The sequence below is a fragment of the Paenibacillus sp. YIM B09110 genome (assembly GCF_037167145.1).
In the GTDB taxonomy this organism is placed as follows: Bacteria; Bacillota; Bacilli; order Paenibacillales; family Paenibacillaceae; genus Pristimantibacillus.
The window spans coordinates 173,015-230,685 of sequence record NZ_JBANSP010000005.1 but is presented as its reverse complement, the minus strand read 5'-3'; the positions used below and the strand labels follow the sequence as shown (position 1 = coordinate 230,685).

Genomic DNA, 57,671 nt, shown 5'->3' with positions numbered 1-57,671 from the left:
AGCCCGTCCGGCATCGGGAGAGACGACAACCGGGTTCGTTATTTTTTTGCGTGTTAGATAGTCAATGATTAAATCGAGCGCGGTCAAATGATCGACCGGTATGTCGAAAAAGCCTTGAATCGGATCAGCGTGCAAATCGACGGTTATAATGCGATTCGCGCCGACTGTAGTAAGTACATCTGCAACGAGCTTGGCTGAAATCGGTTCGCGAGGCGCAGACTTACGTTCCTGCCGGGCATAGCCATAGTAGGGCATAACGATATTGACCGTTTTGGCGGATGCGCGTTTGGCGGCGTCGACCATAATGAGCATTTCAATTAAATGTTCATTTACGGGATGGGATAGCGATTGGACGATAAACACGTCGCATGACCGAATGGACTCGCCGTAGGAAACATGAATTTCGCCGCTTTGTTGGCGGGATATAGCGACGTCTCCAAGCGGAATGTTCAGCTCTTTGCACAATTGTTCAGCTAACGGTTTGTTAGAGGAACCGGAAAATATTTTGACCTTTTGCACCTGTGATCCTCCTAATGAAAGACAGCATTCTTTTTTTCAATCATAACAAACTAAGGAAGGGAGAACAAATCATTATGATCGAATGCCCTTGGTGTCATAACGAAGTCGAGATCGTGAACAAACGTTGCCCGAAGTGCCGACAACGTTTGTATGAGGATCAGGATGCGGATTTTGACGATATCGTAGACGAAGTAATGGATGGCGGACAACAAGGTTCAGTCGACGAAGAGCTGCAGCTCAGCGTGGAGGATCACATCATAAGCCGCTTTACATGCGTAAAGTGCAAGTTCGAGGAGTGCAGTATCAAGGAGGTTGCGATGACCGGAACGGGGCTCAGCAAGCTGATGGATATCCAGCATAACCATTATTTATTCGTCTCCTGTCTGGATTGCGGATATGTTGAGGTGTACGATCCGGATATTTTGCGCCAGAAGAAGAGCGGCAAGCTCGGGACGGGTTTGGACATTTTATTTTAAGGGTGATTTGGATTGATAGAGGGGCTAAGCATTCGAATTGGTTTAGATGATGATCTGGATTTGCTGGCGGCGTTGAACAAGCAACTCATCGAGGACGAGAAGCATGATAACAAGATGGATCAGAACCAGCTGAAAGATAGAATGGGAGCATGGATTGATGCCTCTTATACCGCTTATCTATTTGAGCAAAATGGCGAAGTCAAAGGTTATGCGTTGGTTGATCATGCGAGAGGGCCTTTGTACTTGCGGCATTTTTTTATCTGTCGGCATTGCAGGAGAGGGGGCTATGGAAAGGCGGCCTTTCGGCAGTTGACGGAGCTGCTTAGTACGAGCATCATAGATATCGAAGTGATGGAGTGGAACGAAACGAGCCGGCGTTTCTGGGCATCGTTAGGATTCAAGGAGCGAAGCGTGTATATGCGCTTGGAGAGCAATCATCATATCAAAGGAGAGGCACAACATGGATCTTAGATACCCGATTGGGAAATTTGAATTTACAGGAGAATGCTCCGCAGCTCAGAGAGAGCAGTGGATCAGCGAAATTGAGGCACTGCCAGTGAGAGTAGCGGCAGCCGTTGCAGGCTTGACCGAAGAGCAATTGAACTTGCCTTATCGCGACGGAGGCTGGACGGTGCGTCAAGTCGTGCATCATCTGGCAGATAGCCATATGAACAGTTTGACGAGATTTAAGCTGGCGCTAACGGAGGACGAGCCGACGATTAAACCTTATTACGAGGATCGGTGGGCCGAGCTTGAGGACTCCCTTAGCTTAGACATTGAGGTTTCCATTACAATGCTAAAGTCGTTGCATAAGCGATGGGTTGTGCTGTTGAAGGCGATGAAAGAAGCGGATTTCGAGCGTTCGTTCATTCATCCGGAATCGAAGAAGACGATCCGTCTTGACTATAATGTTGGATTGTACGCATGGCATGGTAAACATCATGTTGCGCACATCACGTCGCTTCGAGAGCGGCTTAGCCTATAAGAGGTCGCCGGCGGTGGACAGAATAGGAGATGAGAAATCCATCTTAGACGCACAAACATAGGTTACTGTGAGGAGATTAGGATGGGAAGTTCGTCTTATCCTCGGCTGGCGTGCCAAAGTTGAAGGTTATAGCGAGGCTGGTGGACAGAATAGGATGAAAAATCCATCCTAGACGCGCAAACATAGGTTACTGTGAGGAGATAGGATGGGAAATCCGGCTTATCCTCGGCTGGCGTGCCAAAGTTGAAGGTTACAGCGAGCTGGCAGACAGAATAGGATGAGAAATCCATCTTAGACGCGCAAACATAGGTTACTGTGAGGAGATAGGATGGGAAATCCGGCTTATGCTCGGCTGGCGTGCCAAAGTTGAAGGTTATAGCGAGGCTGGCGGACAGACTAGGATGAGAAATCCATCTTAGACGCGTAAACATAGGTTACTGTGAGGAGATAGGATGGGAAGTCCGGCTTATCCTCGGCTGGCGTGCCAAAGTTGAAGGTTACAGCGAGCTTGCGGACAGACTAGGATGAGAAATCCATCCTAGACGCGCAAACATAGGTTACTGTGAGGAGATAGGATGGGAAATCCTGCTTATGCTCGGCTGGCGTGCCAAAGTTGAAGGTTATAGCGAGGCTGGCGGACAGAATAGGATGAGAAATCCATCCTAGTCGTGCAAACATAGGTTACTGTGAGGAGATAGGATGGGAAGTCCGGCTTATGCTCGGCTGGCGAGCCGAAGTTGAAGGTTACAGCGAGCTTGCGGACAGAATAGGATGAGAAATCCATCCTAGACGCGCAAACATAGGTTACTGTGAGGAGATAGGATGGGAAGTCCGTCTTATGCTCGGGAGTGCCACTGAATGCCAAAAATATGCGAAGATGCGAAGAAGCCTCCGGCAGCTGCTAGTTAAGCAGCACTGGAGGCTTCTTGTTTACTTATTGCTCGAGTTAGCTCAATACGACGACGCCGTAACCTTCGAGCGTTACTTCGCCGCTAAGCTGCCGTCCTGTAAGCAGGTCGGTCTTCGGCTGGCCGATCGTGACAACAGCCGGCTGCTCGCTATAGTTGAGCAGGAAGTGGAGCGGACCGCTTTCGTCCTCGCGCACCGCAAGCTCGACTTGCATAGGCAGCTGCAGCCAATCCTGCGTCGGCGCTGCAAGTCCTAGCAGATCGATGATTTGATCTGCGGAAGCATCGTTGAACACCGCGCCATAGTACCATGCCTCGCCTGAACCAAGGCGATTACGTGTGACGGCAGGTTTGCCCGCATAATGATCGCTCGCATACCTTGCAAGCACCTCCACCGTATCAGCCTCAGGCAGAAGCACATCGTTGAACGAGTCTGCGCCAGTCACAACCGACTCCCCGTTCGCAGACTTCTGCTCCCAGGTCATCGACATAGGTGCGCGAGTTCCCTTAACCATCGTGAACTCCTCTACGGAAATACCGCATAACCCGGCTGCGGCGCCAGGGAATGGCCGCATGTAGCAATGACCGCGCTCGTCCTTGTAGCCGGTACGGCAGCCGAAGATGACGATGCCGCCTTCTCGCACGTATTGCTCCAGCAACGCAGCCGTTTCGTCGCGCATAATGGTCGGATGCGGGTAGACGAGCACCTTATAGCGCTGCAAATCGGCAAGCGTTGTCCCTGCGCGGATGAATAACGTATCGCTAGGAATATGGCGATACTGCAGCGCTTTGAACCAAGCTTTGCCGCTTGCCCAAGCGAACGGCCCATGCCAAATATCGTATTCGCCATCCCACTCGTTGTCGTAGTCGCGAACCAAAGCGATGTTCGCCGTGTAGCGGGTGCTGGCTATACGGTTGCCGGCAGCAGCGAGCTCTGCGCCGATCTGACCGGCCTCGCGCACGCGGCGATTCGGCTGGTTGTGGTAATCGTTAAGGCCATGCCAATAGATTTCAGTGCCGAACGTCGCTGTCCGCCAGCGGAAGTAAAGCACCATATTCGCGCCATGCGCGATCGATTGATATGTCCATAGACGCATTTGTCCCGGCTTAGGGGACGGCATATCCATCTTGTTCACCCAGCCGCCCGGACCGGCCTGCTGCTCCATGATGCAGAAGTTTGGTGAGATCGAGCGAACAGCGCCGAGCGACTGACTCCAGCCTCTGTCGGCGAGCGGGTTGACCTCGTTCGGATCAAAATAAATAGTCGAGAATTGCGGATAAGAATCGTAGCTGAAGAAATCGAGCAGCTCATCAGTCATTTGGTGATTATTAAGATGTCCGAACAAGCCGTTCGTCGTTACCCAATGATTCGGAGCTAGCTCACGCAAAATATCGGCCTGAACCTTCGCGAATGATATCGTATTATCGGAAATAAACCGTTTCTCGTCGAGCGCCAGATGCGGATTCGGCTGCTTGCCTCCCGGACCGATTCGCGGAAGAAATACTTGTTCCCAGTCCGAATATGTCTGGCTCCAGAACACGGTTCCCCATGCCTCATTCAGACGGTCCAGCGTTTCATACTTTGCCTTTACCCATGCGCGGAAGGCAATATGATCCGCTTCCGCATAGAACTCTCCGATCTCGCAGTTGAACTCGTTGTCGATCTGCCAGCCGATGACAGCCGGATGATTCTTGTATTGCTCGGCCATCTTCCGCGTAATAATGGCGGACAGCTCACGGTATTTCGGGCTGCTATAGTTATAGTGGCGGCGAAGGCCATGCTGCATGACGACGCCTTCTACCGTAGCGTTAAGCACCTCAGGGTAACGGTGTGTCAGCCAAGCTGGCGGCGTAGCAGTCGGCGTGCCGAGAATCACTTTCAGTCCATGCTTATGCGCTAGATCAAGCGCGCGATCGAATAGCCCAAATTCAAATACGCCTTCTTGCGGTTCGAATATCGACCAAGCGAATTCGGCAACTCGGATGACCGTGAAACCGAGCTCGCGCATCCGGCGGAAGTCGTCCTCCCATAGCTCTTCTTTCCAATGCTCAGGGTAATAGCAGACGCCAAGCTTGAACTCCTCAAGCGCATCGGCATGCGGGGTAGTATTCGTTATATTCAATGTAAAATTCCTCCTTGGATATCGCTCTAGTGTGACTATATTGCGGTAGTAGTGTATATTAATCATTGTAAAAACGATATGTAAAATCGTAAATAATAATATACTGCTATTGATATTAGAATATTGCGGAGTTGGACAATGGGGGGGCGAATGATGCTGGAGCATTACGTATTACCGAAGCCTGCGTTCTCTGAATATGTGTGCTACCCGGATTCGCTCGGGAGGTACAACGACTATCCACAGCATGCTGAGCGAAGAGAACAAGGACAAATGATGGATTACAATCTGCATTTCATCTTTAGTGGAAGCGGGTACGCAGTGAACAATACGGGTGGCGAGAAGCTGCTGCTGAAGGCGGGAGACGGCTTTCTGTTTCCACGCGGCGCGTACCAGCAATACGGGACGATCCCCGAGGATACTTGGGATGTGCGGTGGATTCATTTTGACACAACGATTCAATTGCCTCATCTGAGGGAAGCAGAGGATTTCGGGAGCTGGTTCTTCACCTTCTCCAACAAGGAGAGGTTCAAGCAGCTGACGGAGGAGATGTACGGGTTATGCCGTCCGTTCGAAACGAGGAATGAGCCGCGTCTATCGGCGCTGCTCTACGAAATACTAGTGGAGCTCGCTCAGCATTCGGTGCGGCTCGAGGGCTCGGCTGGATTGGAGAAACAAAATGTGATCCGCGCCGCGGCCGACCAAATCCGCCATCGCTGCGAAGAAGGCTGGACGCTTGAGCGAATGGCGGCGCTATCGGGTTACAGCGCGTTTCACTTTCTGAGGTTGTTTCAACAGGTAATGGGCAAGACGCCGAATCATTACGTGACGGAATGCCGACTCGTTGCAGCGAAGCTATTGCTTGCCACCACCGTGCTGCCGATAACGGAAATTGCCGCCCGAACGGGCTTTTCGCAGACGAGCTATTTCATCCGTGTATTCCGGGCGGCGGAAGGCGTTTCGCCGAAGCAATACCGTACGATACGCGGACAAAGCGCGGGCAGGACATAGAATACTCCAGCTGGTCTACCTGCGATAACGCAGGCGAATCTCGATGCCAGTCGGATCATAAACGATGGCGATTTCGCCTCTCTCTGTAACTGTAATACCGTTGCTGCGCAGATGCTCAAGCAGCTGCTTGCGTGCTTCCGCATTCGGGAACACAATCGTATAGTAGTCTAATCCGACGGAATCCGCCCCTGGCAAGCTAGCGCCGACGCCAGCCCATACGTTCATCCCGATATGGTGGTGATAGCCGCCGGCGGATATGAACAGTGCCTGCATCGTTTCCTTGTAGTCACCGACGATGTCGAAGCCGAATTTATCGATATAAAACGCACGCGATGATCCGAGGTCGCTGACATGAAGATGGATATGGCCCATGACCGTTCCGAACGGCAGTCCGCTCCAATTTTCCCCTTGGCTAGCTGCTAGCAGGCTATCCCAGTTAATCGGGGCGTTAGCCATAACATAATCGCCTTTGGCGTCACGCTGCCACTCCTCGCGAGGGCGATCGGCGTATATTTCAATGCCGTGATGATCGGGATCGGAGATGTATAGCGCTTCGCTCACAAGATGATCGGCTTGTCCTATGGGAATGCCTGCCGAAGTTAGATGGCGGGCAACGAGCGATAACGACTTGCGATCAGGAAGCAAGAGAGCGAAGTGGTACAGCCCGGCATGCGAACGTCTTCTTGGAATGACGGCGTTCGGGATTTCTTCCAGCACGAGCAATATTTTAGCGGCTTCTTCATTCTCGCTCGCTACGCCAAGCATGGCCGATTGACCATCATCGCTATGCACAAGCAGCTTTAATCCTACAATATCCTCATAGAAACGGATCGAACGCTCCAGATTGCTAACTCGCAGCTTAACCTCGCCGAGTGAAATCGATTGATCCAATGGTATCGTCATTTCGCTGCACCCTCCAAATGAAATTTCATAATCAATTACTTACTAATAATAAGTATATAACTATTAGTTGTTAAAGTGAAGTGTACAATTGAAACTTCCCTGCTTCATCCATACATGAATTGGGAATGCTAGTATAATGTTCTCATTTCATCAAATCGGGAGGTTCTATTGAACAAGTTCAAATTTACTACCGAATGGGCCATCATGTTGGCCGCAATACTTATTCTTGGCGGCATTCTGATGCTGCGCCCGATCGTCGGACTCGCGGATAACGGCGATTTCGCCCGTATAATGTGGGCAGGGGGCATCGGATATGCGGACGACGAATCGTACCAAGAAACCTATTTTGGCTTCGCCCATACGGAATATACATATAAAAAAGCGTTATGGAGCGGCTATGTTTCGACGCAGATAATTATTGTCATGATTGCTGGATATTTAGGTCGAATCATCAATAGCTCCTATTTTGATATCCGCGTTTTATCATCTATGTACAGTCTTCTATATGCCGCGGCGCTGGTTACATGGATGAAATACAACAAAACGCGCTCGCTATTTCTGAATGCGGCTATCGTGGTTATAATGACGATTATTTTCCTCGATATCGGATATATCGCTTATTTCAATTCATTTTTCGGTGAAGCTGTTACGCTGATCTTCATACTGCTGACGTTCGGGCTGGCGCTAGCGGTTGCGACAAGTGATATACCGACGCGAAAGCTGTTGCTGTTGTTCTTCATCGCTTGTTTTTGCCTTATTTGCACGAAGCTGCAAAATGCTCCAATCGGATTGCTGCTCATCCTGTTAGCGGCCAGGTTTTGGTCGCTGCGCCAGGACAAGCCGTGGCGCAAAATGATTATAATCGGCTCATCCGTCCTACTGATCGCAACGGCCGTTATGTATATAGCCGCGCCGCAGCGGTTGAAACATATTAACCTGTATCAGACCGTCTTCTACGGTATATTGAAGGACTCGCCCGACCCGGCGGGTACGCTTAAGGAGCTTGGACTGCCGGAGTCGTTTAAAGTGCTGGCAGGGACGAATTATTTTCAGACGGATACGGCTATTAAGCAAAATGACCCTATTCTGACAGAGTATTTTTACAGCAAGCTGAGTCACAAAGACGTGCTGCTCTACTATATGAAGCACCCGGACCGTTTCCTTCAGAAGCTTGAGCGCGGTGCAGAGAGCGGAATGAGCATCCGGCCCTACTATCTGGGAAGCTATGATAAGGACGAAGGAAAGCCATATGGCACAATTGCGTATACGTTCAGCTTGTGGAGTGAGTTCAAGCATGACTATGTACCGAATAAACTATGGTTTGTTAGCTTGATCTATCTCATTTATTATGCCGGTATCGCCTATGAATATACGCGGCGCCCTACGGCGAGGCAGCGCGCCCGTATCGATATATTCGCATGTCTTGGCCTTATTGGTCTGTTCGGCATGGCCGTGCCGCTGCTGGGGGACGGTGAGGCCGATCTCGGTAAACATCTGTTTCTCTTCAACGTATGCTTTGATATGATGCTGGCTGTTGGTGTTGTTTACTTATTAGCAATACTGAAGAGCCGGGGCTTGCCGCTGCGCACTATCGGCGGCCGCGAGACTCCGTGACGAGTCTGAACGTTTTTTGACCATTCAGCTTAAAGGATCTAGCAATCGTTGGAATACGGCCTACCCTCACGATGTCGGTCGAACCCTTCGCATCCTTCGTAATCGTAAGCTTAAGGATCATCGCTCGAATCGTATCTATCCGGTTATGCAGCTTATGAGAGAGGAAGTTGCCGAGGGAGTAAGCTGCGACTCTCGTCTTGACTACGCCGTATTTGTCTCTCACTTTGCGTGTCACTACGGGTTGAAGCACATGCGGGTGAGCGCCTAATACGGCGTTCGCGCCATGCTTGAAGCATAAGGCGACGAGGCGGCGCTGCTCGGCATTATGCCGGGTGCGGTACTCTGTTCCGACATGAAGGCAGACGATCACAAAGTCGCTCTTCCGCCTGATTCGGTCGATGTCTGCCGAGATTCGCCGCGGCTCGATGAGATTGACTTTATGCGGCTGTGAGACCGGCATACGATTCGTCCCGTACGTATAGGATAGAATGCCGATGTCGATGCCTTTGACGCGCATAATGAGCTGTCTGCGGGATTCTTCTAACGATCTTGCTGTGCCCGTATGTTTAATGCCTAGGCTGTCCAAAATGCCTAAAGTCCGGTTCAGCCCGTACATGCCGCCGTCGGCGCAATGGTTATTGGCCGTCGTCATGACGTGGAAGCCTGTATTTTTCAGTGTGGAAGCAAGCTCATCGGGACAATTGAACAGCGGGTTGCCGGTTCGTTTGTTGCGAAGCTCGTATCGGCCGAGCCGATTCGGATTGCTGCCGAACCATGGCGTGCCCGAGAATGTCGTCTCCAGGTTGCCGATAAGCAAGTCGTTGTTGCGCAGATGAGGAGCGACGCCGGCGAATATAGGGCCGAATGCGTAACGGTTCGTTTGCCCGATCCTAGCAGAATCTATGATCGAGTTCTTCATAAGCAAATCGCCGATCGCTCCGATAGTAATGGTAGTCAATGGTTCACCTCTCCCAAGTCAAAGATGTAATACTTTATTCGAACAGGCGTACCGTGCGCGCGGTATACGACTAGGAGGGTGAAACATATATATGAAGCAATTCGTTAGAGTGTATAGTCGCCATAGTAATCAGCATTTAGCTTGGAAGTAGAAGGGAGTTGGCATATGAACGGATATGGAGGAACGCCCATGGGAGGCGTTGCACCTGCATTCGTGCAGAGAAATCCAGGGACGATCGAGGTAATTGGTGAAGGAACGGCTACGGCGCCCGCCGACCGGGCTATCATTGATCTTGGCGTTGTAACGGAAGGAACGGAGCTTCAGAGCGTTCAAGCGGAAAATGCGAAGATTGCTACTGAGGTTATAGAAGCGCTGCTAGGACTAGGCATCCCTCGCGAGAAACTGCAGACGCAGGATTACCGAATCGATACGATGTATGATTTCGTCGATGGGAAGCAGGTGTTCCGCGGCTATCAGGTGACTAATATGCTGCAAGTAACGGTGGATCAGGTGGCGCAGACTGGAGCTGTCGTAGATACTGCTGTCACAAGCGGAGCTAATTCCGTGACCAGCATTCGGCTGACAACCTCTCAGCCTGCGCTCTACGAACATCAAGCACTATCGAATGCGGTAAGAGATGCCGCCCAGCGAGCGATCACAGTGGCTCAGACGCTCGGCGTCGTCATTTCGAGCGTGCCGCTCGAAGTGCAGCAGTTGCCCCGTGCTAGCGGGCCGATGCCGATGTTCAAGGCGGTATCATTCGCCGCGGACAGCGTTGCGACGCCGATTGAGGCGGGGACTCTGACCGTTAACTCGTCCGTACGCGCGAAGTATGTGATCGTGCAGGCGTAGCGTAAGTGTATCGACCGTTATCGCGAGGTCGTTGGCAAGCAGCAAAGCCTACGCAGCGCACAGTGAAATAACTGGATTTCCTCCCGTTATTTTCAGCAGAAACGAAGCTTTGGATCTAATAACTGGAATTTATCCCCTTATTATTGGCCATTTTGCCGCTCAAGCATGGATATGGGAGAAATAACGGGAGAAAAGGGAGCAAATCGTTCTCAAACAGGTAATAGTTGCTGAATTAGAGGTACAAACTCCTGTTATTTTCAAGGCAAACAATAGAGAAGAGGCCGCTTCTGCGAGCAGCCTCTTCTTTTTTTTAGCCTATGCGGTTGTTGAGGCTGCGGGAGGTGCATGGTTACCAGATGCGGTTTTCATTTTCGTTGGAAGGGGACCGAACAGCAGCCAGTGCCACTTCCATTTCGCGCTAAGCGAAACAATCAGCCAAGGAAGGATGAGGGCAATGAGGAATCCTATGGATGTCCAAAGGTGGTAGTAAAAAGAGCTTCCGCCAGTCGGCACGAGCCTACCTAAGTAAGTAACAATAGGATGGAGCAGGTAGATGCCGAAGGACGTTGCACCGATATGAAGGAGTGCGCGAACGAACACCTTATTCCACCTGTCGTAGATCCAGTGCGAGAGCTGGATGAGCACAAGGCCTGCCGTTACGCATTGCACCTCATTCACGATTTCCAATTGCTTCGACGTAATAAGGAAACGACCATACAGGTTCAAATGATAGCCGTTCATCACCATATAGACGCCGCTGCCTAGAAATAGTGTCCAGAGCGCGATCCAAGCTGTTATTTTGCCCGCCGAGGCGTGCTGCTTCTGAATCTTTATCCAGCTTGCCAGCTTTAAGTAGTGGATGCCGATAAACGCCCCTGCTGCAAAATAAAACATATAGGTTAGCGAATAGCTAGCAGCATATTTCAAATGGTACATAGGTACAATCTTATAAATGAACGCCCACTGAACGAGCAACCCGATCCAGACGATATGATTGCCAAGCCAGGGGAATCGCTTTAGGACGCTTAGCATAAGAGGCGCAAGCAGATAGAACTGAATGATGATGACGATAAAATAAAGATGCGTATACGTTTTGCCGATTAGAAGCTTGTCCCAAAATATAGGATCGGTGAAATAACCGATAAACGTCTTCAGATCGACGAAGCCCGGGCCGACCAGCTTAACGAAAGCCCAATAGATAAAGGAGAAGAGGATGAACGGGATAGCCAGCTTCGTTATGCGTTTTTTGTAAAATTGCCCGGTCGATCTTAACGTCCATGGCTTCCCGTAATAGTTGTAGAACAGTACGAAGCCGCTTAGGAAGATAAAGACGGGTACGGCAAATTTGGAGAACAGGTTGAGAAATACATAGATCGGATAGAAGGAGGAAGAATGGTCGTAGCTGCTCACAGCCGACGAAGTGGAGTGGATCATAACGACCGCCATAATGCCGATTGCTCTGACAATGTCGAGCTCGGGCAGATGCGGTTTTTTTGATGTCTGCGTTACCGGCATAAGAATCCCCTTTAATTAGTGAATGAGTCAAACTCGTAATTCTATCAATGGTAGTATTATACAGTATGAATGTAACGATTCCAATTGAGAGAGCAGACAAATTCGCTAACGCCTGATATGATAGAACACGACAACAGGGGAATTTCGGGAAGGGGTTCAATTCAAGCTCATGTGGCTTACTTATTCGGTGCTTGCGGCATTCAGCTTCGGCTTGCGCGGCATCCTGTATCATTATACAAGTCAAAAACCGCTTAACCGCAACCTGCTGCTATGCGGCACTTTCACGATGGGGGCGGTCATAAGCATCGTATGCGCGCTGCTTTATTCGTCCCATTGGTCGGCGGCGGCGCTTGTCGGCATTCAAATGGGCTTGTTCTCGTTCGGAGCGAATGCGAGCATGTTCAAAGGCTTCGCGGTTGGCAAGGCATCGTTGGTTGCGATATTGACCGCGCTGCCTTCGGTCATCGTCGTTGCCGCCGCCTTCGCGATATGGAATGAACGGCTGCACGCGATGCAACTGATCGCCTTCGCCATTATCGTTGGCGGCATCCTGCTTGTTCGATATTCGAACGATATTTCGCTGCGCAACCTGCAGGGCGCCCAATGGGGCTTGCTTGCGATGCTGCTATTCGCAGGCAATGATCTCTCCGGCAAATGGTCGACTCTACTCGAAGCGGAGCTTTTCCCGACGCTGTTCTATATGTTCGTCACCGGGGCAAGCTGCTTCGGCATCTGGTGGCTGCGCGACCGTCAGCGTGAGCAAGGCAGCGCAGCGCGTGAAGCGGAGGAGGTCGCCATCATAGCCGTAGCTGCGGCTTCCGAGAAGAAGGGCGAGGTCTGGAGCCCGCGGAGGACGTTTCTCGTTGGCATGGCGGTCGGTATCACAAACGTCGTTGGCATGATGTTCATCGTGACCGCCTTCGACTTGGGCAAGGCGGGACTCGTATCCGCAGTGACGGCGCTTAATGTGCTGATCGTGCTGCTTTACACGAGATTGGTCGTGAAGGAAGTTTTCTCTCGAACGGAGCTGATCGGTATCGTGCTGGCGTTTGCCGGCATCGTGCTCATGCGGTTGTTCGGAGCGTGAGGGGATTACAATAGCAACAACAAGAAGGACAGTCCTTGTCAGCCGCCGTTAAGGCGGACTAAGGACTGTCCTTTTTGTATTTATTAGCTGCGAGTCGGCTCGCTTTGTGTTCCAGGACGAATGCGAACGACGCCGATCTCCGAAGCGTTTATGGCGAATGCGTTGCCGCCTTGATTAATCGTAGCGCTTGCGCCTTGCTTCACATGAACGTTCGTCGTGCCGTTCGACCATTTTGTCGTATTCGTTTGACGCGAATTCTTGCGTTTATTCGGTTTCATGCGGTCACCCCCTTTCTTACGGAGCATGCTCTTCATGACTCTACTCTGTCAGGCGGGAGTGACTAGCGGCGCTTTGGCTTTTCCGTCTTGAAGATTTTCACATTAAGCGCGTTGCTCGCAAGGACGTTGCCGTCGAACGCTTTGGCCGATGCCAATTGCTCGATTTTGATGACGAGATATTTATTTTTGCCGACGCGATATTTGTACGTTTTCACATTCGAACGAAGCATGTACAACCTCCTTGCCGTACGGATCGATGTTGAACTACAGCATATGTGGGAAGCGGACGTGCCGTAACGGCAAGTAACCAACACCGTCACTAGAGTCATAATAGCATGGGAGAGCAGCTAGATTTTCTTGTAACGGGCGGGGGTTAAGCCGGTCATTTTCTTGAACATGCGGTGAAAATGGGGCAAGCTCTCGAACCCGCACAGCTGCGAGATCTCGGCGATAGGCGAGTCGGTCTCGGCGAGCAGTTCTTTCGCGCGAATAATGCGCTTCGTCGTTACGTACTCGGTGACGTTAAGGCCGGTCAATTTCTTGAACAGACGCGAGAAGTGTGAAGGAGTAACGGAGGCACGTGCGGCAAGCTGAGCCAGCCCGAGAGGCTCACTCAAGTTCTCGTCGATAAACGCGAGGATACTCGTCATCCAATGCGGCGCGATCGAGGAAGCCGCTTGGAATTGCTCGGTTGCGCTCATCATTCGGTTGACAAGCAGCAGCAGTTGCTGCAGCTGGATGAGCGAGGCGTGCCTGTAGCCGGGGGCCTTATCCTTATGCTCGCTATGAATGCTCTCGATAAAGGATTCGATCTGTTCACGCTCGGCTTCTGTCGTCGGCAGCTTATAGCGCCGCTGCCGCCTCGCAAGCTCGAAGCAGCGCATATAGGAGAACGTATCGCCGAGCGTCGAGCCGTGAACGAGCGTGCCGCTGAAGAAGAGGGCGGTCGACAGCTTCGGATCGGCAGGCTCGGGGAATGAACGGTGGATCGTATTGCCGGGAATGAGCAGCAGATCGCCGGGTTCGGCAGCGACGAACGTCTGATCAATGAAGAAGGTGCCGCTGCCGCTATAGATATAGACGATCTCATGCCAGTCGTGCAGATGGTCGGGCAGCTCGTTCTGCGCGCTCTTGGAGTCGCGGTAGACGTATTCGAACGGAAAGGCGGTGCTGGCGTCGAATTGCTTGCGATAGGGATTCATCGGTTCGGATGGATACCTCCAAGTGGTTGTCGTTAAACAGTCAATGAGATTGTAACAAATATCAAAAAAGAGTACAAATAAGCGCTTTCCGAACATTTCATGCACGGATATTGTTTTTTATAATGGAGGTGAAAGCAGTTACGGTTCCACCATGATTCGTATCCAAATACGAAGGAGTTTGATAGATAATGACAACGATAATGAACCGCAAGGTTTTGCATACAGAGCAGGCGGAGGCAAGCGAGCAGCTTGCGAGCAGCAAGATTAAAGTGCTTCAGATCGGCGAGGGTAACTTCCTTCGCGGATTTGTGGATTGGATGCTGCATGAATGCCGCAGGCAAGGGTTATACGACGGGGCGGTTGCGGTGACACAGCCGCGTCCCGGTGGCAAGCCGAAGATCGACGCGCTGGCAGCGCAGGACGGCTTGTATACGCTGGTCATCCGCGGACTGGAGCGGCGCGAGCGCGTCTCGCGCACCGAAGTGATTCAAGTATTCGGACAGGTGTTCGATCCGTATTCGAATTGGGATGCTTGGCTGGCGCTGGCGGAAAGCGAGGATCTTGAGGTCGTCGTATCGAATACGACGGAGGCAGGACTTGCTTATAGGCCGGAAGCGCTTGTTGACGGGCAACCGATTCAGTCGTATCCCGGCAAGCTGGCCCAGTTTTTGTACCGGCGGTATGTTGCTTTTGAAGGAGAGCCGGCTCGCGGTCTTGTGTGCTTGCCGTGTGAGCTGCTGGAGCGCAACGGCGACGAGCTGCGCGATTGCGTGCTTCGCTACAGCGACGATTGGGGATTTCCAGAGGCGTTCAAGCAATGGGTTCGCGAACATAACCGATTTCTCAACTCGCTTGTAGACCGCATTGTGACGGGTTATCCCGATGCAGAGCAGGCGGAAGCGTGGTTCGACGAATGGGGCTACTCCGATCCGATGCTGACGACGGCTGAGCCGTATCACTTCTGGGCCATCGAAGCCGAGCCGGAGCTTGAACGGTTGCTGCCGCTTCGCGCGGCGGGACTTAACGTCCACTGGGTCGACGATCTGAAGCCGTATCAGCTTCGGAAGGTGCGCATCCTGAACGGAGCACACACGTTGATGACGCCGCTTGGCTTGCTGCATGGCATTCTTCAGGTTAGAGAAGCGATGGAGCATGACGCACTTGGGAAGCTCGTTCGCGCGACCGTAGAGAAAGAGATTATTCCGGCGCTGCCAATAGCCGCGGAAGAGCTTGCAGCATATGCGGATGCGGTATATGAACGGTTTCTGAATCCGTATATTTTCCACCGGCTTGCCGACATCGCCATGAATAGCCTTAGCAAATTCAAAGTTAGGCTTCTGCCTACTCTGCTGTACTATGCGGAGGGCGGGCAGCCTTTGCCGGATGGCCTTATGAAAGGTTTCGCCGGTTTGCTTCGTTATTACAAAGTGGAGCGGGTCAGCGATGGTTTTAGAGGGAATACGTTTGCTGGCGAGCCCTATATGGTTCGTGACGATGCAGGTCAATTGGCTATCATTGCTGCGGTATGGGCGGATGCGCAGTCTGAGGGCTGGCCGCTGGAACAGACGGTAGGAAGCTTGCTTGGACTTCGCGATATATGGGGGCAGGACTTGGCTGCTGCGCATCCTCAGCTCGCCACGGCGCTTGCCGCAATTATTGCAGAAATGGAGGCATGAGCGATGAACAGCTGGATCAGACTGCATGAGGACGATCATGTCGTTATTGCGCTTAAGCCTTTCGCCAAGGGAGAAACGCTGACTCTCGAGGATCGTGAAGGTAAGCCGGTGTTGCTTGAAGTATCGGAAGAAGTGCCGAAGGGTCACAAAATATTGACGAAGCCGGTAAGCGAGGGTGGAGACATCCTGAAGTTCGGCTATTCCATCGGCAAGGCGAAAGCTGATCTTGCTCCGGGCAGTTGGGTGCATACGCACAATATGGGGACGGGACTCAAAGGGGTTCTTGATTACACGTACGAGCCGGCGGCGCGTGAAGCGGCGAAGGTTGAGTCAGCGGCAGCTTCCTATGCCGATCGGACGTTTCAAGGTTATGTGCGAGACAATGGCGAGGTTGGCATCCGCAATGAAATATGGATCATAAATACGGTAGGCTGCATTAATAAGACGTGCGAAATCGTTGCGAGAAGAGCGAACTCGATCTATGACGGAAGCGTTGACGGCGTATTCCACTTCGCGCATCCGTTCGGCTGTTCTCAGCTTGGCGACGATCTCGTTCATACGCAGAAGCTGCTGGCTTCGCTCGTTAATCATCCGAATGCGGCGGGCGTGCTCGTCATCGGACTTGGCTGCGAGAACAATCAGATCGATTCCTTCAAGGCGGCGATCGGCGAGCATAGTCCAGAGCGCATCAAGTTCCTGAAGTCGCAGGAGGCGGAGGACGAGATCGAGGAAGCGCTGGAGCTGATCGATGAATTGGTCGCCTATGCGGAGAAGTTCAAGCGTGAGCCTGTTCCCGTATCGAAGCTGAAGCTGGGCCTGAAGTGCGGCGGCTCGGACGGACTGTCCGGCATTACGGCTAATCCTCTCGTCGGGGCGGTGTCCGATCGGCTTATAGGTGCCGGCGGCACGGCTATTCTCACGGAAGTGCCGGAGATGTTCGGCGCCGAGACGATTCTGATGAACCGCGCGGCGGATGAGCAAGTATTCGGCGATATCGTTCATTTGATTAACGATTTCAAGCATTATTTTATGAAGCATAACCAGGAGATTTATGAGAATCCGTCGCCGGGCAACAAAGCGGGCGGCATCAGTACGCTGGAAGAAAAGTCGCTTGGCTGCACGCAGAAGGGCGGACATGCTACGGTGACGGACGTCGTTGCTTACGGCAAGCGCGTAACGCAGACTGGGCTTAATTTGTTGGAAGCGCCCGGTAACGACTTGGTATCGGTGACGGCATTATCTGCCGGCGGGGCGCACATCGTTCTGTTCACGACGGGCAGAGGCACGCCTTTTGGCGGACCGGTGCCGACGGTGAAGATCGCGACGAACAGCGAGCTTGCGCAGCGGAAGAAGAACTGGATCGACTTCAATGCAGGCAGACTGCTTGAGGATATGAGCATGGAGTCGATGACAGATGAGCTATGGGAGCAGCTAATCCGCTTATCCTCCGGTGAATCGCAGACGCATAATGAGCGCAACGGATTTAAGGAAATCGCGATTTTCAAGGACGGCGTTATTTTGTAGTACGAAGACAGACATTACGTTATAAAGGAGCGGAGTAAGGTGAAAGCGATCATCTGTGAACAAATAGATAAGTTGGAATTAGCGGAGCATAATGAACCCTCTCTTGGACATGGAGAAGCTATCGTTCGAATTCGCCGAATCGGCATTTGCGGTACGGATTTGCATGCTTACAAGGGTAATCAGCCGTTCTTCACGTATCCGCGTGTGCTCGGACATGAGCTGTCCGGCATCGTCGAGCAAGTCGATGATTCGAGCGGCAGTGTGAAGGTCGGCGATCAGGTTAGCATCATTCCATATATGCATTGCGGCCATTGCGTTGCATGCCGGAGAGGGAAAACGAACTGTTGTACCGATATGAAGGTGCTAGGCGTCCATATCGATGGCGGCATGCGCGAGCGTATCGCCGTTCCCGTATCGCATCTGCTCGTCGTGAACGAGCTGTCGCTGGATGAAGCGGCGCTGCTTGAGCCGCTAAGCATCGGCGCGCATGCGGTGCGCCGCTCGGGTCTTGGCGAGGGCGATACGGCGCTTGTCATAGGCTCAGGCCCAATCGGCCTTGGCGTCATGGCATTCGCGAAGCACCAAGGCGCGAAGGTAATCGCGATGGACATTCAGGAGGAGCGTCTCGCCTTCTGCAGACAGTGGGCGAAAGTAGACGAAACGGTTAATGCCCTGGAAAATGCGAAAGCGCGAGTGGCGGAGCTGACGGACGGCGATTATCCGACCGTTGTGTTCGATGCGACCGGCAATGCGCGTTCGATGCAAACCTCGTTCGACTTTGTCTCGCATGGCGGAACGCTAGTGTATGTCGGCCTCGTGAAGGCGGATCTAACGTTCAACGATCCGGACTTCCACAAGCGCGAGATTACGCTCATGGGCAGCCGCAACGCGACGCCGGAAGACTTCGCGGCCGTTAAGGCCGCCGTCCAGAGCGGCAGCATCGATGCGGACAGCTACATTACGCACCGCATCCCGTTCGCTGAACTGCCAGCTCGCTTCGACGACTTGCTGAAGCCGGAGTCGAAGGTCATTAAGGCGATGACCGAGCTGTAATTGCAAGAGTGTCTCCGCCGCGCAGTGCGGACCCTAGTGACCCTAATTGAGGCTTTCTCCTCCGGTTTCCGTCATTACGGACTCAGCGGACTCCATCAGAGACAATTAGCTTGAGATTGATTAGAAATGGAGCTCATAAGGTCTCCTCGGTCCGCAACCACTCAATAAGAGCGCAATGTGGCCTAATAGTGTCGCTAGGGTCCCTAACGGATGAGGATATTGGAGCAGCCCTCCATCCCCACGACTAAATCGAAGCAGCAGCCAGCTTCTCCCCGCTTTGCTTGTCCCAGTAGCTGCGGAAGCGGCCGTTCTGGCTTAGCAGCTGCTCTGCCGTGCCGCTCTCCACGACTTCGCCTTGCTCGATGAAGACGATATAATCAGCGTCGCGAATCGTGGACAATCGGTGCGCGATGATGATCTTCGTGCAGTGGGATGCCCACTCGCCGAGATCGCGCTGGAACGACGCCTCTGTCTCAACGTCTAGCGCCGAGGTAGGCTCGTCCAAGATGAGCAGCGATGCGTCGCGAAGAATCGCACGCGCAATCGACAAGCGCTGCTTCTGGCCGTGCGACAGCTTAATGCCGCGTTCGCCGATCTCTGAATCGAAGCCGCTTGGCAGCGTCTCGATGAACTCGTAGGCTTGCGCCAGCTTGGCGGCTCTAATAATCTCCTCGCGTGAAGCGCCCGGCTTGCCGATCTCGATATTCTCGATAACCGTGCCGTCGAACAAAAAGATATCTTGCGACACTAGCGCCATACGCGAGCGGATAGAAGCGATGGAGTATTCCCCGATCGGCTCGCCGTTCAACGAAATCGTTCCTTCATTCGGCTCATAGAATCGATATAACAGCTTGACGATTGTACTCTTGCCGGCGCCGCTTGGCCCGACCAGTGCAAGAGAGCCGCCGGCAGGAATCGAGAACGATAGATTATGGAGCGTATCTCTCCCGTCAACATACTGAAAGGCGACCTGTTGATACGATACAGTTGGCGCGCCGGCCGCAAGCGTTATACCCGAAGTCGTGTCCTCTTCCGGCATTTCCATCACCTCGAACAGCCGTTTTGCTCCGGCCAATGACTGCTGCAGATTGTTGATCGTATCCACCATAACGGTGAACGGCTCGGCAACCTTCCCAAGCAGCGTGATGAAGGCGACGAGTCCGCCGACGCCGATCTCTCCCGAGGCCATAAGCGCAGCTCCAACCCCGATGCCGGCCAAATAACCGACCTGACTTGGCAAGTCCTTGACGATGGAACGAATCGTGCTAATATTGGTCAACAGAACGTTGTAGGCGACGCCTCTGCGCTGAATGTCGGCCATTCGGCCGTCTACATGTTCCTCCATTTGATTGGACTTCACTTCGCGAATGCCATGCAGCGTTTCGCCAATGGTGAAGAAGACGTCGCGCGTTACGCGGTTTTGCAGTTGCGCAGCCTCTTTGAACTTAGATTTAAGCACAAGGCTGCTCAGCAATTGCAGCGGGCCGATGGCTATTGCAATTATGCCGAGAATGGGATGGACGGTTAACAAATAAATGCCTACGAATAAGAAGGATATCGGCAAAGCAATCAGCTTTTGCACATCGTATACAATGAAGTTTTTGGCTATTTCGAGCTCGTGATGCATAACATTTACGGAGTTTGAGCTATGGTTGTTCTCATGGAAAGCTAGTGGCAGACGCTGCAGATGGTTCAGGATGTTGCGCCGCATTTCGTAGACAACCGATTCATTCAGTGCCGAGCGAAGCCAGTTGTTGATGAAGGTCAGCAATAATTGCAGCAGAGCGATGATGGAGAAGGTGGCGAGCAAGCCGATAAGCGAGTCACGAGCGATGTCCGGAGCCTGGTCGAACAGCTTCCTGCTCGTATCCGCGAACAGCAGAGCCGCAGCCGTCAATAGGAGTTGAGAGCTCACCGCGAACACATAATACCATTTGTACGTCTTAACGATGGAGAGCAAACTGCGGAACGTGCGATCCTTCAGCAGCGACCATACCGATTCTCTCTTCGAGCGATTGTTCCGATTGTTCTCTTCCGACATAGTAACCTCCGATTATTGGACAGCATGCACCTCTAAATCATTCACTTCAAAAGACGAAGCGACTTCCAGCCGACCGCAAGCTCGATGAATGTTTCTTCTCCAATCGGCAGCTCCTTGCGATCGAACACTTCCCCTCCCAGCCGCTTATAGAAGTCGACCGCGCTATTTTGCTCCAGCACCCATAACATGAACGAGTGATAGCCCATCCGGCGAAAATAGTCGACTATTTGCTCCGCTAACCTTGCTCCGATGCCTTGGCCCTGGTAGCTGCTTAGCAGATAGATCGAATACAATTCAGCTTCATAGCCGTATTCGGGACTTCTCGGCGCTCCGCCGCTGACGAACCCGACAATAGAACCAGCGTCATTTACGGCCACGTAAATGACGCTGCTCCGATTAGGCTGCTCGAAAAAACGAATCCAGCCAGCCTCCCTCGCCTTCACATCCAAATTAGCCAAGTATGCATCAGAGATGATGCCTTGATAAGCCGTTCTCCAGCTATCCACATGAACCTGTGCAATAGCAGCGGTGTCTTCAATAGAAGCTTCTCTTATTCGCAAGAATATCGCCTCCTATTTGTCATTATCCACCATTCGCGATCTATACGTTGATTCCTTCTGACAACTGGGAACAATCGGCCGTAATTGTGCAATCGGTAAACAATTTATATAGCTGTTTTGTACATTGACAAAGCTAGGCAGCGGAATTAAGATGTACTTCTGTTACCAAAAATTAGGGTGTAGAAAACACATCATGACAGGACTAGTCAGGGGGGATAACGATGCGAGACAACGGTGCTACAGCATCGGAGAGCATCAAAGAACGGCGGCAAGCAGACAAGGCGCAGCACAAGTCGAATATGGAGCTGTCGAAGCGCTCCTATATATGGGCGCTCAAGTTCGCGTTGCCGTTCAAAAAACAGATTGCATGGCTGGCCGTATGCGGCATTATGGCGGTGAGCGCAGAGACGCTGACGCCGAAGATGATTCAATACGTGATTGACCATGTTGTCATAAACAAGGATAAGGCTTTATTTTTCACTATTATTGCAGCGCTTACAATTGTCAATCTTCTTATGCTGATCGCCAAAAACTATCGCAACCTGCTGCAAAGAACGATCGGCGAGCTCGCCTCGCGCGATATGCAGACGGCGATCTTCAAGCATTTGCGCAAGCTTGGCTTCGCGCATTACGAGCGTCATCCCGCAGGCGAGACGCTGTCGATGTTCAACTCCGAGGTCGCTTCCGTTCAGAAAATATACCGTAACTTCCTGCCCGGCGTCATCGACAACCTGTTGTTCGTCGCCGTTGCGATCGTGATGCTGCTGACCATTAGTCCGTGGCTGTCGGTCATTATGCTTCCGACCTTTGCCCTCTATTACTTATTCGGGCCTTACTTCGAGAGGAAAGCCTCCCAATATGGCCGAATGGGCGGCCAGTCCAGAATCGAGTACAACCAATCCATATACGAGACGATATCGGGTATGCGGGAATTCAGAGCCTTCGGTTCGCAGCCTTGGTACCATGAGCGCACGCTCGGCAAGCATAAGAATTGGTCGCACTATTATTTGCTCGCTTCTACGTACAGCTTCGGGCGCGGCAGCTTCCGGCGGTTCACCTTCTATCTGGGCGCTGTCGCGCTGTTCATCCTCGGCTACTATTCGCTGAAGAACAACTGGATTACGCTCGGAGGCTTTATCGCTTTCACCTTGCTGTATATGACGACGATGTTCCGCCTCACGATGCTCGTGACGATGCTGACGGAACAGAAGCTCGTTATCCATCAGACTGTGCCCTTATTTGAATTCATGCATAAAAAAATCGAGATCGACGACCCCGAGGAGCCTATTGAGCTGGAGCAAGTACGAGGAGGCCTGACGTTCGAGGACGTGTACTTCGGATATCCGGAGCAGCCGCCCGTCATTAACGGCTTTAGTCTCAGCATCAAGCCGGGCGAGAAGGTCGCCTTCGTCGGTGCGAGCGGTAACGGCAAGACGACGATGTTCAAAATGATCGGTCGGTTCTACGACCCAACCTCCGGCATCATTAGGCTGGACGGCGTTCCAATTAACCAAATGACGCTTGGACAGCTGCGAGAGTCGGTCGGCTATGTGTTCCAAGAGACCTATCTGTTCGGCTCATCGGTCAAGGAGAACATCCGCTTCGGCAAGCCGGAAGCGTCAGACGAGGAAGTGATAGCCGCAGCGAAAGCCGCCTACGCGCATGATTTCATCATGCAGCTGCCGGAGGGTTACGACACGCTCGTCGGAGAACGCGGCATGAAGCTGTCCGGCGGGCAGAAGCAGCGCATCTCTATTGCGCGCATGTTCGCGAAGCAGCCGGCTGTTATTTTGCTCGACGAGGCAACTTCTTCGCTCGATAACGTGAGCGAGGCCGAGGTGCAGCGGGCGCTCGATGAGGTGCTGGAAGGCCGGACAACGATTGCGATCGCACATCGGTTGTCGACGGTTAAGCATTTTGACACGATCGTCGTCATTCATGAGGGCCGGGTTGCCGAAGCCGGCAGCTACGATGAGCTGATCGCTCGACGAGGGCTTCTCTACCAGCTAGAAGCAGGACAGTCGGGGCTGACGGAAGAGAGGCTGACGCATGAAGAAGTACGTTAAGTTCATTACATCCCATATCATCATGCTGCGCGGGGCGTATCTGATTGCGCTGCTCTATCTCGCTATTGAATCGGTATCCAACTATACGCTTGTTTATATCCAAAAAATATTAATCGACGACGTCTTTGGCGAGCGCAAGTATGAGCTGCTGCCCATCGTCATCGCTGTGTTCGCTCTGGCGGGCACTGTGTACGCGCTTATGTTCACCGTAACAAGCCGAAGGCTCATCAAGAACGAGTTCAAAGCGAGTCGATTATTGCTCAGCCGCATGCTGAAGCGGCTCGAGCGCGTGCCCGTGAAGAAGTTCCAAAGCGAGCGTACGGGCAAATACGTGTATACCTTCACGCAGGATCTGTTTCTAAGCGCTAGCGTACTCGGCTGGCAAATTCCGCGCGGCATTCAGGAAGCAATCAATCTATGCATTCTGATGACGATTATCGGATTGTCGAGTCCGATGCTGCTGCTTATGATCGTAGGGCTATGCGCCATCTATGTACTGATCGGTTATTATTTCACTCCGAAGCTTAAGGCAGCGGCTCGCCAAGTAGCGGAGAAACGGGCTGCGCTGCTCGTCCAAATCGAGGAAGGCGTTGCATCGACGCGCGAGGTCGTTGCCTATCACCGGTTGAAGTGGGAAGAGCAGCTATATATGAGAATGTTCTCGGAGTACTTCGACAGGGTAATGGAGGAAGGCAAGCTCATCAACCGTCAAGTGCGGTACAGCGATCCGCTGAAATGGGGTATCGGACTTCTTGTACTCGGCTACGGAGGTCTGCAGCTTATCGATAACCAGATGTCGGTCGGCACATTCGTTATCCTGTTCCAGTTCTCCACGCAGCTATCGGATGCGTTCTATAATTTCTTTCAATTTTTCATGAATCTATCTTCGCAGATGGCGAACGTGGATCGCGTGCAACGTATCTTATCGCTGGAACAGCATGATCCTGGCGAGAAGGGGATGGACAACAAGATCGAGACGCTGTCGTTCGAGCAGACGAACTTCCGATATTCGCCTGACCTGCCCGAGGTTATTCAAGGCTTCAGCGCGGAGCTGCCTATCGGACGCAAGATTGCATTCGTAGGCACAAGCGGCGGCGGGAAGTCGACAATCGCACAGCTTCTTATTCGATTCTATGATACGACGGCAGGCAAGCTGCTGCTGAACGGCGAGGATGCGGAGCGCTACAACCGCGAGCAGTGGTCGCGCAACGTCGCGATCGTATTCCAAGACCCGTACATGTTCTCCGATACGATTAGAGAAAACCTGATGCTTGGCCGAGCGGTGGCTACGGAGGCGGAGATTGAGGAAGCCTGCCGCATCGCTCAAATTCATGATTTCATCCTGTCGCTGCCGGAAGGCTACGACACGAATATCGGGGAGCGCGGCATCAAGCTGTCCGGCGGCCAGCGCCAGAGGATCGCTATCGCGAGAGCGATCGTCGGCGATCCGCAAATATTAGTGCTCGACGAAGCAACTTCGGCGCTCGATCTGGAGACGGAACGGCAGCTGCTTACGGCGCTCGAAGAGCGGAGGCAGGGGCTGACGACGATCATGATCGCGCACCGTCTGTCGACGATCGAGAACGCGGATATTATTTTCGTCATGGATGAAGGCTCGTTAGCTGAGACCGGCACGCATGACGAACTGTTGTCGAGAGGCCGCGTATATCAGCAACTGCTTTCGGCGCAGCACTAGCACAGTTTTTTATATCGATATACAAAGGTAGGCGCATGTCAGAGATGGCATGCGTCTATTTCTATGCCGGGTTATCCCGAGATTTGTGAAACAACTTAGGAGCTATAATCGTTCAATATAGATAACGGAAAATATAGGTTACGCGCGAGGAGGACGGGCATGTTTTCGAACAAAAGACATATTGATATCGATGGTGAAGGATGGAGCTGGACAGAGGGGGACGACGACGCGAACGTTAGCGCCATCGTGACGTTTCCTGATGCATCGCGCTGGCTGTGCCATTTTTACACGCTCAAAAATATTCAGACGATCCGCGAAGATACGCTGAGTTTGAGTAATCGCAAGTATATGTGGGCGGCTAATCCGCTTATTATCGTCGATACGATCAGCAGGGAACATATTGAAGAAGTTGTTGATGAGAGCATACAAAGCGGGACATTCCACATGCTGTTCGAATATTTCGGAGAGGCGTCCGAGTTGGAGCGGAAGGAGCTGCCTGTAGGCTTTCTGAATGATGATGCGAGGATAAACCCCGAGATCGTTATGAGGCAGATTGGCAGAGTTCGTCAACTGCTGGAGCAATCAAGCGATGCCGTCAGAGAAACGGTCAAGCACTTGCTTTTCGCGGAGCATGATTCTTTCATGGAATCGCATACCTTGCAGTTCATCGTAACCCTTGAAGATAATGGCATCATCACGATGATGGAGAAGGGCAAGGGGCAGGAACTGAGAGACAAGTGGGCAAGGCTCTTCGCTCGCGGAATGGATATTTCGGCGAGGATGGAGATTCATATGGAGCAATATCTCTGGCATTTATTCAGCTATGAGAAGCTGCCGTGCTTAATGAATGAGGATGCGGAGAAGGCGTTCCACGAGTTGGAGAAGCGGGAATGCTACATCTTCTATCAAGGCCGAGAGCAAGTGTTGTTTGTACCGGATGGGACAAAGCTGACGGCGGACATCTTGCGTCGCGAACAAGATGTATATGTCGTCGATAGCAGCTTCGAGTGGACGTACGTGAACACCCATGAATCTGATCTCGGTCCTTACTTCTATCATCGAAAGCAATAAAGGCATAGCATTTGACCCTGCCGTTCCCGTTGTTGCTATAATGGTAAGACAGAACGGAGGGATGCTGTGGTTCCGATTTTGCAACTGATGGATATTAGGAAGTACCGGAATGGGGAAGAGAAAACCCCTTTGTTCACAGAAGTGAATGCCGAGGTGGCTGAGCCGGACAGCATTGCGCTGCTAGGGGTATCCGGGCAAGGAAAGAGTACGCTGCTTCGCATTATTTCCTTATTGGATGCGCCGGACGGCGGAGAGATCCGCTTCCAACATAAGTCGCAGGCGGAGACAGATCCGCGGCAATGGCGGATGGATGTGTGTTACATAGCTCAGCAGTCGGTGATGCTGCCGGGAACGATTGAGGATAACTTAAGGACGGCTAGCCTTCTTCATGCAAAGTCCTATGACCGTCAGCTTGCTGATCGTCTGCGGGAGCAACTGGGACTTGGCGGGCTCGATCCCGCGAAGAAAGCGTCCGAGCTGTCTGGCGGCGAGAAGCAGCGCGTCTCGCTGCTCCGCTCGCTGCTGCTGCGTCCGCAGGTGCTGCTGCTCGATGAAGTGACGGCCTCGCTCGACAAGGCGAGCAAGCAGCGAGTGGAGGGTCTGCTGCTCGAGTGGCATCGCCAAGAGGGGACGACGCTTATATGGGTGACGCATGACTTGGAGCAGGCGCTTCAAGTCAGCCGCACGGTATGGTTCATGTCAGAGGGGACGCTGCTGGAGCAAGGCGCCTCGGACGCTTTTTTTCGGCAGCCGGCTACAGAAGCAGGACGCCAGTATGTTCGCGCTTCGGAAAGCGGGGAATAGCGGATGTCATTCCTAGCGCTTAGCTTTACGCTGCTGTTCGTTATGATCACCATGCTGGTATCGGTATGGCAGAAGCTTGGCCTGGAAAGGGACATTGCAATCGGCACGATACGGTCAGCTGTACAGCTGCTGCTCGTAGGGTATGTGCTGCAATACGTGTTCCATACGAAAAATATGCTGCTGATAGCACTAATCGTTATATTCATGCTTACAATCGCTTGCTTGAATGCAGCTAAGAGAGGGACAGGCCTGCGACGGATTGTATGGCGAGTTGCTGCGGCGATCGGCACGACGGAGCTGCTCATGATGGGGCTGCTGATCGGCTTCGGCATTATCGACGCAACCGCGCAATACATCATTCCAATCAGCGGGATGACGATCGGCAATGCGATGGTCGTAGCGGGACTCTTCCTCAATCAGATGAAGCAGGAGGTGGAAGCCTCCAAAGGCGAGATCGAGGTGCTGCTGTCGCTAGGCGCAACGGCGAAGCAGGCGATGGCCGGCGTGACGAAGCGGGCGGTTAAATCGAGTATGATTCCGACGATTGACGGGATGAAGACTGTCGGCCTCGTTCAGCTTCCGGGCATGATGACAGGCATGATTATCGCGGGGGCGGACCCGGTCGATGCGGTGCGCTACCAGATTCTAATCGTATTCGCCTTCGCCAGTTCGGCGGCGGTGACAAGCATCATTCTGAGCTTGCTCAGTTATCGGTTATGGTTTACAAAAGATCTGCGGCTTCAAATTCCAGTACAAAAAGGATGATCGTTGAAATGAACGTGTATAAAAGCGGGAATGAACTGCTAAGTCAGATCGAGAGGACGAAGCTCACGGATCAGGCGCTGGCGCTATGGGCATTGGGGCAGGAAGGTTTCCTGGCGAAATGGGGGGAGCACACGATACTATTCGATCCCTACTTAAGCGATTGGGTGTTCGAGAGCAGCGGCCCGCCATGGTCGCGCGCATTCGCACCGCCGCTTGCGCCGTCTCTGTGCGGTTTTGTCGACTATGTCGTATGCTCGCATCATCATGAGGATCATATGGACAAACAGACGCTGCAAGCGATTGGACAGTCGCAAGCGACGAAGTTCATCGTGCCGAAGGCGCATCTTGGGCTCATGAAGGAGTGGGGCTTCCGCGACGAGCAACTTATCGGCATCTCGCATGGACAGACGCTTGAATTAGCGGAAGGCTTGAAGCTGGAGGCGCATGCCGCGAAGCATGAACAATTCGAGACGGACGAAACGGGCGAGCATAAGTTTCTTGGCTTCGTTGCCAGCTTCGGCGATATCCAGCTGTACCACGCGGGAGATACGGTCGGTTTCCCCGAGCTAGTGGAGTGGCTTAGACCTAAGCAGATCGATATCGCGATGCTGCCGATTAACGGGCGCGACTTCGTCCGCAGTTCCGCAGGTATCGTCGGCAACTGCAACTATCGCGAGGCCGTTGAAATTGCTGTACAGATTCAAGCAGACCTACTCATACCGATGCATTACGGCCTTTTCCCGCACAATGATGAGAATCCGGCTTACTTTGTCGATTACGTATATCAGAATTACCGGGCGCAGAAGTTCCACATGTTCGCGCCTGGCGAGCGGTTTATCTATATGAAGTAACGGCAGCTCGCCCCCGTCTACCGGACACTTTCGACGCTTAGAGCGCATTTTTCGGGGATTTGCAATGGAACGGACATTTTCAGCGCTTAGCAGGTGAAATCGGGGTATTAGGACTCCAAATTACCCGCTAACTGTTCTAAATGTCCGTTACGTTTTTCTTACCTCGAAATGGTGCCGCTAACGGTTGGAAATGTCCGTTATTGTGCGGCATCTTCTTCGTTTGCGCAATACCGGCAGTACCGCCAACAAGCGGATGACGCGCATCGGCGAACATCGTTCGATTCATGTTTTGAAGATCGGCAGGGCAAGCTGAAAATGAAGTAAGGAGTGACAACAAGGGGGCATGATGACATGACAAATAGAGGATTAGTGACGTCATTAATTGCGGTGGGTACGGCGCAAGCCTTGAAGGTGCCTTGGCATAAAGCGACGACCGGAGAATGGGATCTTCGCCAAATCATCGGCTCGGGAGGCATGCCAAGCTCGCATTCGAGCGGCGTCAGCGCTCTGGCTGCTTACACGGCAACGAAATACGGCGTGAAGACGCCTGAATTTGCGATCAGCGCCATGCTAGGCATTGTCGTGATGTACGATGCGATGAACATTCGCAGACATGCCGGAGAGATTGCCATTCAAGTGAATGATCTGGATGCGGATGTAGAGCGGCTGGCAGGCGGTCATCCCGGCGTGTATCATACACGCAGAAGCGAGCGTTTGAAGGAAAGTCTGGGGCATCAGCCAAGAGAAGTGTATGCGGGAGCTGTGCTTGGCGCCCTGATTGGTTGTATTGGCGCGTTGACGTCAAGATGAGCTTTACAAAAAAAATAATAAAAATATTGTAGAATTCTGTCGATATATTCCGTAGCAATTGAGCAGTAACGCTTAATTGACATCATTTACGGAAAGATCGGTGGCATCTATGAGGAGCCTAAAGTCCAAACTTATTATTTTTATTTCATCATTGCTCATCATTATGTTAGCAGCACTAGGTTTGTCGAATTTCTTGGCAACGTCCAAGCTGATAAACGAGCAGACGGATAAAGAAATTGCTTTGCGTTCGGGACTTATCGTGGACGATATTGAAAACTTTCTGCAAGTGAAAATGAAATTGCTCGAAACGTTCGCCAAGAGCTCGGCATCCTATTACGGAGACAATCAGAAGGAGCTTGCGTTCATTCAATCGGCATTAGCGAGTACTCCGGAGCTTAAATCGATGGTGTATTCGCCTGACATGATAGGCAAAACCTCCATTTCCCATGCGGGCGCGCAGGTGGACCTGTCAGAGCGCCCATACATAAAGGAGCTGCGCGAAGGGAAGATCGCGATATCGAATCCGCTGATCGACAAGATCGACAGCAAGCTCGCTATCGTCATCGCCGCTCCGATCATGATTCAGGACAAGCCGGCAGGCTTCCTCGCTTCGTCGATTGCAATCGACGATCTGCTTAGCGCCGTCTCTGCGGAGCAATTCGGCGATACGGGTTACGCTTCCATGTTCGATGCCAGCGGCATTGCGGTCGCTCACCCGGATACGGCCAACATTATGAAGACGCACATTCAAGATTACGGCATTCCGGAAGTTACGGAGGCCTATGAGAAGGCGCTCGGCGGCGAGCAAGGCAAGCTGGAGTACCGTTATGAGGGCAAAGACTACATTGGCTATTACACGAAAACCTTCAATAGCTGGGTACTGCTTGTTAGCGCGCCGCTGGATGAATTGGACGACGGAGTGCAGAAGCTGATGAACAACACGATGTGGCTGTCGCTATTGTTTGTAGTGATCGGCATCGCCGCTACTTATTTCCTATCACAGCTGCTCGTTCGTCCGATTCGCAAGCTGAACGTTGCTATAAAAGCGGCTGCTACGGGTGACCTTACCCAGCGCCTAACGACGAAGGGCAAGGACGAGATCGCGCAAGCGAGCATAAGCTTCAATCAAATGCTGATCTCCCAGCATCGGGCGCTGTCAGATGTAACCCAAGCCTCCTTCCAACTGGCTGCAGCATCCGAGCAGACGTCGGCCAGCGCGAGACAGACTTCGGATGCCACCTCCTACATCGCTACTTCAATCGAGCAGATTATGTCCGGCACGGAGCAGCAGGTTGTCTCCGTTGAACAGAATCATCGGCTTGCATCGGGCATATTGGAGCATGTGACCCATATTGCCGATCTGAGCAACAACGTTGCGAACGAAGCAACGACGACCTATGAGGTGTCATCCGAAGGCGAGAAGGCGATTCAAGGAGCAATCGGACAGATGGGGATGATTGCAGAGACGGTGGATCAGCTGTCGACTGAATTCCAGCACGTCGGCGAGAGCTCGAGGGAAATTCAAGGCATCGTGGAGCTCATAACCTCGATAGCGAAGCAAACGAATATGCTGGCGCTTAACGCTGCGATTGAAGCTTCAAGAGCAGGAGAGAGCGGACGTGGCTTCGCGGTGGTTGCGCAAGAGGTTAGAAAACTGGCGGAGCAATCAAACGATGCGGCGGAACGAATTACGACGATTATCCAATCGGTGCAAAGCGGCATGCATGTAACGGAACAGACGATCGGCCATGCAACGAAAGAAGTGAAGTCGGGGATTGAAATCATAGATTCGGCGGGAGCGTTGTTCGAAAATATTAAGTTCGCGGTAGGCAACGTCGTCGAGCAGGTCAGTCAAGTTTCAGTAGCTGCGAAGCAAGTAGCGAATGACACATCGACAATGGTGGAATCTATCTCGTTAATATCGAACGCTGCGGAAGGAAATGCGGCCGGCACGCAGAATGTATCAGCATCGGCAGAAGAGCAATTGGCTTCCATGGAGGAAATTACTGCTTCCTCCGAGGCGTTGTCCAGCATGGCGGAAGAGCTGCAGCTCATGCTTGGCAAGTTCAAGCTCTAAACCTTTCATAACAGCTAGCAGTCGGGAAAGAGGGGGACTTGGCAGTGGAAGAGCAAGAAGAACAGTTGTTATGGCCGTATGGAGCGCCGTATTCGTTGGGGGACACGAAGGAGGATCGTCCGGCCATTACAACGTATTTGGTTCAGGGAGAGAATCGTCCTGCCGTCGTCATTTGTCCGGGAGGAGGCTACGGGATGCGTGCTTATCATGAGGGCGAGCCTATAGCCAGGTGGCTGAATACACTTGGCATCTCCGCGTTCGTTGTGCGCTATCGGGTAGCTCCGTATCAATACCCTTGCGCATTGTTAGATGCTCAGCGCGCAATAAGAACGGTACGATATGACGCGAAGCGCTTCGGCGTTGATCCGAATCGAATCGGTTTGCTTGGTTTCTCTGCGGGCGGTCACTTGACGGCTAATGCAGGGACGGATTACGACACAGGCAATCCGAAGGCGGTGGACCCTATTGAACGCCAGTCCAGCAGGCCGGATCTGCTCGTCCTCTGTTACCCTGTCATTACGATGACCGAACCATATACGCACACCGGATCAAGGTCGAACCTATTAGGAGAGGCGGCAAGCTCCGATCACGGCATGAAGGAGCGTCATAGCGCGGAGCTGAACGTAACGGCCGATACCCCGCCGACATTCCTATGGCATACGTCAGACGATGCAGGCGTACCGGTAGAGAACAGCCTGCTGATGGCTGGCGCGCTGCGCAAACATGGCGTCTTGTTCGACCTGCATGTGTATGCGAAGGGCAAGCATGGTCTAGGTCTAGCTGAAGATGAGCTTCATACTAGCGGGTGGACGGATGCCTGCGCTTCGTGGCTAGCGTATAACGGCTTCGAATAACATTGAGCGCTATTCGCAGACGATCACTTGTCTAATGAAATGGCTTTTGCGGACGATGCCGCGATCTCGTATGACGAATCCGGCGTCCGCAATCATTTCGTCAATTGTATCGACCGTAATAATAACGGCTTTGTCAGCGACCCGGCGAGCTTGCTGGAGCAGGCTGAACTGCGCTTCAGGCGTCGAGGTCGAGAAATGATTATAGGGCATGTCCATAATCGCCACATCGTAATGTTTGGTTATATCGGCAATATCGCTGAACGCCACGTCGGTCGCGTAACCGAAGTGAGAGATATTATCCCGCGCGCCTTTCGCAATGAATGGGTTGTAATCGCTGCCCTCGATATCGATCCCCATCGACAACGCTTCAACGAGCACCGTTCCTATTCCGCAGCATGGATCGATGACCTTCACGCCTTCAATCTTCGGCACTGCAATATTGGCCACCGCTCGCGCGACACGCGTACTGAGCGCAATGGAATAATTTTGCGGCTTCTTCATATGATCGAGCCATATCGCTTTGCTCTTGGTGTAGTAGCCTAGGTACCAGCTTCCGCCTAAGGTGACAAGACCGTAGGTGACGTCGGGACGGTGAACATCAGCTTCTCCCTCAATGCTCAGACCGATGTCTCTTTCAATGCCGCGTTGTCTGTCATAATCCCACTTGTCAGCGGCGTCAAGATCGTTGGTTTTGACGAAAATCACCTTGAAGGTCGCGTCCCCCATATGAATCTGCTTCGCGAGCTCGACGACTTCATCGAGCTGCTCGCTTGCGTAGATCACCTCGATTCGTTCTTTCAGAAACGGGCTTCGGTCGGGATGAACCTCGATCGGACTGGCGATAAGGCTAGCGTCGGTGTCTTCCCCGAAGAAGGAGCGCATCTCGAGGCGGCATAAGGATTGCTCCTCCTCACGGTAGGCGTAGGTATATATGAATAATGGCGACTGTTCGTTAACTGTCAATGGGTTCGCATCCTCTTCATCATCGTTATAAATTTGATTTATAAAGTAAGGTATGACACAACGATAGCCTTTTACGCTGCAAAAAGCAAAGGGCTAACGGGCTGAACGTTGCAAGAAATTACGTTTTATATGGTACAATAAGGGCAGTGAAGTCAATGAGGAGATGATTGGGAGATGAGCAAGGAGCAACAGGGCGAGCAAGTAAACGAGCAGGAGCTGCTTCAATATATAACGGAGGAGACAGAGCTTCCGGCAGCAGCCGTGAAGCTGGTGCTCGGACATGCCCAGGCGTTTATTAACAGCGCCAAAGCAAATGCCAAAGGCGAGGTAGATATCGACAGCGATGACCTGGTCGATTATATTCTCGGCCGCCGCGATGTGAAGCTCAATGAGCTTCAAGTAGAATCGATTCTTGACGCTGAGATGGACTACTTAACGGACAAGGGTCTCGCCGGCTACATTGATTAAGCCTCGGAAGAGCAGTTTAGCCTAAGCAAGAGGGTGCCTCAGAAGTCATTTCAAATGACTTTGAGGCACCCCCTTTTAATTTTCATAGAGGATACATCAAATGACATGCAATTGCTTGGCAAAGCGCTCGAGTCAGAAGTTTGTACGAGAAATCGTATAAATCAGAAAGGTAATGTTCTTTAGGTAAGTTAATGTATGAAAAATCGTATAATACGAGCCAGGAACTACCGGAAAAGAATATTTTTGTACGATAAATCACACAAACTATGTAAGAAGTCGTATGGAGCCTGCGAATTGTATGAAAAATCATATAAAACATGTTCCAATCCTAGAGCGCATATGGAATAACAGGTGCATACACCCATTTGTTCAAGGGAATACTCCTCAGGGGTGATGTAATGGCGTGGCAGAAGCAGCAAACATCAGGGGAAGAGACCGTATTCGACCAGCAGCTTGCCCAAAATATCGAAAGACTGAGACAAGAGTTTGGCAACAGTCCGGATTATGTCATTCGATCATACACTCGCAGCCATCCCCCTGTATTTAGTGCTGCTGCTGTTTATAATACGAACTTGGCTGATGAGCAAGCGGTTGAAGGGTTGATCGAGAAGCTGTTCGGAGCAGAGCTGAACGGGACCGGTATCGATGACAGCCATGCGGAGCCGTTAGAATGGGCGGCAACGAGGGCTGCGCTGGCAAGCAGCGCCATCGTTACGCCGAACTGGGACATGGTCGTCGATGCTGCCGTAGCCGGCGATGCCGTATTGTTCATCGACGGCTGTACGGATGCGATTGTCGTATCGACGAGAGGGATGGAATGGCGTGCGATCTCGGAATCGACGACTCAGCTTGTCATACGCGGACCGAAGGACAGCTTCACGGAGTCGATCAGCACGAATATATCTTTAATCCGCCGCCGTATTCGCAATAAGACGTTATGGCTTGAACGATTCTCGATCGGCAATCTGACCGCAACGAATGTGTCCATGCTCTATTTAAAGGGAATCGCGAATGAGCGAACGATACAGGAGTTAAGGCGACGCATGAATGCGATTCAAGAGGACGGCATTTTGGAAACGGGAACGATCGAGAGGCATGTGCAGGACCAGCACTTGACTCCTTTTCCTACGTTGTACAATACGGAGCGGCCGGATGATGTCGTCGGGCATCTAATGGATGGACGAATCGCCGTACTGGTCGATGGGACTCCGTTTGCGTTGATCGGGCCGATCACTTTTTTTCACTTTTTTCAATCCGTAGAGGACTTTTATCAGCGAGCCGATATTGGCCTGTTAATAAGGGTACTTCGTTATATCGGCTATTTTCTATCGATGCTGCTGCCTGCGCTGTACATAGCGGCGATGACCTTTCATCAGGAGATGATTCCGACGCCATTGCTTATCTCCCTTGTTGCGCAGCGCGAAGGCGTGCCGTTTCCCGTCATCGTGGAGGCGCTTCTGATGGAGCTAAGCTTCGAGCTGATGCGGGAAGCAGGAGTAAGAATGCCGCGAGCTGTCGGGCAAGCGGTATCCATTGTCGGCGCATTGATACTGGGACAGGCGGCGGTACAGGCGGGCATCGTGTCAGCGGCTATGGTAATCGTCGTCGCTGCGACCGGAATTGCGAGCTTTACGGCTCCAGCGTTCAGTATCGCGATATCGGTGCGTATATTGCGTTTTGGCTTTATGATGCTGGCTTCGATGTTCGGCTTATTCGGCATCGTAATCGGCCTATTTATTCTGACGGCGCATCTATCGAGTCTTCAGTCATTGGGCAGCCCGTATTTCTCCATTCACAGGAAGGGAAGGAGCAAGTAGAGCATGTTCAAACGCGCTATACTCCTAACTGCACTAATTGCCTTATGCCTGCCCGCGCTCACCGGCTGCTGGAACAGCCGCGAGCCGAAGGAGCTGGCTATCGTGATGGCGCTGGGCATCGACAAAGCGGAGAACGATAAGTATAAGATTACGTTTCAGATTGCGAACTCCGGTGTCGTCGCTCCCGGCGTGGTAGCGGGCGGAAGCTCCTTTGCGGTGCCGATCATGGTGTACTCCGGCACAGGCAACTCCATCTACGAGGCGATTCGCAAGACGTCGCGCAAAGTGCCTCGGCAATTGTTTTTTGCGCATATTAGGCTGATTGTAATCGGGGAGTCGCTGGCGAAGCAGGGAATAGAAGAGCTGTTCGATTTCTTCGATCGTTCGCGGGAGACGAGGCTAACGTCAATGGTGCTCATCTCGCGAGACGTCGATGCATCGCAGATCGTGCAGACGCTCACGCCTATGGAGAAGCTGCCCGCCAACTCGATTATCGGGACGATGGGCTTCACGTCTAAGCTATGGTCGAATAGTATTACGGTCTACATCGACGATCTGATCCGCATGTTGGTGTCCGAAGAGCGGACGCTTCTCGTCAGCGGTATCCGGCTCGTTGGTCAGGTGGAGGCGGCGCAGAAGCGCGAGAATGTGGAACAGGTAAAGCCAAAGGCTATCATTACAATCCAAGGGATGGCGGTATTCGAGAAAGGCAAGCTGAAGGAATGGATCGACGGAAAGCTTGCGCGAGGCGTGATCTGGACGCGAAACGAAATGAAAAGCTCCGTCATGCTGGTCGCGGCGGGCGACAAGAAGGAAGCAATCAGCATTGAGGTGGCACGCGGCAATACGAAGGTTAAGGCGCGGCTCGTTCAAGGGAAACCCGTCTTCCATGTGAACATCTGGGCGGAGGGCTTCATTACGGAGAATGAATCGGAACTTGATCTGAACAAGCCGGAGGCGCTGGATACGCTCGAGCAGGAATGGGCAACTGCGATTAAAGCTGAGGTGGAGACAGCGGTAAAGCATATGCAGACGGATAAGCTCGATGTACTGAAATTCAGCAATGTGATGAAGCGTGCCTATCCAAAGAAATGGCTGGAAGGGCTGAAGGAGGACTGGAACGATACGTTCGCTAGCAGCGAAGTTCAAGTAACGGTTCATACCGAGCTTCGAAACCAAGGCCTCAGGGGCAAATCGTATATTAATAGCATTAAGAAATAGCAATAGACAGCCGTAACGTAAGGCGGGGTGAAGGTAGATGGAAGCGGCGAAAATGAGCAAGTTCCAGTTCTTTTGCCTAGTTATATTGTTCGAGCTGGGCGGCGTTATTGCGCTTGGCGTCGGTCAGTCGTCGGCGCGGCAGGACGTGTGGATTGCCGTGCTTCTAGGCATGCTCCCTGGCATCGTCATCTATTTTGTGTTCAGCGGTCTCTACAAGCTGTATCCGACTATGCCCCTGACAAGCTATATTCCGAAGATCATAGGTCCATTCCTAGGCAAGCCCATCGCCTTTTTGTACAGCGTACATTTTGTCTACCAGTCGGTGCGCAACTTCCGCGGCTGCGCCAATACGATACAAGTATCGGTATTCGATGAAACGCCGCTTGTTGCGCTGCTTGCCTTAATGGCCGTGGCGATGATCTATATCGTTTATTTAGGAATCGATGCGATGCTGCGAACGATTGTTACCTTTCTTCTTGTGCTGTTCGCTTTAGGCTTAGTAGGAAATATATTCATATTCTTCTCCGGAATCGTCCGAATTGATTATCTGCTTCCTGTTCTGGAGAACGGATGGAAACCGGTCATTAATACCGTGCCTTTGACTTATTTTTTGCCTTTCGGCGAGCTATTTGTAAGCACCATGTTTTTTCATTACTTGGGAGGCGGGGCTCAATGGTCGGGTATTAAGGTGGGGTTTGCTGCAATGATCCTCTCGGGGCTTATTATCAGCTATACGATGGCGCTCAATGCAGCCGTATTAGGCCCGGATCTGCTCAGTCGTTCCACATTTCCGCTGTTTGCCGTTACATCGAAGATCAATATCGGGGACTTTATTCAGAAAATGGATGGAATCTCGGTATCCTCGCTTATGATCAGCTATTTTTTCAAGGCGACCATCTATTTCTATGCGGCGGTGCTGGCCGTAACCGATTTATTTAAGCTGAAGAGCATCAAGTCGTTCGCGATTCCGCTTGGAGGCATCGTGATGTTCTCCTCGATTATGATTGCGGAGAATTCCGTAGAAAATTACATCGAGGGATATATAATCAATCCTTATGTGGCGTTTGTGTTCCAGTCGGCCTTTCCGATTGTTCTGCTTGCCGTGGGCTGGTTGAGACGACAGCGGCGAACCGCTTCTTGAGTGATGGGGAGGCGCAACTGCCAATGAAGATGATGGCGCTGAGGAGAACGATCAGCCAATCATCGACGGGCATTCGGACAAAATACGAGAACAGGCTGCGCAGCGCTTCTTCATAGGTCATGCCTTCAAATAGGTTCATCGTGTAATCGTAAGCCATATTAGAAGCGAAATATAGTAAAAATAATAGGAAAAGCTTCATAGATGGTCCTCCTTTCATCGGCTATGATTATATATAACTTGCCGCATTGGACAAGCTATTATGCGGTTCTTTCGTATTAACGGCGGATTCCGTTTTTGAATAAATACCATTTTTGTGCTAAAGTTTTAATAAGAATATCTTATGTTGGAGGTTGGACTATTGGCGAAAGTACATAAAGGATTATCGTTTGGCGAGATCCTGAAACGTTTTATTTTTATTACAATCGGTTCGATCATGATGGGTGTGGCGCTGGAGATGTTCCTCGTGCCGAACCAAGTGATCGATGGCGGGATTGCGGGTATTTCGATCATGCTCGCAGCAAAGACTCCATTGCCTATCGGGCTTTATTTATTCATTGTCAACGTTCCGTTCCTGATCCTAGGCTACAAGCAAATCGGCAAGACGTTCGCGATCTCCACGTTATATGGTATCGCGCTCATGTCGGTAACAACGGCAATGCTGCATCATGTTGAAGCGTTCACGGACGAGAAGCTGCTGGCGGTGCTGTTCGGCGGTCTTATTCTCGGCGCAGGTGTCGGTCTCGTTATTCGTTACGGGGGCTCGCTTGACGGGGTGGAGATCGTTTCGATCCTGATTTCGAAGAAGATGCGTGTGCCTGTCGGACAGATCATCATGATCTTCAATGTTATCGTGTTCATTATCGCTGGCTTCATATTCGGCTGGGATTCGGCCATGTATTCGATCTTCACTTACTATATCGCGATTAAGGTCATCGATATTGTCGTAGAAGGCCTTGAGGAATCGAAGTCGGTAACGATCATCTCCAGCGAGCATGATGAAATATCGACAGCCATTATGGACCGTCTTGGACGGAGCACGACGCTGATCCAAGCGCGCGGCGGCTACTCCAAGGAAGAGACGCAGATGATTTATTGCGTCGTGACGAGGCTGGAGCTCGCGAAGCTCAAATCAATCGTGCAGTCCATTGACGCGAAGGCGTTCATTGCCATCGAGTCTGTATCGGACGTTATGGGCGGCGGCTTCACCAAAGGCAGCATTCACTAAATAGAAAAAAATCCGAACCGCGGTCGAGAGACGCTGGTTCGGATTTTTTTTTTGTACAACTGACCAATTAACGTACTGGCTAACGGACATACAGGACACTAATGGCCATTATTTGGCCGCTGCTACATCGTTACGGACACCACAGACCCTAACTGCACCAATCGAAGCGATTTCGCTGCCAAATACGCCTGTTAGAGTCTTATATGTCCGTAAGACCAGCTAAAATCGTCAATCAAGCTTATAAGGACCTCTGGTGTCCGTTAGCAGGAGCAGATTTTCGTATGCTAATTGGTCAGTCGTAGTTTTTTTTGAGTATAGTCCTATGTTCGGATGTTGATGCGAGTATTCAACATTGGCGTATAAGCTTGACTGCGCTAACGTTAGGCAGATCGTAAAGTATGTTGCGTGCTGAAAGGTTAAGCCGTCGTGGAGTGTCCTGTTGTTGTCGCATCGCGGGCGAGCCCTTTGTCACTGACGCCGAATAGAAAGGCGAGCGCGATGAGCATGCTGCCGGATGCCACGTAGAACAGGATTTGATAGCCGAACAGATCGATCAGTCCGCCCATAAGCGGCGGCGAGGCGATCGCCGCGAGCGACGAGAACACATAGTAGATGCCCGTACGTCTGCCGATGCTTTGCTCCTTGCCAAGTCCGATAATGAAAGGATACGAGTTGATGTTAATCATCGCCCAGCATATACCCCCCGCCAGCATAAGGAGACGCAGCGGTAGCAGCGTATCGATGAACGTGATCGCAGCGAAAATAATAATTAAGCCGGTAACGCCGATCATGATGATCTTTTTCTTGCCGAACCTGCGGCCTAGCAGCCCGCTCGGGATGGCAGCAAGCACGAGCGCCAAGGAGAAGAAGCCGAGCGAGAAAGCGGAATCTCCTTCCTCTAAGCCGAGATGCTTCTCCCCGTATAGAGTGAATAAGGCTTCAACCCCTTGGTAGGAGAGAAACCAGAAGAAGATGGCGCCGAGCAGGAACACCGTCGGACGGTTGAGCTCGCTCTTGAACGACAGCTTCTCTCGGCTCTCGGCAGGGATATAGGCGATGGTATCGCGTTTTTCCTTTATGACCTTTATTAGGATGAATAAGCAAAGGATTGTTACCGCCGCAGAGGAGAGAAACGGCAAGGATTGGTCCGCGTCATACATCTTCGATCCGACGAAGAAGGCAAGCAACGCACCGATGCCGCCCATGAAGTTAATAATCCCGTTCGCCTGCGAGCGCTTGCCATCCGGCGTTATGTCCGGCATCAGCGCGACCGTTGGTGACCGGTACAGGCTCATGGACAAGTTCATAAGCACCATGAAAGCGACTAGCGTAATGAGGCTGACGTGGAACGGAATAAGCGCTACGAATAAGGCGGCCAGCGGCATGCCGATCATAAGGTAAGGCATGCGCTTGCCGAATCGTGTGAACGTTTTGTCGCTTCGATTGCCGATCCACGGCTGCAGGAAGAGCGCGAAGTAGTTGTCGATCGTCATCATGAAGCCAATCAGCGCCACGCTCGACAAGTAATTGTCCAAGAAGAACGGGACGAAAGCGTTGTAAAGCGCCCAAGCAAGGCTAATACTAAAAAAACCAAAGCCGAGCAGCCACGTTTTTTTCATGACGGTTACGCTCCTCTCGATTGCAGCACCAGCGCGAGTCGATCCGGATAATCGGTAATGATGCCTGCAACGCCGGCTTCAGCCAAGCTGACCATCTCGGCAGTCTCGTTAACCGTCCACGGGTGATAGGCAATGCCGTTAACGGCCGCCTCTTCTACCCACTCCGGCAACACGGCATGTTTACTGGCATGCAGCGCCGACGCTTGCAGCGTCTTCGCATACGCCCAAGGTTCATACAGCCCTTCGACATACAAGATGCCGGTACGGATCTCAGGAGCAAGCTGCTTGCATAGAGCAAGCGAATAATGATTGAAGCTGGAAATAATGACGCGATCGGTTAATCCGTAGGTGCGCACCGTGTCGATGACTTGCTGCTCCATGCCTTCATAAAGAAAGACGCCGTTCTTAAGCTCCAAATTCACAATAATGTCTGTGTCTTTCACAAGCTCCAGCAATTGCTCCAATAGAGGTACTTGCTCCTCGGCGAAGTCAGGATTGAACCAGCTTCCGGCATCCAGCCGCGCTACATCGTCATAATCGGTATCCTTGACGAATTGGTTCAGGCCTGCCGTACGCGCGAGTGATTCGTCGTGAATCAGGACGAGCCTTCCGTCCCGCGTTCGTTGTACATCGGTTTCGATCCCTGTCGCGCCAAGCGCCAACCCTTTGATGAAAGCGGCCATTGTATTTTCCGGACAATAAGCGCTCGCCCCGCGATGGGCAAAGTTAATGAGCTGTGTTGTAATCGTGATTCACCCTTTCTGATTGTTGTGTGCGCCTGTGTTTCAACTATAGCTGACGTTTGTTACCGCAATATTAGAAGTGCTGACGGAACGGAAGAATACGTTTTCACAATAATAGTAACCGAATTGAGGCAAATAGCAAGACTTATGTATAGGTTCTACTCTACCCCGTTTTTCGGAAAAGAAATACGGCTTTACATACCCCTGCAGGGTATGATAAGATGCAATTATCAAATATACCCCATGGAGGTATGTGTATGGCGAAGGAAGAAGCGGTAGACGCGAATCATAATCATCAGCATGCGCACGCTACTGACTGCGCCGCGCCGGAATCGAGTGGAGAGCACTGCGGCTCGAAGACGGAGCGCAAGAGCCACCACTCGGATAAGATGAAGGCGAATCTGACGACCCGGCTGAACCGGATCGAAGGGCAAATCCGTGGCGTTAAGGCGATGATAGATAAGGATACGTATTGCGATGACGTGCTTAATCAGATAGCGGCAGCGCAATCGGCGCTTAACAGCGTCGGCAAGCTCTTGCTTGAAGGACATATGAAGAGCTGCATCGTCGAACGTATTCAGGCGGGCGAGAATGAAGTGATTGACGAGCTTCTGACAACGGTTCAGAAATTAATGAAATAATTTGGAAGGGGTAATGATAATGACAAACGTAACTTTGAAGGTTGAGGGCATGACTTGCGGACATTGTGTTAGCGCAGTTGAGAAGGCGGTCGGCAACGCCGGAGCTGCAGGCAGGGTCGATCTGGCAAGCAAGAAGGTTTCGGTAGAATACGATGAGGCGAAAGTGTCGCTGGACGCGATCAAAGCGGCTATCGAGGATCAAGGCTACGACGTTGTATAAGAAGAATCAATCGTTCAATAGTATAGACGGAGGCTGCCTAGGCCTCCCTATTTTTACTTTAAAATATACCCCATATGGGTATGTGGAATGGCGGTGCAAACCAATGAGCAAGGTGCAGGAAAGCATTCAAATTACGGGTATGACTTGCGCGGCATGCGCGAATCGGATCGAGAAGGGGCTTAATCGTATGGACGGGGTTGAGGCTACCGTCAATCTGGCGCTAGAGCGCGCTTCCGTCGTTTATGATTCGGGCAAGCAGGACAGTGTCAGGCTGGAGCAGAAAATAATCGATCTCGGTTATGGCGTCGTGAAGCAGGCGCAGGCAGAGAAAGGTGACTATAAGAAACGCGAGATTCGCAAGCAGCAACTAAGGCTAGGAGTGTCCATTCTCTTGTCGTTGCCGTTATTATGGGCCATGGCCGGACATTTCGCCATGACGTCGTTCGTGCCCGTTCCGGAGATGTTCATGAACGCTTGGTTCCAGCTCGCGCTTGCCGCGCCTGTGCAGTTCATTATCGGCTGGCCGTTCTATGTCGGGGCATACAAGGCTCTTCGCAACGGCAGCGCTAATATGGACGTCCTTGTATCGTTAGGGACATCGGCGGCTTTCTTCTATAGCTTATACCGTACGCTTGAGACATTGAATCCGTCGATGGCTGGGCACGGAGCGCATAATATCGAGCTTTACTACGAGACGAGCGCGGTACTGATCACGCTCATCGTGCTTGGCAAGCTTCTGGAAAGCTTGGCGAAGGGCCGGTCTTCGGAGGCGATCAAGACGCTAATGGGGTTGCAGGCGAAAGAGGCAACCGTTATACGTGAAGGGATTGAGCAGAAAATCGCTATTACCGATGTTGCGGTAGACGATGTGCTTATTGTTAAACCAGGCGAGAAAGTGCCGGTCGACGGCATTGTGATATCGGGTGAATCGACAGTCAATGAATCGATGCTGACCGGCGAGAGCATGCCCGTCGAGAAACGCGAAGGCGATGCGCTCATCGGAGCAACGATCAACAATAACGGCGCGCTGCGCATGAAGGCAACGAGAATCGGCAAGGATACGGCGCTTGCCCAGATCATTCGGGTCGTTGAGGAGGCGCAAGGGTCGAAAGCGCCGATCCAGCGGGTAGTCGATCGCATATCGGGCATATTCGTTCCGATCGTAGTGGGTCTTGCCGTGCTGACGTTCATCATTTGGTTCGCATTCATTGAACGTGGGAACTTCGCACATGCGCTGGAAAAAGCGATTGCCGTACTCGTTATTGCTTGCCCATGCGCCTTGGGTCTTGCAACGCCTACGTCGATTATGGCCGGCTCCGGCCGCGCCGCTGAGCTTGGCATATTGTTCAAGGGCGGCGAGCATCTAGAGAGCGCCCATCGCATAGACACCATTATTCTCGATAAGACGGGAACGATAACGAAGGGCAAGCCCGAGCTGACAGACATTATCCTCGCGAGCTCGTACGAAGAGAAAGAACTGCTGAGGCTTGTAGGCGCAGCGGAGCGTCAGTCGGAGCATCCCGTAGCCGAGGCGCTAGTGACTGGCATTACGTCCCGCGGGATCGAACTGCCGCAATCGGAGCAATTCGAAGCGATACCCGGTCATGGTATCGCGGCCACTGTAGATGGGCAACAATTGTTAATAGGAAATCGGAAGCTGATGGCGATGCGTGACGTAGATGCCTCAGCAGCATACAAGGAACAAGAGCTGCTGGAGGCATCGGGCAAAACCGTCATGCTCATAAGCATTAACGGCAGCTATGCTGGGATGGTCGCTGTAGCCGATACGGTGAAGGACACTTCGGCTGCGGCTATTGCAAGGCTTAAGCAATTAGGATTGGAAGTATGGATGCTGACCGGAGACAATGAGCGAACAGCGAATGCGATAGCCGAGCGGGTCGGCATCGACCATGTCAGAGCCGACGTGCTGCCGGAGCAGAAGGCCAAGGCGGTGCAGCGGCTGCAGGCCGAGGGTAAGAAGGTTGCCATGGCGGGAGACGGCATTAATGACGCTCCGGCACTCGCAGCGGCAGACATTGGCATGGCGATAGGCGGAGGCACGGACGTTGCGATGGAAGCCGCGGATATTACGTTAATGCGCGGCGACTTGAACAGCATAGCCGATGCGATTAAGATGAGCAGGCTGACGATGGCGAATATTAAGCAGAACCTGTTCTGGGCGCTTGCATACAACGTGATCGGGATACCGATTGCCGCTGCCGGCTTCCTCGCACCTTGGCTTGCAGGGGCGGCAATGGCGCTTAGCTCGGTATCGGTCGTATTGAATGCGCTAAGACTGCAGCGAATGAATGGAATCGATAGATAGATGAGAGGGAGTACACGTACGATGAATAATACAGCAGGTATAAGCCTGGCCAAGCGGATAGCATGGGCATCGATCATCAGTGCCAGCCTAATCCTTGCAGGCTGCGGCCAAGCAGAGAATCATGCCGATCACGCTGCGAATGCGGAAGGCGGTGAACAATCGTCCGGCGGTCATGAAGGTCACGGAGCACCAAGCGAAGGGGAGCAGCAGACCGAGAGTGAAGCAGCATCAGATCATGCCGCTGTAAAGTGGAGCTTCCCGTCAGCCGGCATTGCTGCTGGAGAGAAGGTGAAGGCCGAGGTATCTGTCTTCGACAAAAAGGGGCAGCCAATTGATAGCTTCGACATGAACCATGAGAAGCTGATGCATCTAATCGTCGTAAGCGAAGATTTGTCTTACTTCGACCATGTTCATCCCGAATATAAGGAGAACGGGAAGTTCGACGTCGAGCTTGTCTTTCCGTCGGGAGGTGCGTACAAGCTGTATGCGGATTTCATACCGTCGGGAGGCGCGGGAGAAGTGATTGCTGCGAATGTGAATGCTACGGGCGACGAAGCAGCGGCAAGCAAGCTAAAGCCAGATGAGCAGCTTATGAAGACGGTGGAAGGGATTGAAGCAATCTTATCGCTATCCTCCCATCAAGCAGGCGAAGAGGCCGAGCTAACCTTCACGTTCAAGGATGAACAGAGCAAAGCGGATATTACCGACCTGCAGCCGTATTTGGGCGCAATCGGCCATGTCGTCATCGTCAGCGAAGATTTGGGACAATATCTGCATGTGCATCCCGTCGATGATGCAGGCAGCGGCCCTGAAGCCTCCTTCCATACAACATTTCCAGAAGCAGGTATGTATAAGGTATGGGGTCAATTCCAGCGAGATGGCGATACCTTTGTCGTGCCATTCACGATTTCGATAGACTAGGAAGCACCATAGAATTAAGAAGATGCCGCTGCTGATCCACGAAGGAAACTAAAGCAAGAAGGACCTACCGCATGCGATGCGGTAGGTCCTTCTTGCTTTAGCTATTAACTCAACTCTAACGAATCCTACGAACCTTATTTGTGCTCAATTAACTAACTCGGCTTTGTTAAGAATCTAGATATTCTTATTTAATCTCAGAATACTTGATACGACCTCAAACCATATGAATAAGGCTATATGGATTCGTTAGATTGTAATTGGAGTAGAGAAACAATGAATAGAGTTACCTGGATTCGTTAACAATGCCCGAGTGTTGAGTGTTGAGTATAATCTATATCGCTTGCAGACCGGCCCGGTTAAGCAGGTTCCATGGCTTGTTGTAATGCGGCTGGAAGAAGAAGTCGACGAAGCTCAGCTCATCCATCGTCATCTCGTTCTGGATACATACCGACAGCGTATTGATCGCTTGAGTCAGATCGACCTTCGAGAGAATTTGCGCACCTAAGATTCTGCCGCCGTCTGCCTCATAAACAACCTTGAGCAGTACTTTCTCATGAGTTGGCATGAACGCTGGACGGTAGTCGTCTTCAATTGTGACACTTTTCACATTCAATCCCGCAGCAACTGCCGCCGCTTCCGTCATGCCGGTCGATGCAATATTATTATCGTAAATCTTAATGCCCGACGTTCCTTGCGTGCCCAAGTATCTGACCGTAGGTTTCACTAAATTTCTCGCGACGAGCGTCCCCATTCTTACGGCGTTCGTAGCAAGCGGAATGTAGGCGTGCTGTCCAGTCGGATTATAATGAACGGCGCAGCTGTCGCCAGCGGCGAAAATATCCGGTTTGCTCGTGTGCATGTAGCTGTCTACGATAATGGCCCCATTCGGAAGCATATCGACCTGCCCCTTCAATAGCTCGGTGTTCGGTCGGAAACCGATGCAGAGGACGACGAGATCGGCTTCATATTCGCCGGCGGTTGTATTCACCTTCGTTACGCGTCCGTCTTCCCCGGTAAACGATGTAACCATTTGGCCGAGCGCAAGCGTAACGCCTTTGTCCATGAATTGCTGCTCAACGACCGTAGTGAACGACTCATCCAAATATTTGAATAATACACGATCCATATTATCGATTAGCGTTACTTGCTTGCCTAGCTCCTCGAATGCTTCCACGAGCTCGATGCCGATGTAGCCAGCGCCAATGACGGCGATACGTTTCGCATGTTTTGCTTTTTCGATAATCGTTTGCGAATGATTGTAGTTTTTGCATAAGACGATATTATCAAGCCGGGTACCTTCCATCTGCGGGATGATCGGCCACGAGCCCGTTGTCATGACAAGCTTATCGAACGTATCGACGAATGCTTCACCGGTAGTGAGGTTCCGAACCTCAATCGTCTTGGCATCAGTATCGATGGCGAGCACATCATGCTTCATATGGGTTGTTACGCCAACTGCTGCAAGCTGGTCCGGCGAAGCATAGAACAGCTGGTTAGCGTCCTTCACGATACCTGCAACATTCAGAGCAATTCCGCACGACAGGAAGGAGATGTTGTCATTTCTTTCATAAACGGTAATAGCAGCCTCCGGATAAAGGCGGGCCATCTCAGTAATAGCAGCAGTTCCGGCATGTGTACATCCTACAACAACAATTTTCATCATCTTCAAACGCCTCCTTGTATGGGTGCAGACTTCCCGAGGGGGAAGACTCCTAACATCGTGAATTAATTCACAACCAACTATACAATGTGAAAACATTCACAACCACTTCTTGCTATTATCATATTCCTTTCACGACGAAATGACAATGAATAAATTGTGACAAAATTCACAAACAATTTTTTCACCACATCAGAAAGTTTAAGTGCATTACAGTGATAAAACGTAAGGAGATCGTTCTGATTGGCGATAAAAACTTCCGCTTAAACGCGGTCGCTCATCCTCGAAGTACTCCGATAGGAGTTTTTCTCATAATAAGTTTTGGCGGCGATGGCGCTTTGGCAGTTGAATTGTATAAAATAAAGATAGGGGTGAACCGAATCGTAAAAGAGAAAGGGAGGGTGCAATTTGGAATATGCGTTCACAGGTAAGGTTGTGCTTATTACTGGCGCAGGCGGCGGCATTGGACGCGTTGTCGCGCTAGCCTATGCGCAGCAGGGCGCTGTCGTTGTGATTACGGACAAGCTGGAGGACAAGCTCGAAGAAACGGCGAGTCTGCTTCAGGAGAAGGGCTTCGATTCACACCGATATGGGGCCGATATGAGCAAGCCGGAGCAGATTGTTGCCCTGATTGGTCAGATCGGCGAGCTGCTTGGAACGATTGATATCGTCATTAATAACGCGGGATTCGGCATTTGGAAGTCGCCTTATGATCTAGAGCTTGATGAATGGGATGATGTTGTAAATACGAATCTTCGCGGCACATTCGTATGCGCGAGGGAAGCTGCTAAGCTAATGCGTGCAAGCGGAGGCGGCTCGATCGTCAATATTTCTTCGACTAGAGCGTTGATGTCCGAGCCGAATTCGGAGGCGTATGCCGCTTCCAAAGGAGGTGTTTTGTCACTAACCCATGCGTTGGCCGTATCGCTTGGGCCCGATCGCATTACGGTGAATGCGATATGTCCAGGCTGGATCGAGAACGGCGATTACAGTCAGCTTCGTTCCGAGGACCATACTCAGCACCCGGCACAGCGTGTCGGTCGACCTAGCGATATTGCGCGGGCTTGCCTCTACTTGACGAACCCTCAGAATGATTTTATAACAGGTACAAGCTTAACCATTGACGGAGGCATGACGCGAAAAATGATCTATGAGGAGTAGCTCGTCAAGCTAGCGGGTATGTGAAGAGTTGGCATAGGTGCTGCACGCGGCGAACATAATAGAACATATCGTACTTATGAAGAGTTAGGAGCATACCTTTATGTATAATGAAGCGTTGTCGATATTGGATCATAAGATTAAGGCGATCGAGAGCGATACGGGCATGATTTATTTGGTCGGACCGATTCGACTGCCGGTTCACCTTGGCGAAGGAGAAGCGATCTTTCAGTGGTATTGCTGGCTGAGCTGCGAAGAGAAGCTGGAGGACGAAGAGCAGATTATTAAGAAGCTGTCGTCCGTAAACCTTGCCGAGATGCAGCAATCCAGCGTGCTCGTGTATGGCGATTTCGAGGAAGCCGACGAGGCATGGATTCGGATGCACAGCATCTGCCATACCGGCGATATATTCGGCAGCATGCGCTGCGACTGCGGCTTCCAATTACATGAGTCGATGCGCAGAATCGCCCAGAAGGGTGCAGGCGCTCTCTTCTACTTGGCTAATCACGAGGGGCGGGGGATCGGCCTGTTCAGCAAAGCGATGGCCTATCTGCTGCAAGAGAAAGGTTATGATACAGTCGATGCGAATCTCAAGCTTGGTTTTGCCGATGACGTACGCAATTACGGCGACGCGATTAAGGTGCTGAAAGCGCTCCGTTCCAAGCCGGTTTCACTTATAACGAATAATCCGCGCAAGCGCGACGCGATGCAGGAAGCAGGCATGTCGGTAACGGAGCTAATTCCGTTATGGGGCGACAGATCCGAATACAACGAGCGCTACCTGGATACAAAGGTTAATCGGTCGGGGCATCTAACTACGGTATCGGCTTGTCCGAATGATTAGCAGCGTATAAATTGGACAGGGCTGCCCTGCCAGCAGTGAATCTGCTAGCGGGACAGCCCTTAATTATTGCTTATATTTAACCGGACCTATGCGTGAGCGACAGGTCGTATGGAATCCCCATGTTAACAGCAAACAGCAAATGTACTCTTAGTTGCTTAACTACGCATCCTAATACAACGAAAGCCCTACCTCTCTTCCGTCCTTGCGGCTCCGATGACCGCGCCAGTGTGAATCAGAAATAGCACGAAAATTGGTTTGAGAATTAACAGCACAGAAATCAAAATCTGAGGAAAACGTTGAATCCTACTAGGGGATATGCTGAGGGTTAAATATAACACATTCACTACAGTATACACGGATAGCTGGGCAAAAGCAATATATTTTTCAAAAATTGCAAAAAAAGAATGACAATAGTCATTTTGGACACGATAGGAGGGAAGGGGGAGGCGATTAGAATGCCTGATTGGTTGGAAATTGTGCTGCGTACACTCGTTTCCGTCGTTATTCTATTTACACTGACTAAAGTTTTGGGCAAGAGACAAATTTCCCAACTGTCGCTGTTCGAATACATAACGGGAATATCCATCGGTAACATCGCAGCTTATGTATCGCTTGATTTGGACAATCTGTGGTATTTGGGCATCGTCTCGTTAGTAGTCTGGGTTAGCGTCTCGGTCGGTATGGAATATATTACGATGAAGAGCAGAGTTATTCGCGATTTTGTCGATGGGAAAGGAACAGTCATCATTCAGGACGGTCAACTGGATAAGAAGCATCTGCATAAGGAGCGACTCACGCTCGATGAACTGTTGGAGCAGCTGCGCAAAAAGGATGTATACCGGGTTGCCGATGTGGAGTTTGCAGTCATGGAGCCAAGCGGTGAACTTAATGTATTGCTTAAGAAGGAGCATCAGCCGCTTACGGCGGACATGCTCGGCTGGAAGCTTAATAAGGAGACGGAAGCCAAGACGGTCATTATCGATGGACAGGTGCTAAGTGATATGGTTGACGAGAGCGGCTATAGCTTGGAATGGCTTCATCACGAGTTGAAGAAAAAGAAGCTGACGCCGGAAAGTGTTTTTCTCGCCCAGATCGACAGCGATGGACAATTGAACATTCAGACTGGCGACAGAAGGTCGAACCGGGAAAATGCCGGCAAGAAGCCGAAGGATCGGATCGATGCCTTGTCCAAACAATTCGAATCGGAGCTTAAGCGCCTTGGCGAGCTCGCACGCAATGAGGGCGACCGCCGTGCCTATCAGTCGGCGCTTGATCGGTTCCAGGCGGGGTACAGCCCGGCCATGCCTGAGCAGGACCATAACCCATAGCAGAAAAAAATAAGCCTGTCGATCCTTCTATTTTAGTAGAGAAGGATCGACAGGCTTTAATCATTTACTCAGTCCATCTGGCTGCCCAAAGCTTCATTTCTTTTAAAATATGCGTTAGATCCTCGCCCTTTGGCGTTAGCGTATATTCTACCGTTACGGGGACAGTCGGAAATACTTTGCGTTCAAGCACACCCTTTTCTTCCAAATGGCGCAGCGTGGTTGTTAGCGCTCTCGGACTAACTGACGGAATAAGTCTTTGCAATTCACCGAACCGCCTCGTTCCGCAAAATAACTCCCTCAGTACGAGAAAGGCCCACTTGCCTCCGATTACATCCAATGTTTTCTCAATATTGCATTCGATCTGAACAGGCTCTTTAGGTACATAATTATGCGCGCTCACTAAGCCAGCTCCCTTCCTACCATCAGTTACTATTAGTATAGTATATATACTGTAGTTAATAAAATGAATAAACATTCACTACTTTATTAATCGCTAGAACTGCTATACACTACTAGTGAGACGAGGAAAGATTAGAAGGAGTGGATCCATTTGAATTACAGAAGAGTTGGCAAAAGCGGGCTTAAAGTAAGTGAAATCGGACTCGGCAGCTGGCTTACATACGGTACGGCAACAGCTGAGGAAACCGCGCAGGCTTGCATTCATAAAGCATACGATCTGGGCATTAATTTCTTCGATACGGCTAACGCCTACAATAACGGGGCTGCGGAAGAAGTTATGGGCAGTGCTTTGAAAGCGTATTCGCGCAGCAGCTATGTACTTGCGACGAAGCTGTTCTTCCCGATGGGTGCGGGACCAAATGATAGGGGCTTGTCACGCAAGCATATTATGGAGCAATGCGACGCGAGCTTGAAGCGGCTGGGCACGGATTACATCGACCTATACCAATGTCATCGCTTCGATAATGATACGCCGGTGGAAGAGACGCTACGTGCGCTTGACGATCTAACGGCTCAAGGCAAAATATTATACGCAGGCGTTAGCGAGTGGTCAGCGGGACAGATTGCAGATGCAGCATCGATCAGCAAAAACTTGAATCTGCGTCCGCTGATCTCGAATCAGCCGATCTACAATATGTTCGAGCGTTATATCGAGAAGGAGAACGTCATTCAGCAATGTGAGTGGGAAGGTATGGGACAGGTTGTATTCTCACCGCTTGCGCAGGGCGTATTGACTGGCAAATACAAGCCGGGACAAGCGATTCCGCAGGACAGCAGGGCGGCTAACGACAAAACGAACGGTGTCATTAATAGTTATTTGCGCGAGGATGTGCTTGCTTGCGCGGCTAAGCTGGAGGCACTGGCTGCAGAGCTTGACGCTTCGCTATCACAATTCGCGCTCGCTTGGGTGCTGCGTCAGCCGAATGTGAGCTCGGCGATTATCGGTTCGAGCCGTCCTTCTCAGATCGAAGAGAATATTAAAGCGATCAATCTGGACTTAACCGATGAAGTACTTGCACGTACAGAGGATATATTGTCCGAGATCAGCGGCTTCGCGCCAATGAGATAGGCAAGCTGAATACGATTAAGGCTCTCCAGCAAAGCTGCAATAAGCCTGCCGGAGAGCCTTGTTTTTTTTTGCTTCCATTAAAGTGTGCAATTTGGGGACTTATATATAGGAAGAGATTTTTTCGACATGCTATTGTTGACCCCTATTGCGTTGTTGGCGATGTGGAATGACGATTGGGTCGGAGATCGACCTCGGCATGATCGTACCGCCTGCAAAATGATATTTGACCAGGTTGTTGAATTCGTCGAGCGACGGCATAAGCGAACGTCCGCCCCAGGCGATTTTCGCATATTCATTAAAGTGATTGATGAGCTCCATGTTGGCCGAGATATGCACTTCCTGCACAGCAGGGGCCATCTTCCGTATCTTCAGCGCGATCGTCTGCTTCAGCTCGTCAGACAAGTTATTGTAGTCATTGACGGTGAAATAAGAGTTGTACGGACCGGCCAGTCTTCTGTTGTTCGTGTAGTTGCTGCCTGTTGCATGATTGTATACGCCTTCCGTCGTACCCGTATTGTCCTGCTCCACTGTGCCGCCGGAGCTGCGAGTGCCGACAGCCGACCAGTCGAGCATAATGCCGACGTAGGCGTTCTTATCCGTAAGGAACACAAGCCCCGAGGCAATGCCGTTAAGGCTGGACACTTGGTTCGATATTTTGGAGCTGTATTCGAAAAAGGCATTGTCATGCTGATATGGATTAGTCGACATCGTGCCGAATGCTTTGTTCAAGATCATCTTGGGATCTCCGGTTTGCCTGCTGCCGTAATCGGTGTCGCTGTTCTGCGATAATTGCTCGTAATTGCAGCCGGTTGCGACTGCCGAGAAAACTGCAGCAGACAATAATAAAGCGGCAATTCGTTTCATCATAATAGAATGCCCCCCATTCATACGATATTGGCTTTAGCTTCTGCCAGGAGCGCTTAAATATACGTTTCGGGGCGCATACATAATTGACCATGGGTTTGGTGCACAATGTAGGGTAGGTGGACAGATCCGAGACAGCCTGTTGGCAACGTTCGCAAGTGCTGAAAAACGCCCGTATATCGCGATTTTGACAGCTTTGAGAACAATTTGTGAACTCTCTGTGGAACATTGACAAATAGGTGCTTCAACTTTATATTTAATAAAGTGATTTAAGTTGCAGGAGTTGTAAAAACATCTGTGAGAACACGCAGTTAGCCGCTTGCCACGCGAAATTTGGTAACTGCGAAAACGTCAAAAGTGGGGTTGATTAATGATGAAACGGTGGCAATTTGTAAAACGGCTTGCGCCGCTCATGGCCATGATGGTGCTCGTGTTAGCGGCATGCGGACGGGAAGATTTGTCGACGCTGAATCCCCAGGGACCTGTAGCGGAAGAGCAATTCGGACTGATGAAGCTGACGATTGGAATCATGTTGATCGTGATTGTAATCGTATTTGCGATTTCTTTGTATGTAATTATTCGTTTCCGCAGACGTAAGGGAGACAACACGATTCCGAAGCAGGTTGAAGGAAACCATAAGCTGGAGATTATCTGGACAGTAATCCCGATCATCTTGCTTATCATTCTTGCGGTTCCGACTGTACAATCGGTATTCAACTTGTCGAAGGACTACAGCAAAGACCCAGACGCAATTAAGGTAATCGTTACTTCGCACCAATACTGGTGGGAATTCGAATATCCGGAGCTGGGCATTAAGACAGCGCAAGAACTTATTATCCCGACAGGCAAGACGATCTCGATCGAAGCGAAATCGGCGGACGTGCTTCACTCGTTCTGGATTCCTTCGCTTGCAGGCAAGATCGATACGAACCCTGGCGCGAACGTAAACAGAATGTATTTCTCAGCGCCAAAAGAAGGCGTTTACCTTGGCAAATGCGCCGAGTTGTGCGGACCTTCCCACGGCTTGATGGACTTCAAGGTTAAATCGGTAGACGAGTCCTCGTTCGACCGGTGGACGGCAGCTATTCAAGAACCAGTAGCATTGCCAAGTGATCCTGCAGTAGCTGAAGCGTTCCAAAGCAAGTGTCTTTCTTGCCACGCAGTTGGCGATCTAGGCGGACCGGCCTTCCCTAACTTGACGGGTATCGGCAGCCGCGAGAGCGTCGGAGGTATACTCGTTAATACCGATGATCCGCAGTATAGCAATGAGGGTTCCGTATACGATAACCTGTATCGTTGGATCAAGGATCCGGAAAGCGTTAAGCCGGGCAACCAAATGGCCGGTGCTTACGATCTAACCGAGCAGGAGCTTGAAGGTATTGCAGACTACTTATCGAAACTGACTCTCGACTACGAACAATAAATCATCGGTGATTGAAGGAGGTACCTACTTTGGCTCATGCTCATGCTCATACGCATGCGGTCAAACGTCACAGCGGTTTGATGGACTGGCTGACAACGGTTGACCACAAAAAAATTGGAATTTTGTATTTGCTGGCAGGAGGATTTTTCTTCCTAGTCGGCGGCTTGGAAGCCTTATTGATTCGGATTCAGCTTTGGAAGCCAATGAATGACTTCGTAAGTGCTGATACGTTCAATGAATTGCTTACGATGCACGGAACGACGATGATCTTCCTTGCAGCGATGCCGATTCTATTCGCGCTCATGAACGCGATCGTGCCTTTGCAGATCGGCGCGCGTGACGTTGCTTTCCCTTTCTTGAACTCGCTTGGCTTCTGGACATTCTTGTTCGGCGGCATATTACTTAATGTAAGCTGGTTTACCGGCGGAGCGCCGGATGCAGGCTGGACAGCCTATGCACCGCTCTCTGGCACGACATACAATGGCGACCATGGCGTCGACTATTATGTTCTTGGTTTGCAGGTTGCCGGTATCGGTACATTGATCGGGGGCATTAACTTCCTCGTAACGATCATCAACATGCGTGCGCCAGGCATGACATTCATGCGTATGCCGATGTTTACGTGGACGATCTTCATTACTTCCGCTCTAATCTTGTTCGCATTCCCAGCCCTTACGGTTGGCCTTGCGGCACTCATGTTCGATCGATTGTTCGACGCGAACTTCTTCGACCCATCGGGCGGCGGTAATGCCGTACTATGGGAGCATATTTTCTGGATATTCGGGCATCCTGAGGTTTATATCCTCATCCTGCCGGCCTTCGGCGTTATTTCCGAGGTAATAAGCACATTCTCGCGTAAGCGTCTGTTCGGTTACAGCTCCATGGTATTCGCTACAATCCTGATCGGCTTCTTGGGCTTCATGGTTTGGGCGCATCACATGTTCACAACAGGTTTAGGACCGGTTGCGAATGCGCTGTTCTCCATCGCAACGATGTTGATCGCGGTACCGACAGGTATCAAAATCTTTAACTGGCTGTTCACGATGTGGGGCGGCTCGATTATATTCAATACGGCTAACCTGTTCGCAGTAGGCTTCGTGCCAACCTTCGTAATGGGGGGCGTAACCGGCGTCATGCTGGCTGCCGCGCCTGCCGACTTCCAGTATCATGACTCCTACTTCGTCGTAGCGCATTTCCACTACGTTATTGTTGGCGGTCTGATCTTGGGTATCTTCGCCGGCCTTCACTACTGGTGGCCGAAAATGTTCGGCCGCGCGCTGAACGAAACGATTGGTAAATTGACTTTCTGGACGTTCTTTATCGGCTTCCACTTAACGTTCTTCATTCAGCATTTCCTTGGTCTTCTTGGTATGCCTCGTCGTATCTGGACGTACCTTGACGGACTTGGCTTTAACGAAATGAATATGATTAGTACAATCGGCGCGTTCCTGATGGGACTCGGTACGATCTTCTTCCTCTTGAACATTGTTACAACAGCGTTCAAACCGAAGAATGCACCTGCTGACCCGTGGGGTGACGGACGTACGCTGGAGTGGACGATTCCTTCGCCGGCTCCTGAGTACAACTTCGCTCAGACTCCGCTTGTACGCGGCTATGACGCTTATTGGAAAGAAAAGATGGACGGTCACAAAGATATGACACCAGCGGAGCCGCTTGGTCCGATTCATATGCCGTCTCCATCGATTCTGCCTTTCTTTATGGGTCTTGGATTGTTTATCGCAGCACTTGGCTTCATGTATGCGCCAGACTGGGGCAACTTGTTCGACGGCTTCAAAGCTGGTTACGCATTAGGTATTTTCGGCCTTCTCGTCCTGTTCGGATGCATGTTCTTGCGTTCGGTCATCGATGATCACGGCTTCCATATCGAAGAAGAAGAAATCCTCAAAGACAAGGGGGGGAAAGCATGAGCGCACACTCGCATGTAGAGGGGCAATTGCCTCATGAGCCCGAAAAGGCGACCCTCGAGGGACGCAATAAGGTATTAGGTTTCTGGTTATTCCTTGGCGGCGAAACTGTCTTGTTCGGAACGTTGTTCTCCGCGTTCCTGGCACTTCGCCATCAAGTTCTCGGCGGGCCTCCTGCCGAGGAGCTGTTCAAGCTTGGTCTCGTAGCAGCAGCTACGTTGATCTTGCTTACATCCAGCTTGACGAGCGTATTCGCCGTTCAAGCGCTGCACAATAACCAAGTGAAATCATTGATGACTTGGTTAGGGATTACGGTTATTCTGGGTGCAGGGTTCTTGGGTCTAGAGATCTACGAGTTCGTGCATTATGTACATGAAGGCCACGGCTTTACAACGAGCGCATTCAGCTCCTCGTTCTATACGCTCGTCGGCTTCCACGGCGCGCACGTTGCTTTCGGTATCTTGTGGATTACGCTTCTTATCATTCAATTAGGTAAGAAGGGTCTGAACACTACGACGGCTCCTAAGGTATATATTGCCAGCATGTATTGGCACTTTATCGACGTCGTATGGGTATTTATCTTCACCGTCGTGTATTTGATGGGAAAGGTGGGCTAATCGATGGCAAGCAATCACACAGCCACAGAGGAAGGCACCAAACGTCATAAGGTCGAAGGACCGAAGAAACACGTCATCGCCTTTATTTTCTCACTGGCGCTTACATTGGTCGCTTTCGCGGCTGTTATGGGCGGAGAAATCAACAAAGACTTCATCTACATTATCTTGATGGGAACAGCCTTCTTGCAAGTATTCGTACAGATGGCTTTCTGGATGCATATGAAGGATCGTGGACATACGTACGCGCTTATCGGAATATTGGGCGGAATATTCATCGTCTTTACTTGCGTCATTATGGCGGAGTATTGGGCTTGGTGGTAAACCGCAGTTGAATTTCATTGGAGGAGGGTCCCAAGGCTTGGGTCCCTCCTCTTTTCTAGAAATGCAAGTTCAGTTCGAAACTGCAAGTGAAAGAAAGGAGTTTCCACGATGCTAGGCTTAGAGTATTTCACATTCGAAGAGTTGTGGACCCCGTTTTTTTTGTTCGGAATGGCCGCGATTGTCATTCTCTATTTCTATCTAATCGGTCCTTGGCGACTTAAGCATATGCCGGGTGAACCACCGGCAACGGTATTGCAGAAGACGATGTTCGTAACGTCTGCTGTGCTACTTTACTTGTCGCATGGCGGCCCGCTTAGCCTGCTAGGCCATATGATGTTCACTTTCCATATGGTCAATATGTCAATTTCCTATCTCATTGTTCCGCCGATGTTCCTGCTCGCTATACCTGCATTCCTATGGCG

General features: G+C 51.4%; 54 protein-coding genes (2 of these 54 running past the window's edge). 37 read left to right on the top strand and 17 right to left on the bottom strand.

Annotated features, from left to right (window positions below):
- Positions 1-519, bottom strand: the 5' portion of a protein-coding gene (locus V8F51_RS09805; RefSeq protein ID WP_337100015.1) for a ribose-phosphate diphosphokinase. Its footprint begins 423 nt before the window's first position; the window shows 519 of its 942 coding nt (coding positions 1-519); its start codon is at positions 517-519; its stop codon lies off the left edge, out of view.
- 74 nt (positions 520-593) lie between these two features.
- On the opposite strand from V8F51_RS09805, the gene V8F51_RS09800 reads away from it, so the two are divergent.
- The 3 genes from V8F51_RS09800 to V8F51_RS09790 are packed head-to-tail and all read left to right on the top strand — an operon-like array spanning position 594 to position 1,980.
- Positions 594-995, top strand: coding sequence for a zinc ribbon domain-containing protein (locus V8F51_RS09800; protein ID WP_442956413.1), 402 nt, complete (start codon positions 594-596; stop codon positions 993-995).
- A gap of 12 nt (positions 996-1,007) precedes the next feature.
- Entirely contained in the window at positions 1,008-1,466 is a 459-nt protein-coding gene (locus V8F51_RS09795; protein ID WP_337100014.1) for a GNAT family N-acetyltransferase, read from the top strand.
- Positions 1,456-1,980: a YfiT family bacillithiol transferase gene (locus tag V8F51_RS09790; protein WP_337100013.1), complete on the top strand. Its 525-nt coding sequence runs from the start codon at positions 1,456-1,458 to the stop codon at positions 1,978-1,980. Before V8F51_RS09795 ends, V8F51_RS09790 begins: the two co-directional genes overlap by 11 nt.
- A 946-nt stretch (positions 1,981-2,926) precedes the next feature.
- Here V8F51_RS09790 and V8F51_RS09785 read toward each other — a convergent pair.
- On the bottom strand, positions 2,927-5,011 hold the full coding sequence (locus V8F51_RS09785) for a beta-galactosidase (protein ID WP_337100012.1): 2,085 nt from the start codon (positions 5,009-5,011) through the stop codon (positions 2,927-2,929).
- Positions 5,012-5,164: 153 nt separating this feature from the next.
- Here V8F51_RS09785 and V8F51_RS09780 point away from each other — a divergent pair, with 153 nt between their 5' ends.
- Positions 5,165-6,019, top strand: a complete 855-nt coding sequence (locus tag V8F51_RS09780; protein WP_337100011.1) for a helix-turn-helix transcriptional regulator — start codon at positions 5,165-5,167, stop codon at positions 6,017-6,019.
- Between the two features lie 15 nt (positions 6,020-6,034).
- Here the strand turns inward: V8F51_RS09780 and V8F51_RS09775 are convergent, their stop codons facing one another.
- Entirely contained in the window at positions 6,035-6,922 is an 888-nt protein-coding gene (locus V8F51_RS09775; protein WP_337100010.1) for a VOC family protein, read from the bottom strand.
- Positions 6,923-7,090: 168 nt separating this feature from the next.
- Between V8F51_RS09775 and wsfD the strand changes: the two genes are divergently transcribed.
- Positions 7,091-8,536 carry a glycan biosynthesis hexose transferase WsfD gene (gene wsfD, locus V8F51_RS09770; RefSeq protein WP_337100009.1) on the top strand — a complete coding sequence of 482 codons (1,446 nt, stop codon included), beginning with the start codon at positions 7,091-7,093 and terminating at the stop codon, positions 8,534-8,536.
- On the opposite strand, the gene V8F51_RS09765 is transcribed toward wsfD, so the two are convergent.
- Positions 8,511-9,494 carry a CapA family protein gene (locus tag V8F51_RS09765; protein ID WP_337100008.1) on the bottom strand — a complete coding sequence of 328 codons (984 nt, stop codon included), beginning with the start codon at positions 9,492-9,494 and terminating at the stop codon, positions 8,511-8,513. The genes wsfD and V8F51_RS09765 overlap by 26 nt on opposite strands.
- A 189-nt stretch (positions 9,495-9,683) precedes the next feature.
- Between V8F51_RS09765 and V8F51_RS09760 the strand changes: the two genes are divergently transcribed.
- Positions 9,684-10,346 carry an SIMPL domain-containing protein gene (locus V8F51_RS09760; protein WP_337100007.1) on the top strand — a complete coding sequence of 221 codons (663 nt, stop codon included), beginning with the start codon at positions 9,684-9,686 and terminating at the stop codon, positions 10,344-10,346.
- Positions 10,347-10,661: 315 nt separating this feature from the next.
- On the opposite strand, the gene V8F51_RS09755 is transcribed toward V8F51_RS09760, so the two are convergent.
- On the bottom strand, positions 10,662-11,861 hold the full coding sequence (locus tag V8F51_RS09755; protein ID WP_337100006.1) for an acyltransferase: 1,200 nt from the start codon (positions 11,859-11,861) through the stop codon (positions 10,662-10,664).
- 169 nt (positions 11,862-12,030) lie between these two features.
- Between V8F51_RS09755 and V8F51_RS09750 the strand changes: the two genes are divergently transcribed.
- Complete coding sequence (locus tag V8F51_RS09750) at positions 12,031-12,948, top strand: EamA family transporter (protein WP_337100005.1); 918 nt, start codon at positions 12,031-12,033, stop codon at positions 12,946-12,948.
- Positions 12,949-13,031: 83 nt separating this feature from the next.
- Here the strand turns inward: V8F51_RS09750 and V8F51_RS09745 are convergent, their stop codons facing one another.
- The 3 genes from V8F51_RS09745 to V8F51_RS09735 all read right to left on the bottom strand — a co-directional run bounded on the left by V8F51_RS09745 (position 13,032) and on the right by V8F51_RS09735 (position 14,428).
- Positions 13,032-13,226, bottom strand: a complete 195-nt coding sequence (locus V8F51_RS09745) for a hypothetical protein (RefSeq protein ID WP_337100004.1) — start codon at positions 13,224-13,226, stop codon at positions 13,032-13,034.
- 62 nt (positions 13,227-13,288) lie between these two features.
- Positions 13,289-13,456 (bottom strand): hypothetical protein, encoded by a 168-nt coding sequence (locus V8F51_RS09740; RefSeq protein ID WP_337100003.1) that lies wholly within the window; start codon positions 13,454-13,456, stop codon positions 13,289-13,291.
- 117 nt (positions 13,457-13,573) lie between these two features.
- Positions 13,574-14,428 carry an AraC family transcriptional regulator gene (locus V8F51_RS09735; protein WP_337100002.1) on the bottom strand — a complete coding sequence of 285 codons (855 nt, stop codon included), beginning with the start codon at positions 14,426-14,428 and terminating at the stop codon, positions 13,574-13,576.
- A gap of 188 nt (positions 14,429-14,616) precedes the next feature.
- Here V8F51_RS09735 and V8F51_RS09730 point away from each other — a divergent pair, with 188 nt between their 5' ends.
- The 3 genes from V8F51_RS09730 to V8F51_RS09720 are packed head-to-tail and all read left to right on the top strand — an operon-like array spanning position 14,617 to position 18,681.
- Positions 14,617-16,104 carry a tagaturonate reductase gene (locus V8F51_RS09730; protein WP_337100001.1) on the top strand — a complete coding sequence of 496 codons (1,488 nt, stop codon included), beginning with the start codon at positions 14,617-14,619 and terminating at the stop codon, positions 16,102-16,104.
- A gap of 3 nt (positions 16,105-16,107) precedes the next feature.
- Positions 16,108-17,628, top strand: a complete 1,521-nt coding sequence (locus V8F51_RS09725; RefSeq protein WP_337100000.1) for a UxaA family hydrolase — start codon at positions 16,108-16,110, stop codon at positions 17,626-17,628.
- Between the two features lie 39 nt (positions 17,629-17,667).
- Positions 17,668-18,681 (top strand): zinc-binding alcohol dehydrogenase family protein, encoded by a 1,014-nt coding sequence (locus V8F51_RS09720; protein WP_337099999.1) that lies wholly within the window; start codon positions 17,668-17,670, stop codon positions 18,679-18,681.
- Positions 18,682-18,925: 244 nt separating this feature from the next.
- Here the strand turns inward: V8F51_RS09720 and V8F51_RS09715 are convergent, their stop codons facing one another.
- Both V8F51_RS09715 and V8F51_RS09710 read right to left on the bottom strand, forming a co-directional pair.
- Complete coding sequence (locus V8F51_RS09715) at positions 18,926-20,722, bottom strand: ABC transporter ATP-binding protein (RefSeq protein WP_337099997.1); 1,797 nt, start codon at positions 20,720-20,722, stop codon at positions 18,926-18,928.
- Positions 20,723-20,763: 41 nt separating this feature from the next.
- Entirely contained in the window at positions 20,764-21,282 is a 519-nt protein-coding gene (locus tag V8F51_RS09710) for a GNAT family N-acetyltransferase (protein WP_337099996.1), read from the bottom strand.
- Positions 21,283-21,503: 221 nt separating this feature from the next.
- Between V8F51_RS09710 and V8F51_RS09705 the strand changes: the two genes are divergently transcribed.
- From V8F51_RS09705 to V8F51_RS09680, 6 genes are all read left to right on the top strand, one after another.
- Positions 21,504-23,348 carry an ABC transporter ATP-binding protein gene (locus V8F51_RS09705; RefSeq protein ID WP_337099995.1) on the top strand — a complete coding sequence of 615 codons (1,845 nt, stop codon included), beginning with the start codon at positions 21,504-21,506 and terminating at the stop codon, positions 23,346-23,348.
- A complete protein-coding gene (locus V8F51_RS09700) occupies positions 23,332-25,044 on the top strand; it encodes an ABC transporter ATP-binding protein (RefSeq protein WP_337099994.1) in 1,713 nt (570 codons plus the stop codon). The genes V8F51_RS09705 and V8F51_RS09700 overlap by 17 nt, the downstream gene beginning before the upstream one ends.
- 159 nt (positions 25,045-25,203) lie before the next feature.
- Positions 25,204-26,115 carry a DUF4275 family protein gene (locus V8F51_RS09695; RefSeq protein ID WP_337099993.1) on the top strand — a complete coding sequence of 304 codons (912 nt, stop codon included), beginning with the start codon at positions 25,204-25,206 and terminating at the stop codon, positions 26,113-26,115.
- A 66-nt stretch (positions 26,116-26,181) separates the two neighbouring features.
- The gene (locus tag V8F51_RS09690) at positions 26,182-26,919 is read left to right on the top strand and encodes an ABC transporter ATP-binding protein (RefSeq protein WP_337099992.1); all 738 of its coding nucleotides are present in this window, start codon (positions 26,182-26,184) and stop codon (positions 26,917-26,919) included.
- 3 nt (positions 26,920-26,922) lie between these two features.
- Complete coding sequence (locus V8F51_RS09685) at positions 26,923-27,684, top strand: ABC transporter permease (RefSeq protein ID WP_337099991.1); 762 nt, start codon at positions 26,923-26,925, stop codon at positions 27,682-27,684.
- A gap of 8 nt (positions 27,685-27,692) precedes the next feature.
- Complete coding sequence (locus tag V8F51_RS09680; protein WP_337099990.1) at positions 27,693-28,535, top strand: MBL fold metallo-hydrolase; 843 nt, start codon at positions 27,693-27,695, stop codon at positions 28,533-28,535.
- 136 nt (positions 28,536-28,671) lie between these two features.
- Here V8F51_RS09680 and V8F51_RS09675 read toward each other — a convergent pair whose 3' ends face one another.
- The gene (locus V8F51_RS09675; protein ID WP_337099989.1) at positions 28,672-28,821 is read right to left on the bottom strand and encodes a hypothetical protein; all 150 of its coding nucleotides are present in this window, start codon (positions 28,819-28,821) and stop codon (positions 28,672-28,674) included.
- A 65-nt stretch (positions 28,822-28,886) separates the two neighbouring features.
- On the opposite strand from V8F51_RS09675, the gene V8F51_RS09670 reads away from it, so the two are divergent.
- From V8F51_RS09670 to V8F51_RS09660, 3 genes are all read left to right on the top strand, one after another.
- Positions 28,887-29,345 (top strand): divergent PAP2 family protein, encoded by a 459-nt coding sequence (locus V8F51_RS09670; RefSeq protein ID WP_337099988.1) that lies wholly within the window; start codon positions 28,887-28,889, stop codon positions 29,343-29,345.
- A gap of 163 nt (positions 29,346-29,508) precedes the next feature.
- Positions 29,509-31,422: a methyl-accepting chemotaxis protein gene (locus tag V8F51_RS09665; RefSeq protein ID WP_337099987.1), complete on the top strand. Its 1,914-nt coding sequence runs from the start codon at positions 29,509-29,511 to the stop codon at positions 31,420-31,422.
- A gap of 38 nt (positions 31,423-31,460) precedes the next feature.
- Positions 31,461-32,276, top strand: a complete 816-nt coding sequence (locus V8F51_RS09660) for an alpha/beta hydrolase (RefSeq protein WP_442956412.1) — start codon at positions 31,461-31,463, stop codon at positions 32,274-32,276.
- Between the two features lie 9 nt (positions 32,277-32,285).
- Here V8F51_RS09660 and V8F51_RS09655 read toward each other — a convergent pair whose 3' ends face one another.
- The gene (locus V8F51_RS09655) at positions 32,286-33,239 is read right to left on the bottom strand and encodes a TRM11 family SAM-dependent methyltransferase (protein WP_337099985.1); all 954 of its coding nucleotides are present in this window, start codon (positions 33,237-33,239) and stop codon (positions 32,286-32,288) included.
- A gap of 174 nt (positions 33,240-33,413) precedes the next feature.
- Here V8F51_RS09655 and V8F51_RS09650 point away from each other — a divergent pair, with 174 nt between their 5' ends.
- From V8F51_RS09650 to V8F51_RS09630, 5 genes are all read left to right on the top strand, one after another.
- On the top strand, positions 33,414-33,707 hold the full coding sequence (locus V8F51_RS09650; RefSeq protein WP_337099984.1) for a hypothetical protein: 294 nt from the start codon (positions 33,414-33,416) through the stop codon (positions 33,705-33,707).
- Positions 33,708-34,105: 398 nt separating this feature from the next.
- The gene (locus V8F51_RS09645) at positions 34,106-35,524 is read left to right on the top strand and encodes a spore germination protein (RefSeq protein WP_337099983.1); all 1,419 of its coding nucleotides are present in this window, start codon (positions 34,106-34,108) and stop codon (positions 35,522-35,524) included.
- A 3-nt stretch (positions 35,525-35,527) separates the two neighbouring features.
- Positions 35,528-36,745, top strand: a complete 1,218-nt coding sequence (locus V8F51_RS09640) for a Ger(x)C family spore germination protein (RefSeq protein WP_337099982.1) — start codon at positions 35,528-35,530, stop codon at positions 36,743-36,745.
- Between the two features lie 37 nt (positions 36,746-36,782).
- Positions 36,783-37,886 (top strand): GerAB/ArcD/ProY family transporter, encoded by a 1,104-nt coding sequence (locus V8F51_RS09635; protein WP_337099981.1) that lies wholly within the window; start codon positions 36,783-36,785, stop codon positions 37,884-37,886.
- A 358-nt stretch (positions 37,887-38,244) separates the two neighbouring features.
- Positions 38,245-39,111 (top strand): YitT family protein, encoded by an 867-nt coding sequence (locus V8F51_RS09630; RefSeq protein WP_337099980.1) that lies wholly within the window; start codon positions 38,245-38,247, stop codon positions 39,109-39,111.
- A 416-nt stretch (positions 39,112-39,527) separates the two neighbouring features.
- On the opposite strand, the gene V8F51_RS09625 is transcribed toward V8F51_RS09630, so the two are convergent.
- Both V8F51_RS09625 and V8F51_RS09620 read right to left on the bottom strand, forming a co-directional pair.
- Complete coding sequence (locus V8F51_RS09625; protein ID WP_337099979.1) at positions 39,528-40,730, bottom strand: SLC45 family MFS transporter; 1,203 nt, start codon at positions 40,728-40,730, stop codon at positions 39,528-39,530.
- A 5-nt stretch (positions 40,731-40,735) separates the two neighbouring features.
- Positions 40,736-41,482: a glycerophosphodiester phosphodiesterase gene (locus tag V8F51_RS09620; protein WP_337100234.1), complete on the bottom strand. Its 747-nt coding sequence runs from the start codon at positions 41,480-41,482 to the stop codon at positions 40,736-40,738.
- Between the two features lie 248 nt (positions 41,483-41,730).
- On the opposite strand from V8F51_RS09620, the gene V8F51_RS09615 reads away from it, so the two are divergent.
- From V8F51_RS09615 to V8F51_RS09600, 4 genes are all read left to right on the top strand, one after another.
- Positions 41,731-42,114 (top strand): metal-sensitive transcriptional regulator, encoded by a 384-nt coding sequence (locus tag V8F51_RS09615; RefSeq protein ID WP_337099978.1) that lies wholly within the window; start codon positions 41,731-41,733, stop codon positions 42,112-42,114.
- 19 nt (positions 42,115-42,133) lie between these two features.
- Positions 42,134-42,334 carry a copper ion binding protein gene (locus V8F51_RS09610; RefSeq protein WP_337099977.1) on the top strand — a complete coding sequence of 67 codons (201 nt, stop codon included), beginning with the start codon at positions 42,134-42,136 and terminating at the stop codon, positions 42,332-42,334.
- A gap of 103 nt (positions 42,335-42,437) precedes the next feature.
- Positions 42,438-44,660, top strand: a complete 2,223-nt coding sequence (locus tag V8F51_RS09605) for a heavy metal translocating P-type ATPase (protein WP_337099976.1) — start codon at positions 42,438-42,440, stop codon at positions 44,658-44,660.
- Between the two features lie 21 nt (positions 44,661-44,681).
- Positions 44,682-45,581, top strand: coding sequence for a hypothetical protein (locus V8F51_RS09600; RefSeq protein WP_337099975.1), 900 nt, complete (start codon positions 44,682-44,684; stop codon positions 45,579-45,581).
- A gap of 331 nt (positions 45,582-45,912) precedes the next feature.
- Here V8F51_RS09600 and V8F51_RS09595 read toward each other — a convergent pair whose 3' ends face one another.
- Positions 45,913-47,241 carry an FAD-dependent oxidoreductase gene (locus V8F51_RS09595; RefSeq protein WP_337100233.1) on the bottom strand — a complete coding sequence of 443 codons (1,329 nt, stop codon included), beginning with the start codon at positions 47,239-47,241 and terminating at the stop codon, positions 45,913-45,915.
- A gap of 408 nt (positions 47,242-47,649) precedes the next feature.
- Between V8F51_RS09595 and V8F51_RS09590 the strand changes: the two genes are divergently transcribed.
- From V8F51_RS09590 to V8F51_RS09580, 3 genes are all read left to right on the top strand, one after another.
- Positions 47,650-48,402, top strand: a complete 753-nt coding sequence (locus V8F51_RS09590) for an SDR family NAD(P)-dependent oxidoreductase (RefSeq protein WP_337099974.1) — start codon at positions 47,650-47,652, stop codon at positions 48,400-48,402.
- Positions 48,403-48,502: 100 nt separating this feature from the next.
- Positions 48,503-49,243: a GTP cyclohydrolase II gene (locus tag V8F51_RS09585; protein ID WP_337099973.1), complete on the top strand. Its 741-nt coding sequence runs from the start codon at positions 48,503-48,505 to the stop codon at positions 49,241-49,243.
- A gap of 455 nt (positions 49,244-49,698) precedes the next feature.
- The gene (locus V8F51_RS09580; RefSeq protein WP_337099972.1) at positions 49,699-50,571 is read left to right on the top strand and encodes a DUF421 domain-containing protein; all 873 of its coding nucleotides are present in this window, start codon (positions 49,699-49,701) and stop codon (positions 50,569-50,571) included.
- Between the two features lie 64 nt (positions 50,572-50,635).
- On the opposite strand, the gene V8F51_RS09575 is transcribed toward V8F51_RS09580, so the two are convergent.
- Entirely contained in the window at positions 50,636-50,971 is a 336-nt protein-coding gene (locus V8F51_RS09575; protein WP_337099971.1) for a winged helix-turn-helix transcriptional regulator, read from the bottom strand.
- A 150-nt stretch (positions 50,972-51,121) separates the two neighbouring features.
- Between V8F51_RS09575 and V8F51_RS09570 the strand changes: the two genes are divergently transcribed.
- A complete protein-coding gene (locus tag V8F51_RS09570; protein WP_337099970.1) occupies positions 51,122-52,099 on the top strand; it encodes an aldo/keto reductase family protein in 978 nt (325 codons plus the stop codon).
- A 129-nt stretch (positions 52,100-52,228) separates the two neighbouring features.
- Here the strand turns inward: V8F51_RS09570 and V8F51_RS09565 are convergent, their stop codons facing one another.
- A complete protein-coding gene (locus V8F51_RS09565; protein ID WP_337099969.1) occupies positions 52,229-52,966 on the bottom strand; it encodes a hypothetical protein in 738 nt (245 codons plus the stop codon).
- A 367-nt stretch (positions 52,967-53,333) separates the two neighbouring features.
- Between V8F51_RS09565 and coxB the strand changes: the two genes are divergently transcribed.
- The 5 genes from coxB to ctaG form a co-directional block, all read left to right on the top strand.
- Positions 53,334-54,386 carry a cytochrome c oxidase subunit II gene (gene coxB, locus V8F51_RS09560; RefSeq protein WP_337099968.1) on the top strand — a complete coding sequence of 351 codons (1,053 nt, stop codon included), beginning with the start codon at positions 53,334-53,336 and terminating at the stop codon, positions 54,384-54,386.
- An 80-nt stretch (positions 54,387-54,466) separates the two neighbouring features.
- Entirely contained in the window at positions 54,467-56,314 is a 1,848-nt protein-coding gene (gene ctaD / locus V8F51_RS09555) for a cytochrome c oxidase subunit I (RefSeq protein WP_337100232.1), read from the top strand.
- Positions 56,311-56,928: a cytochrome (ubi)quinol oxidase subunit III gene (locus tag V8F51_RS09550; RefSeq protein ID WP_337099967.1), complete on the top strand. Its 618-nt coding sequence runs from the start codon at positions 56,311-56,313 to the stop codon at positions 56,926-56,928. Before ctaD ends, V8F51_RS09550 begins: the two co-directional genes overlap by 4 nt.
- Positions 56,929-56,931: 3 nt before the next feature.
- Positions 56,932-57,249, top strand: coding sequence for a cytochrome C oxidase subunit IV family protein (locus V8F51_RS09545; protein WP_337099966.1), 318 nt, complete (start codon positions 56,932-56,934; stop codon positions 57,247-57,249).
- Positions 57,250-57,357: 108 nt separating this feature from the next.
- A protein-coding gene (gene ctaG / locus V8F51_RS09540) for a cytochrome c oxidase assembly factor CtaG (protein WP_337099965.1) crosses the window boundary here: on the top strand, positions 57,358-57,671 show its 5' end (the start). It continues 586 nt past the right edge of the window; 314 of the gene's 900 nt are visible here — the first part of the coding sequence; the start codon lies at positions 57,358-57,360; its stop codon lies off the right edge, out of view.

Bases quoted from the DNA above. Each gene is read 5' to 3' on its own strand.
- V8F51_RS09800 (WP_442956413.1), top strand. From the start codon at position 594: ATGATCGAATGCCCTTGGTGTCATAACGAAGTCGAGATCGTGAACAAA.
- V8F51_RS09790 (WP_337100013.1), top strand. From the start codon at position 1,456: ATGGATCTTAGATACCCGATTGGGAAATTTGAATTTACAGGAGAATGC.
- V8F51_RS09780 (WP_337100011.1), top strand. From the start codon at position 5,165: ATGCTGGAGCATTACGTATTACCGAAGCCTGCGTTCTCTGAATATGTG.
- V8F51_RS09775 (WP_337100010.1), bottom strand. From the start codon at position 6,922: ATGACGATACCATTGGATCAATCGATTTCACTCGGCGAGGTTAAGCTG.
- V8F51_RS09760 (WP_337100007.1), top strand. From the start codon at position 9,684: ATGGGAGGCGTTGCACCTGCATTCGTGCAGAGAAATCCAGGGACGATC.
- V8F51_RS09755 (WP_337100006.1), bottom strand. From the start codon at position 11,861: ATGCCGGTAACGCAGACATCAAAAAAACCGCATCTGCCCGAGCTCGAC.
- V8F51_RS09750 (WP_337100005.1), top strand. From the start codon at position 12,031: ATGTGGCTTACTTATTCGGTGCTTGCGGCATTCAGCTTCGGCTTGCGC.
- V8F51_RS09745 (WP_337100004.1), bottom strand. From the start codon at position 13,226: ATGAAACCGAATAAACGCAAGAATTCGCGTCAAACGAATACGACAAAA.
- V8F51_RS09740 (WP_337100003.1), bottom strand. From the start codon at position 13,456: ATGCTTCGTTCGAATGTGAAAACGTACAAATATCGCGTCGGCAAAAAT.
- V8F51_RS09735 (WP_337100002.1), bottom strand. From the start codon at position 14,428: ATGAATCCCTATCGCAAGCAATTCGACGCCAGCACCGCCTTTCCGTTC.
- V8F51_RS09730 (WP_337100001.1), top strand. From the start codon at position 14,617: ATGACAACGATAATGAACCGCAAGGTTTTGCATACAGAGCAGGCGGAG.
- V8F51_RS09725 (WP_337100000.1), top strand. From the start codon at position 16,108: ATGAACAGCTGGATCAGACTGCATGAGGACGATCATGTCGTTATTGCG.
- V8F51_RS09715 (WP_337099997.1), bottom strand. From the start codon at position 20,722: ATGTCGGAAGAGAACAATCGGAACAATCGCTCGAAGAGAGAATCGGTA.
- V8F51_RS09705 (WP_337099995.1), top strand. From the start codon at position 21,504: ATGCGAGACAACGGTGCTACAGCATCGGAGAGCATCAAAGAACGGCGG.
- V8F51_RS09700 (WP_337099994.1), top strand. From the start codon at position 23,332: ATGAAGAAGTACGTTAAGTTCATTACATCCCATATCATCATGCTGCGC.
- V8F51_RS09695 (WP_337099993.1), top strand. From the start codon at position 25,204: ATGTTTTCGAACAAAAGACATATTGATATCGATGGTGAAGGATGGAGC.
- V8F51_RS09685 (WP_337099991.1), top strand. From the start codon at position 26,923: ATGTCATTCCTAGCGCTTAGCTTTACGCTGCTGTTCGTTATGATCACC.
- V8F51_RS09680 (WP_337099990.1), top strand. From the start codon at position 27,693: ATGAACGTGTATAAAAGCGGGAATGAACTGCTAAGTCAGATCGAGAGG.
- V8F51_RS09675 (WP_337099989.1), bottom strand. From the start codon at position 28,821: ATGAATCGAACGATGTTCGCCGATGCGCGTCATCCGCTTGTTGGCGGT.
- V8F51_RS09670 (WP_337099988.1), top strand. From the start codon at position 28,887: ATGACAAATAGAGGATTAGTGACGTCATTAATTGCGGTGGGTACGGCG.
- V8F51_RS09665 (WP_337099987.1), top strand. From the start codon at position 29,509: ATGTTAGCAGCACTAGGTTTGTCGAATTTCTTGGCAACGTCCAAGCTG.
- V8F51_RS09650 (WP_337099984.1), top strand. From the start codon at position 33,414: ATGAGCAAGGAGCAACAGGGCGAGCAAGTAAACGAGCAGGAGCTGCTT.
- V8F51_RS09645 (WP_337099983.1), top strand. From the start codon at position 34,106: ATGGCGTGGCAGAAGCAGCAAACATCAGGGGAAGAGACCGTATTCGAC.
- V8F51_RS09640 (WP_337099982.1), top strand. From the start codon at position 35,528: ATGTTCAAACGCGCTATACTCCTAACTGCACTAATTGCCTTATGCCTG.
- V8F51_RS09635 (WP_337099981.1), top strand. From the start codon at position 36,783: ATGGAAGCGGCGAAAATGAGCAAGTTCCAGTTCTTTTGCCTAGTTATA.
- V8F51_RS09625 (WP_337099979.1), bottom strand. From the start codon at position 40,730: ATGAAAAAAACGTGGCTGCTCGGCTTTGGTTTTTTTAGTATTAGCCTT.
- V8F51_RS09615 (WP_337099978.1), top strand. From the start codon at position 41,731: ATGGCGAAGGAAGAAGCGGTAGACGCGAATCATAATCATCAGCATGCG.
- V8F51_RS09610 (WP_337099977.1), top strand. From the start codon at position 42,134: ATGACAAACGTAACTTTGAAGGTTGAGGGCATGACTTGCGGACATTGT.
- V8F51_RS09605 (WP_337099976.1), top strand. From the start codon at position 42,438: ATGAGCAAGGTGCAGGAAAGCATTCAAATTACGGGTATGACTTGCGCG.
- V8F51_RS09600 (WP_337099975.1), top strand. From the start codon at position 44,682: ATGAATAATACAGCAGGTATAAGCCTGGCCAAGCGGATAGCATGGGCA.
- V8F51_RS09595 (WP_337100233.1), bottom strand. From the start codon at position 47,241: ATGAAAATTGTTGTTGTAGGATGTACACATGCCGGAACTGCTGCTATT.
- V8F51_RS09585 (WP_337099973.1), top strand. From the start codon at position 48,503: ATGTATAATGAAGCGTTGTCGATATTGGATCATAAGATTAAGGCGATC.
- V8F51_RS09580 (WP_337099972.1), top strand. From the start codon at position 49,699: ATGCCTGATTGGTTGGAAATTGTGCTGCGTACACTCGTTTCCGTCGTT.
- V8F51_RS09565 (WP_337099969.1), bottom strand. From the start codon at position 52,966: ATGATGAAACGAATTGCCGCTTTATTATTGTCTGCTGCAGTTTTCTCG.
- coxB (WP_337099968.1), top strand. From the start codon at position 53,334: ATGATGAAACGGTGGCAATTTGTAAAACGGCTTGCGCCGCTCATGGCC.
- ctaD (WP_337100232.1), top strand. From the start codon at position 54,467: ATGGACTGGCTGACAACGGTTGACCACAAAAAAATTGGAATTTTGTAT.
- V8F51_RS09550 (WP_337099967.1), top strand. From the start codon at position 56,311: ATGAGCGCACACTCGCATGTAGAGGGGCAATTGCCTCATGAGCCCGAA.
- V8F51_RS09545 (WP_337099966.1), top strand. From the start codon at position 56,932: ATGGCAAGCAATCACACAGCCACAGAGGAAGGCACCAAACGTCATAAG.